Origin of the sequence: Staphylococcus kloosii (assembly GCF_032139365.1) — a bacterium.
GTDB classification, from domain to species: Bacteria; Bacillota; Bacilli; order Staphylococcales; family Staphylococcaceae; genus Staphylococcus; species Staphylococcus kloosii_A.
The window spans coordinates 1-48,343 of record NZ_JAVTDB010000071.1; the positions used below are offsets into that span (position 1 = coordinate 1).

The window sequence follows — 48,343 nt, forward strand, 5'->3', positions numbered from 1 at the left end:
TCGTAGTGCAATTATGGAGTGTTAATGGCGAGATAAATAAAGTAAAAGCACCATTCCGTAATCAAGGAACAATGCTTTTATTATTAATATAGTAATTGCTATAAATAGGCTTTGACATACTTATATTTTTTAAATTCATGATTAACATGAAAGCCAAGTTCATTAAAACGTGTTACAAGTTTGTTATTTTTACTACGTATTTTGAAGTATATTTTTTTTACGTCATAGTTTTGGAAGGCAAAGTGTAGTACATACTTTAATAATTCAAAAGCTATACCTTTAAAACGATAATCGGCGTGAGACGCAAAATATTTAATCTCGGCCGTTTGTTGATTTTCAAATATTTGTAAGTAAACGTACCCTTTTAACAAACCTTCTGACATAAACATAAATAAATGATTATTTTCTTGTAAGGAATCAATGATTTCGCTACCCGTCATAGCATTATGTGTAAACGTACTTTTATGTAATTTATTAAATGAGCGAAAATACGCTGGGTGATATTCGGTAATATTTTGTGTAGGGCCGATTTCCCCGACGTCGGTATCAGTTTCTAAATAATAATCGGTAAAATTATAAGATGCACCTATCGTTTTCATAGGTGAGTAAAAGTATTGTTGTACTTTTTCAAAAGAAAAGTTGAAGTTAGCACTATCAGGTTGATCGTTAGTCATCGCTTGAAATAAATAATCAAAATCTTCAATTGTATATTGTACATTAGGGTTAATTAATGGGCCTATGACTTTATACTTGTTTGTTTCGTATGGGAAAGCCAGTAACATCATTGTTAATTGCGCTTTGTCATTTTGTATTGCATAAACGCCTGGATGGTCAATAACGTCTTTAAGAAATGCATCAAATTGTTTATGTGCTTGAGGAAGTTTATATAAATAAGATGCCATTTCATAATTTGCAGATTCTATAAAAGACTTTATTTGATCTATATCATTAACATTAACTATAGTCATGAAATACCTCCTTGTTATTTAAAACAGTTACCAGTATTTAGTTTAATTATATGTATTTTTTGTCGTAAATGGAAGTTAAGATGTGTTTGATACATGTTACAATAACGATATTAAACATTTGAAAGGGCGTAATTATGAAATCTTTAATATTAGCTGAGAAACCCTCAGTAGGCAAAGATATTGCTAAAGCTTTAAATATTACTACATCACGCAATGGCTATTTTGAAAATAATAACTATATTGTAACATGGGCGCTAGGACATTTAGTAACGAATGCTACTCCAGAACAATATGATAAAAACTATAAAGAATGGAAATTGGATGATTTACCTATCATTCCAAATAAAATGAAAACGGTAGTTATCAATAAAACAAAGAAACAATTTCAAACGGTACAAAGGCTACTTCAAAAAGATGAAGTTCAAAATATTATAATTGCTACCGATGCAGGTAGAGAAGGGGAACTCGTTGCTCGATTAATCTTAGATAAAGTACATAATAAAAAACCAATACAAAGATTATGGATTAGTTCTGTGACGAAAAGAGCGATTGTCGAGGGATTTAAAAAGTTAAAAGACGGGCGTCAATTTAATCAACTATACAAAGCTGCTTTAGCAAGAAGTGAAGCGGATTGGGTTGTTGGCATTAATGCAACAAGAGCTTTGACTACAAAATATGATGCGCAATTATCTTTGGGACGCGTACAAACACCAACAATTAAATTAGTAGAAATGAGACAAACAGAAATAAATAATTTCACCCCAGAGACGTATTATACTTTAAATATTAATGTTGATGGATTGTCATGTCAGTGTATAACACCACAACAATCAACAAATAGAGAGGTTTATGAAAAAATAGCAACAGACATTAAGGGTCTAAATGTTGAGGTGAATTCGATAAATAGAAAAAGAAAGAAAGCTTTTCCACCTAAGTTATTTAATTTAACGGATTTACAACAAGAAGCTTATAAAAGATTTAAGTATGGGCCTAAAGAAACGCTTAATACTTTGCAACATTTATACGAACGACATAAATTAGTTACTTACCCACGTACAGACGCGAATTATTTAACTGAAGATATGGTGACTACCATTAAAGATAGATTGAAAGCTTTAATGGCAACTGATTACAAAGCTTATGCTAAAGCTCAAATGGGTTATAATTATAGTGTGAACGATAGTTTTATAAATAATAATAAAGTTTCAGATCATCATGCTATTATTCCAACTGAAGTGAGACCAGACATGGAAGCATTATCGCCAAAAGAACAAAAGATTTATATGATGATAGCACAAAGGTTTTTAGCAAATTTAATGCCACCACATGAATATGAAGCGATTGAATTAGCATTATCTATCAACGATTATAAATTTGTTTACAAAGATAAAATTTCAACAAAATTAGGATTTAAAGCATTATTTAATAATGAAGATCAAACATTCACATTAGATTCTAAGTGGCAACAAGGGGCTAATATAAAAGTAAATAAAGTAAATGTTAATGAACATGAAACAACACCACCTTCATACTTCAATGAAGGTTCATTATTAAAAGCTATGGAAAGTCCGCAAAAGTTTTTCAAATTTAATGATCATAAACATAGTAAAACGTTGAAAGAAGCAGGTGGTATAGGGACAGTTGCAACGCGAGCAGACATTATAGAAAAATTGTTCAATATTAATGCGATTGAATCTAAAGACGGCAAAATTAAAGTAACTAATAAAGGAAAGCAATTATTAGACTTAGCTCCTGAACAACTTACATCGCCATTATTAACCGCAGAGTGGGAAGATAAATTAATGATGATTGAGCAAGGTAAATACGATGCGCGTAAATTTATGGAAGAAATTAACTCATTTACTAAAAAAATTATATCTACTATCAAAGACAGTGAACAAAAATATAAACATGATAATCTCACAGCAACCGAATGTCCTACTTGTGGCAAATTTATGTTAAAAGTTAATACGAAAAACGGTTCTATGCTTGTATGCCAGGACCCCAATTGCAAAACTAAAAAAAATGTTCAATCTAAAACGAATGCGCGTTGCCCTAAGTGTCATAAAAAAATGACTCGTTTCGGCACTGGAAAAGATGCAACATATAGATGTGTTTGTGGTCACACAGAGAGTCAGGCACAAATGGATAAACGTCACAAAACTAAAAAGAATGACAAAGTTTCCAAAAAAGATATGAAAAAATACTTAAATAAAGACGAGGGACTTGAAAATAACCCATTCCAAGATGCGCTGAAAGGGCTGAAATTTTAACTTTTATCGAACTTAAAAGAAGTATTTGTTATAAAAGTTCGGATTTACTATTGTGTTTTACGGCGCTGGATATTAAAATATTAAGGTATTTTAATAAAAGGGAGACTTAACTGTGAAAAAATACTTTAAGTTCAAGGAACATAACACTAGCTTCAAAAAAGAGATATTAGGTGGGTTAACTACATTTTTATCTATGGCTTATATTTTAGCCGTCAATCCACAAGTGTTAAGTTTGGCAGGGGTTAACGGTGCTACAGCAAGTATGAAAATGGACCAAGGCGCAATTTTTGTTGCCACAGCGTTAGCTGCTTTTGTTGGTTCGTTATTTATGGGGTTAATTGCAAGGTATCCGATTGCCCTGGCCCCAGGAATGGGATTAAATGCCTTTTTCGCTTTCACTGTCGTGTTAACAATGGGCATACCTTGGCAAATAGGTTTAACTGGCGTACTCTTTTCTGGCATATTCTTTGCTATTTTAACAATGACTGGATTACGGGAGACGATTATTAACGCCATACCTCATCAAATGAAAATGGCAGTATCGGCTGGTATCGGATTATTTATTACGTTTGTTGGACTTCAAAGTTCAGGTGTTATCGTTAAAAATAAATCAACGTTAGTAACGTTAGGTCATATTACTGACGGAACAGTATTACTTACTATATTTGGTATTATCATCACCGTTGTGATGTATGTTAAGAAAGTGCCTGGTGCGATTTTTATCGGTATGATTTTAACTTCAATCTTAGGCATGTGTACTGGTCTAATACATACACCATCTGGCATTGTAGGGAAAATCCCTAGCATTTCTCCTACCTTTGGTGCGGCATTTGATGCATTTAAAGATCCGGGACAATTATTTACAGTACAATTTTTAATTGTTATTTTAACTTTCTTATTTATTGATTTCTTTGATACGGCAGGAACGCTTGTTGCGGTTGCTACACAAGCAGGAATTATGAAGGATAATAAATTACCGCGTGCAGGTAGAGCATTATTCTCAGATTCATTGGCAACAATTGTAGGCGCTATATTCGGTACTACGACTACAACATCTTATATTGAATCAACAGCAGGTGTGGCTGTGGGTGCTAGAACTGGATTTGCTAGTATCATTACTGGTTTCTGTTTCTTACTTGCGATTTTCTTTAGTCCATTAATCGAAATTGTAACGAGTGCCGTAACAACACCAGCATTAGTAGTAGTTGGTGTATTAATGGCTGCCAACTTTGCAGAAATTGAATGGAAAAAATTCGAAGTAGCAGTACCGGCGTTTATAACGATTATTATGATGCCTTTATCATACTCAATTGCTACAGGTATAGCATGTGGATTTGTATTCTATCCAATAACAATGCTGATCTCGAAAAGACATAAAGAAGTACATCCAATGATGTATGGTTTAATGGTACTGTTTATTCTTTACTTTATATTTGTTCATGGTTAAAAAAGAAACCCGTTAACGCAAAAATTGTTTGCGTTAACGGGTATTTATTTTCCATATAATATAAAAATTAGTTTTTATTATGTCTATCTTCTGTATAAATTACACGTGCATTTTTATTAGGAACATAAATTGGCGCCGACCAGACAATAAGAAGAAAGAATAATAATAGGAAGAAAAGAATCCAATGCGCTACCATACCGATAAATGGTATAAAAGCAATAATCGATCCGATAATACCGAACAATGGAATTACTGCCATTGGTTTGATTGCGTTTTGTTTATCTACTATTAAAATAATTAACATAATTAAATATAAAAACATATTTACAAATAATGGTTGCCAGCTCAAACCTAATATAAAACTTCCACCAAGGAAGGGAATACCGTAAAATAATTCACTTAGTAATAAAACGATAGTTAATACAATCAATATATTTCTAATACTTGATTTCATTCTAATATTCACCACCTAACAATTACTATTATATATGAAATGAAAATATATTAATATTAATTTGAAAGTCAAATAAAACTTTAAAGGTTACTATTTAAGTAATTTCTTAAAAACGGTTGAAGAATAACAGGATTTCAAGTACAATTGCAAAGTATGTGTTAGACAAAAAGTGAAAAGTTTTATAGAAAAGCTTGATAAATCAGTGCTTTTCGTGTAACATATCTAATGTTGGACTTTAAGGAAATGCGATGAAGCGAAAGGTTACTGACACACCCGGCCGCTTTGCCATGGCGTTGTGTAAGATAGTTTTCGTGGAGAAGTCTATCACTTAAATGTAGACGAATAAGGAGGGAAAATTATGGCAAAACAAAAAATCAGAATCAGATTAAAAGCTTATGATCACAGAGTAATCGATCAATCAGCTGAGAAAATAGTTGAAACTGCGAAACGTTCTGGAGCAGATGTTTCTGGACCGATTCCATTACCAACTGAAAAATCAGTTTACACGATTATCCGTGCTGTACATAAGTACAAAGATTCTCGTGAACAATTCGAACAACGTACTCATAAACGTTTGATTGACATTGTTAACCCAACACCAAAAACAGTTGATGCTCTAATGGGCTTAAACTTACCATCTGGTGTAGACATCGAAATTAAATTATAATAGAAAAAATTAGGAGGTGGACTTTCGATGACCAAAGGAATCTTAGGAAGAAAAATCGGGATGACACAAGTGTTCGGTGAGAACGGTGAATTAATCCCAGTAACAGTAGTAGAAGCAGGTCAAAATGTTGTATTACAAAAGAAAACTGAAGAAGTTGATGGATACAACGCAATTCAAGTAGGTTTTGAAGACAAAAAAGCTTACAAGAAAAATAGTAAAACAAACAAATATGCAAGCAAACCAGCTGAAGGTCATGCTAAAAAAGCTGACACAGCACCTAAGCGCTTCATTCGTGAATTCAGAAACGTTAACGTTGATGAATACGAAGTAGGTCAAGAAGTCTCAGTTGATAAATTTGAAACTGGTGACATCATTGATGTTACAGGCGTATCAAAAGGTAAAGGTTTCCAAGGCGCAATTAAACGCCATGGACAAGCACGTGGACCAATGGCTCACGGCTCTCATTTCCATAGAGCGCCAGGTTCTGTAGGTATGGCTTCAGATGCGTCAAGAGTATTCAAAGGACAAAAAATGCCAGGACGTATGGGTGGTAATACTGTAACAGTACAAAACTTAGAAGTCGTTCAAGTAGATGCTGATAATAATGTGATTTTAGTAAAAGGTAATGTGCCTGGACCTAAAAAAGGCTTATTAGAAATTTCAACTTCAATTAAAAAAGGTAATAAATAATAAATAACGAAAGGAGGAAAAGCATAATGGCTAATTATGATGTATTAAAAGTAGACGGAACTAAATCAGGTTCAGTTGAATTAAATGATGCAGTTTTTGCAATCGAACCAAACACAGACGTTCTATTTGAAGCAATCACTTTACAACGTGCTTCATTACGCCAAGGTACTCATGCTGTTAAGAATCGTTCAGCAGTACGTGGTGGTGGACGTAAACCATGGAGACAAAAAGGTACAGGACGTGCGCGTCAAGGTACAATTCGTGCGCCACAATGGCGCGGTGGTGGTATCGTATTCGGACCAACACCTAGAAGTTATGCTTACAAAATGCCTAAGAAAATGCGTCGTTTAGCTTTACGTTCAGCATTATCTTACAAAGTACAAGAAAGTGCTTTAACAGTTGTAGATGCGTTCCAATTAGACGCCCCTAAAACTAAAGAATTTAAAACTGCGCTTTCTAACTTAAAACAACCTAAAAAAGTATTAGTAGTAACAGACTCAGAAGATGTTAACGTTGAATTATCAGCTCGTAACATCCCTGGCGTTCAAGTTTCTACAGCTCAAGGGTTAAACGTATTAGACATAACAAGTGCTGACAGTGTAGTAATCACAGAATCAGCTGCTAAAAAAGTTGAGGAGGTGCTCGGATAATGGAAGCAAGAGACGTTCTTAAGCGCCCCGTAATCACTGAAAAATCATCAGCTGCAATGGCTGAAGATAAATATACATTCGACGTAGATACTCGTGCTAACAAAACACAAGTTAAAATTGCTGTCGAAGAAATCTTTGATGTAAAAGTTGATAATGTAAACATCATCAACTACAAACCAAAGAAAAAACGTATGGGCCGTTACCAAGGCTATACAAACAAAAGACGCGTAGCAATTGTTAAATTAAAAGAAGGATCAATCGATCTATTCAACTAAAATAAATTACCAATAAGGAGGTAAGCGACAATGGCTCTTAAAAAATACAAGCCAATTACTAATGGTCGTCGTAATATGACTACGTTAGATTTCGCTGAAATCACGAAAACTACACCTGAAAAGTCATTATTACAACCGCTACCGAAAAAAGCGGGACGTAACAACCAAGGTAAATTGACAGTTCGCCACCATGGTGGAGGACACAAACGTCAATACCGTGTTATTGATTTTAAACGTAATAAAGATGGAATCACTGCTAAAGTTGATTCAATTCAATATGATCCAAACCGTTCAGCAAACATTGCATTATTAGTTTACGCTGATGGTGAAAAACGCTACATCATTGCTCCTAAAAACTTACAAGTAGGACAAGTATTAGAGAGTGGTGACAATGCGGATATTAAAGTAGGTAACTCATTACCACTTCAATTCATCCCAGTAGGTACAGTGATCCACAATATCGAATTAAAACCTGGTAAAGGTGGACAACTTGCTCGTTCAGCAGGTGCAAGTGCTCAAGTACTTGGTAAAGAAGGAAAATATGTTTTAATCAGATTAAGATCTGGTGAAGTACGTATGATTCTTTCAACTTGCCGCGCAACTATTGGTCAAGTTGGTAACATCCAACATGAACTTGTAAACATTGGTAAAGCTGGTCGTTCAAGATGGAAAGGTATTCGCCCAACTGTTCGTGGTTCTGTAATGAACCCTAACGATCACCCACACGGTGGTGGTGAAGGACGTGCTCCTATCGGTAGACCATCTCCAATGTCACCTTGGGGTAAACCTACGCTTGGTAAGAAAACACGTCGTGGTAAGAAATCATCTGATAAACTTATCGTACGTGGACGTAAGAAGAAAAAATAATAACAACAACTTATTGGAGTGTGCGGCTTAACCGCTGCACGCACTAAATAAGAAGGGAGGCGCCACTATGGCTCGTAGTATTAAAAAAGGACCTTTCGTCGATGATCATTTAATGAAAAAAGTCGAAGCTCAAGGCGAAAGCGAAAAAAAACAAGTAATTAAAACTTGGTCACGTCGTTCAACTATTTTCCCTAACTTCATCGGTCACACTTTCGCAGTATACGATGGACGTAAACATGTACCTGTATTCGTTACAGAAGATATGGTTGGTCACAAATTAGGTGAATTCGCTCCAACTCGTACATTCAAAGGACACGCTGCAGACGACAAAAAAACAAGAAGATAATTTCTAACAAGTAGAGGAGGAAATCCGAATGGAAGCAAAAGCGGTTGCTAGAACAATAAGAATCGCACCTCGTAAAGTTAGATTAGTATTAGATCTAATTAGAGGTAAAAACGCTGGAGAAGCTATTGCTATTTTAAAATTGACTAACAAAGCTTCATCACCGGTTGTTGAAAAATTATTAATGTCCGCTTTAGCAAATGCTGAACATAACTATGACATGAATACAGATGAATTAGTTGTTAAAGAAGCTTATGCTAATGAAGGACCAACATTAAAACGTTTCCGTCCACGTGCACAAGGTCGTGCAAGTGCGATCAACAAACGTACAAGCCACATTACTATCGTCGTAAGTGACGGCAAAGAAGAAGCTAAAGAAGCTTAATACATTATTTAAGGAGGGAATACTGTGGGTCAAAAAATTAATCCAATCGGACTTCGTGTCGGAGTAATCCGTGACTGGGAAGCTAAATGGTACGCAGAAAAAGACTTCGCTTCACTATTACATGAAGACTTAAAAATCCGTAAATTTATTGATAACGCATTAAAAGAAGCATCAGTTTCTCACGTTGATATTGAACGTGCTGCTAACCGTATCAACATCGCTATTCATACTGGTAAGCCAGGTATGGTCATTGGTAAAGGCGGTTCAGAAATTGAAAAACTTCGTAATAAATTAAACACATTAACAGACAAAAAAGTACACATTAACGTAATTGAAATCAAAAAGGTTGATTTGGATGCTAAATTAGTAGCTGAAAACATCGCACGTCAATTAGAAAACCGTGCTTCATTCCGTCGTGTACAAAAACAAGCTATTACTAGAGCTATGAAACTTGGTGCTAAAGGTATCAAAACACAAGTATCTGGTCGTTTAGGCGGAGCAGACATCGCTCGTGCTGAACAATATTCAGAAGGAACTGTTCCACTTCATACATTACGTGCTGACATTGGTTACGCACACGCAGAAGCTGACACTACTTACGGTAAATTAGGTGTCAAAGTATGGATCTATCGTGGAGAAGTTCTTCCTACTACTAAGAACACTAGTGAAGGAGGAAAATAATAATGTTACTACCAAAACGTGTAAAATATCGTCGTCAACATCGTCCTAAAACAACTGGTCGTTCTAAAGGCGGTAATTATGTAACATTTGGTGAGTATGGTTTACAAGCAACTACAACGTCTTGGATCACTTCTCGTCAAATCGAATCAGCTCGTATTGCTATGACACGTTACATGAAACGTGGCGGGAAAGTTTGGATTAAAATCTTCCCACATACACCATATACTAAAAAACCTTTAGAAGTACGTATGGGTGCTGGTAAAGGTGCTGTTGAAGGCTGGGTTGCAGTAGCAAAACCAGGTAGAATTTTATTTGAAATCGCAGGCGTTAACGAAGAAGTTGCGCGTGAAGCATTACGTTTAGCAAGTCACAAACTTCCTGTAAAAACTAAGTTTGTAAAACGTGAAGAATTGGGTGGTGAAACAAATGAAAGCTAAGGAAATTAGAGACTTAACCACTTCAGAAATAGAAGAACAAATCAAATCTTCAAAAGAAGAGCTTTTTAACCTACGCTTTCAGTTAGCTACAGGTCAATTAGAGGAAACTGCACGTATTCGCACAGTAAGAAAAACGATTGCACGTCTAAAAACTGTTGCTCGTGAAAGAGAAATTGAACAAGGTAAAGCGAATCAATAATTAATTGAAAGAGGAGGTTACAAAAGTGAGCGAAAGAAATGATCGTAAAGTTTATGTAGGTAGAGTCGTTTCAGATAAAATGGACAAAACTGTAACTGTACTTGTTGAAACATACAAAACACACAAATTGTACGGTAAACGAGTAAAATACTCTAAAAAATACAAAACTCATGATGAAAACAACTCAGCTAAGTTAGGGGACATCGTTAAGATTCAAGAAACTCGTCCTTTATCAGCTTCTAAACGTTTCCGTTTAGTTGAAATTGTTGAAGAATCAGTAATCATATAATACACAATATAGATAAAGGAGGTTTAACTCATGATCCAACAAGAAACACGTCTAAAGGTAGCAGATAACTCTGGTGCTCGTGAAGTTCTTACAATCAAAGTATTAGGTGGATCTGGTCGTAAAACAGCTAATATCGGTGACGTTATTGTTGCTACTGTTAAAAATGCAACACCAGGTGGCGTTGTTAAAAAAGGCGAAGTAGTAAAAGCTGTTGTAGTACGTACTAAATCAGGTGTACGTCGTAATGACGGTTCATACATTAAATTTGATGAAAATGCATGTGTAATCATTCGTGACGACAAAGGCCCACGTGGTACTCGTATTTTCGGTCCTGTTGCTCGTGAATTACGTGAAGGGAACTTCATGAAAATCGTATCACTAGCTCCAGAAGTACTTTAATAATTATTTAATAAAAAGCTTAAGGAGGTGCCACGCATGCATATCAAAAAAGGTGACAACGTAAAAGTTATCGCAGGTAAAGACAAAGGTAAAGAAGGTAAAGTTGTTTCTACTGAACCTAAAAAAGACCGTGTCGTTGTGGAAGGTGTTAACGTAATTAAAAAACACCAAAAACCAACTCAATTTAATCCTGAAGGTGGAATCTTAGAAACAGAGGCAGCAATCCATGTTTCTAACGTACAATTATTAGACCCTAAAACGAATGAACCAACACGTGTTGGATATAAATTCGAAGATGGCAAAAAAGTTCGTATCGCTAAAAAATCTGGCGAAGAAATCAAATCTAATAATTAATAACTAGTTGAAAGGAGGATCCACTTTGAACCGTTTAAAAGAAAAATTCAACTCTGAAGTTACTGAAAGCTTAGTTAAGAAATTTAATTATAGTTCAGTAATGGAAGTACCAAAAATTGAAAAAATTGTTGTAAATATGGGTGTAGGTGACGCAGTTCAAAACTCTAAAGTGTTAGATAACGCTGTAGAAGAGTTAGAATTAATCACTGGTCAAAAACCATTAGTTACAAAAGCTAAAAAATCTGTTGCTACTTTCCGTTTACGTGAAGGTATGCCTATCGGAGCTAAAGTTACATTACGCGGCGAAAGAATGTATGATTTCTTAGACAAATTAATCGCTGTATCTTTACCTCGTGTACGTGACTTCCGTGGTGTTTCAAAATCAGCATTCGATGGAAGAGGTAACTACACTTTAGGTGTTAAAGAACAATTAATTTTCCCAGAAATTGACTATGATAAAGTATCAAAAGTACGCGGAATGGATATCGTTATCGTTACTACTGCTAACACTGACGAGGAAGCTCGTGAATTGTTAACACAATTCGGTATGCCATTTCAAAAATAATCTCTAAAAGGAGGCTAATTAAGTGGCTAAAAGTTCAATGGTTGCTAAGCAACAAAAAAAACAAAAGTTCCAAGTACGTGAATATACTCGTTGTGAACGTTGTGGTCGTCCACATTCTGTATATCGTAAATTCAAATTATGCCGTATTTGTTTCCGTGAATTAGCTTATAAAGGCCAAATCCCTGGCGTTCGTAAAGCTAGCTGGTAATAAAAAGAGGATGAAAGGAGGCAACAATCAATGACATTATCAGATCCAATTGCAGACATGCTAACTCGTGTAAGAAACGCTAACATGGTTCGTCACGATAAATTAGAATTCCCTGCATCTAATATTAAAAAAGAAATTGCCGAAATCTTAAAAAGTGAAGGTTTCGTTAAAAACGTTGAATTTGTAGAAGACGATAAACAAGGTGTTATTCGTTTATTCCTTAAATATGGTCAAAACAATGAACGTGTTATCACTGGATTAAAACGTATCTCTAAACCAGGTTTACGTGTATATGCTAAAGCTAACGAAGTACCAAAAGTACTTAACGGATTAGGTATTGCTTTAGTTTCAACTTCTGAAGGTGTAATCACTGACAAAGAAGCTAGAAAACGTAACATTGGTGGAGAAATCTTAGCTTACGTTTGGTAATAATAAATAAGGAGGTGCGATAACATGAGTCGTGTTGGTAAAAAAATTATTGACATTCCAAGTGACGTAACAGTAAGTATTGATGGCAATACAGTTACTGTTAACGGTCCTAAAGGTGAATTATCAAAAACATTAAATGAAAGAATGACATATAAACAAGACGAAAACACATTAGAAGTTGTAAGACCTTCTGATTCTAAAGATGATAGAACAGTACATGGTACAACTCGTGCTTTAATCAATAATATGATTCTTGGTGTTTCTCAAGGTTTCCAAAAAACGCTTGAACTTGTTGGTGTGGGTTACCGTGCTCAAATGCAAGGTAACGACTTAGTACTTAACGTTGGTTATTCTCACCCAGTTGAAATTAAAGCTGAAGACGGTATTACTTTCGCTGTTGAGAAAAATACAACTGTAACTGTTTCAGGTGTATCTAAAGAACAAGTGGGAGCTATTGCTTCTAACATCCGTTCAACTAGACCTCCAGAACCTTATAAAGGTAAAGGAATTCGTTACCAAGGTGAATACGTTCGCCGTAAAGAAGGTAAAACTGGTAAATAATAAATAACTTTCTATAGAAAGGAGTATTGCAATGATCAGCAAAATTGATAAAAACAAAGTACGTTTAAAAAGACATGCGCGTGTTCGTACTAAATTATCTGGCACAGCTGAAAAACCACGTTTAAACGTTTATCGTTCAAACAAGCACATCTATGCTCAAATTATCGATGACGTTAAAGGTGTAACTTTAGCTCAAGCCTCAACTCAAGACAAAGATATCGCAAGTGAATCAACTACAAAAGTTGACTTATCTGCTAAAGTAGGCGAATCAATCGCTAAAAAAGCAAGCGATAAAGGCGTAACTGCTATCGTATTTGACCGTGGAGGTTACTTATATCATGGTCGTATTAAAGCGTTAGCTGAAGCAGCTCGCGAAAACGGTTTAGAATTTTAATTTAAAGGAGGGACAAATTACATGGCTCGTAGAGAAGAAGAAACTAAAGAATTTGAAGAACGCGTTGTTACAATCAACCGTGTTGCAAAAGTTGTTAAAGGTGGACGTCGTTTCCGTTTCACTGCTTTAGTAGTAGTAGGAGATAAGAACGGTCGCGTTGGCTTTGGTACTGGTAAAGCACAAGAAGTTCCAGAAGCAATCAAAAAAGCTGTAGAAGCAGCGAAAAAAGATTTAGTTGTAGTTCCACGTGTTGAAGGTACTACGCCTCATACGATCACTGGACGCTTCAGTTCAGGTAGCGTATTCATGAAACCAGCTGCACCTGGTACAGGTGTTATTGCAGGTGGACCAGTTCGTGCTGTCCTAGAATTAGCTGGAATCACTGATATTTTAAGTAAATCATTAGGATCTAATACTCCAATCAATATGGTTCGTGCAACTATTAATGGATTAAAAAATCTTAAAAATGCTGAAGAAGTTGCGAAATTACGTGGCAAATCAGTCGAAGAATTATACAATTAAGGAGGGAAAGAGTTATGGCTAAATTACAAATTACCCTCACTCGTAGTGTTATTGGTCGTCCTGAAACACAACGTAAAACTGTTGAAGCTTTAGGTTTGAAAAAAACTAATTCTTCAGTAGTTGTTGAAGATAACCCTGCAATCCGTGGGCAAATCAACAAAGTAAGTCACTTATTGACTATAGAAGAAAAATAATTAAGGAGGTGCCGAAATGAAATTACATGAGTTAAAACCAGCAGAAGGTTCACGTAAAGAACGTAATCGCGTTGGACGTGGTGCGGCTACAGGTAACGGTAAAACAAGTGGACGTGGACAAAAAGGTCAAAAAGCACGTTCAGGTGGTAAGGTAAGACCAGGATTTGAAGGTGGTCAATTACCTTTATTCCGTCGTTTACCAAAACGTGGTTTCACTAACATTAACCGTAAAGAATATGCTATTGTTAACTTAGACCAACTTAATAAATTTGAAGAAGGTACTGAAGTAACTCCAGCTTTATTAGTAGAATCCGGTGTAGTTAAAAGTGAAAAATCTGGTATTAAAGTATTAGGTAACGGTTCACTAGAGAAAAAATTAACAGTAAAAGCTCATAAATTCTCTGCTTCTGCAGCAGACGCTATTGATGCAAAAGGTGGAGCACACGAGGTGATCTAATGATTCAAACGCTTGTGAGCTTCTTTCAAACAAAAGAAGTTCGTAACAAGATCTTTTTTACACTCGCAATGTTAGTTATTTTCAAGATAGGTACTTATATTCCAGCACCTGGCGTAAATCCAGCTGCCTTTGACAGTAATCAAGGTTCTCAAGGTGTCACTGATTTGTTAAATACATTTGGTGGTGGAGCCTTGAAGAACTTTTCAATCTTTGCAATGGGAATAATGCCTTACATTACTGCATCTATCGTAATGCAGTTATTGCAAATGGATATTGTTCCTAAGTTTACAGAATGGGCAAAACAAGGTGAATCGGGTAGGAAGAAGCTAAATAATTTCACACGTTATTTCGCTATTATTCTTGCCTTCATTCAATCCATTGGTATGGCTTTCCAGTTTAACAACTACCTAAAAGGTCAATTGATCATGGATCAATCAATCTTTAGTTATTTGTTAATTGCCGTTGTCTTAACATCAGGCACAGCATTCCTAATTTGGTTAGGTGAGCAAATAACACAATTTGGTGTTGGTAATGGAATTTCAATTATTATCTTTGCAGGTATTCTATCTACGCTTCCGTCATCACTTATCCAATTTTACCAACAAGCATTTGTTGGCCAAGACGATGTCACTTTAGCATGGCTTAAAGTAATTGGAATAGTTATCGGAATGATATTACTAACGATTGGGGCTATTTACGTATTACAAGCAATTCGTAAAATACCAATTCAATATGCAAAGAAACAATCAGCACAACGTCTAGGTTCTCAAGCGACATATTTACCATTAAAAGTTAACTCAGCAGGGGTTATTCCTGTTATCTTTTCAATGGCATTCTTTTTATTACCTAGAACGTTAACATTATTTTTCCCTGATGCTGCTTGGGCACAAAAAGTATCAGATGTGGCTAACCCATCAAATAATATCGGAATGATTGTGTATGTAGTATTAATTATTGCATTCGCATATTTCTATGCTTTTGTTCAAGTTAACCCAGAAAAAATGGCTGAAAATCTTAAGAAGCAAGGCAGTTACGTTCCGGGAATCAGACCTGGAGAACAAACAAAAAAATATATTACTAGAGTACTCTATCGATTAACATTCGTTGGATCAATCTTCTTAGCTGTAATTGCTATTTTGCCGATAATTGCGACTAAATTTATGGATTTACCCCAGTCAATTCAAGTTGGTGGTACAAGTTTACTAATCGTAATTGGTGTAGCTATTGAAACGATGAAGAGTCTTGAAGCTCAAGTGAGCCAGAAGGAATATAGAGGCTTTGGTGGTAGATAAATTGTAGGAGGGCACTTTTATGAATATCATTTTAATGGGTTTACCTGGCGCAGGTAAAGGAACTCAAGCGAGTGAAATTGTAAAGAAATTCCCAATTCCACACATATCTACTGGTGACATGTTCAGAAAAGCGATTAAAGAAGAGACAGATTTAGGTAAAGAAGCTAAATCGTACATGGATCGTGGAGAATTAGTTCCTGATGAAGTTACTGTGGGTATCGTTAAAGAAAGAATTTCTGAAGACGATGCAAAAAAAGGATTCTTATTAGATGGCTTCCCTCGTACTATTGATCAAGCAGAAGCATTAAATGACATCATGAAACAATTAGACAGAGACATTGATGCTGTTATCAATATTGAGGTTCCTGAAGAAGAATTAATGAACCGCTTAACAGGTCGTCGTATCTGTCCTAAATGCGGAACAACATATCATCTAGTCTTTAACCCACCTAAAGAAGATGGCATTTGCGATCTTGATGGTGAAAAGTTATATCAACGTGAAGATGATAACCCTGAAACAGTTGCTAATCGTTTAGACGTTAATGTTAAACAATCAAAACCTATTTTATCTTTTTATGATGAAAAAGGCGTATTGCAAAACATTGATGGTTCAAAAGATATCAACAAAGTCACAGAAGACGTTATTTCTATCTTAGATGAATTGAAATAATATTAACTTTATACGGTCTATGTATTGCAGTCATCTTATTTGAGTAAGTATTTACGTATTGAAAAAATAAAATAATATAAGAGTGACGTATAGCGTAAGTAATTCTTTTATTTTTGTTGACTTATTAACACGCACTGATAGACACGTATGGTTACAGTTGATAGATGACGATAACCAACTATAGTAAAAAGGGGGAAGTTAATAAATGGCTAAACAAGATGTAATAGAATTAGAAGGTACTGTATTAGATACTTTACCAAATGCTATGTTTAAAGTAGAATTAGAAAATGGTCATGAGATTTTGGCACACGTTAGTGGTAAAATCAGAATGAATTATATTCGTATTCTACCTGGCGACAAAGTAACAGTAGAAATGTCTCCGTATGATTTAACTCGCGGAAGAATCACTTATCGTTATAAATAATCGTCACTCCATAATATAGGGAGGTATAAAAATGAAAGTAAGACCATCAGTAAAACCAATTTGCGAAAAATGTAAAGTCATTAAACGTAAAGGTAAAGTTATGGTAATTTGTGACAATCCTAAACACAAACAAAAACAAGGTTAATAAAAGAGAGGTGTAAATAAATATGGCACGTATAGCAGGAGTGGATATTCCACGTGAAAAACGCATCGTTATTTCATTAACATACGTATACGGTATCGGTACTACGACAGCTCAAAAAATCGTAGAAGAAGCTAACGTTTCAGCTGAAACTCGCGTTAAAGATTTAACAGATGACGAATTAGGTCGTATCCGTGAAGTAGTAGACAGTTATAAAGTTGAAGGTGACTTACGTCGTGAACAAAACTTAAACATCAAACGTTTAATGGAAATTTCATCATATCGTGGAATCCGTCATCGTCGTGGTTTACCAGTACGCGGACAAAAAACTAAAAACAATGCTCGTACTCGTAAAGGCCCAGTTAAAACTGTAGCTAATAAGAAAAAATAATAGGTAAAGGAGGCAAAATTTAAATGGCACGTAAACAAGTATCTCGTAAACGTAGAGTGAAAAAGAATATTGAAAATGGAGTAGCTCATATCCGTTCAACATTCAATAATACAATCGTAACAATTACTGACGAATTTGGTAATGCATTATCTTGGTCATCAGCAGGTGCATTAGGTTTTAAAGGTTCAAAAAAATCTACACCATTCGCAGCACAAATGGCAGCTGAAACAGCATCAAAAACAGCTATGGAACATGGTTTAAAATCTGTAGAATGTACAGTTAAAGGCCCAGGTCCTGGTCGTGAATCAGCTATCCGTGCTTTACAATCAGCTGGTTTAGAAGTAACAGCAATCCGTGACGTTACTCCAGTACCACATAATGGTTGTCGTCCACCAAAACGTCGTCGCGTATAATTTTATTGTTATTGTCACAGGTCACTGAGAAATACAGTACAAATCTAGTCGACGTAGTCAAGGAGGATATTTGTAAATGATAGAAATCGAAAAACCTAGAATTGAAACAATAGAAATTAGTGAAGATGCTAAATTCGGTAAGTTCGTTGTTGAACCACTAGAACGTGGCTATGGTACTACACTAGGAAACTCCTTACGTCGTATCCTACTATCTTCATTGCCAGGCGCAGCCGTTAAATATATCGAAATCGAAGGTGTACTTCACGAGTTCTCTGCAATAGACAATGTAGTTGAAGACGTTTCTACAATCATTATGAACGTTAAAAAACTAGCATTAAAAATCTATTCAGAAGAAGATAAAACGTTAGAAATCGATGTTAAGGATGAAGGCGAAGTAACTGCAAGTGACATTACTCATGATAGTGATGTTGAGATTTTAAATCCAGAACTGAAATTGGCGACTGTTTCTAAAGGTGGACATTTAAAAATCCGTCTTGTTGCAAACAAGGGTAGAGGTTACGCATTAGCAGAACAAAATAACACTAGTGATTTACCAATTGGAGTAATTCCTGTTGATTCACTATATTCACCTGTAGAACGTGTTAACTACACAGTAGAAAACACACGCGTAGGTCAAAGTAGTGATTTTGACAAATTAACACTAGATGTGTGGACTAATGGTTCTATTACGCCACAAGAATCAGTTTCATTAGCAGCAAAAATTTTAACTGAACACTTAAATATCTTTGTTGGATTGACTGACGAAGCACAAAACGCTGAAATCATGATTGAAAAAGAAGAAGATCAAAAAGAAAAAGTACTTGAAATGTCTATTGAAGAACTCGATTTATCTGTTCGTTCATACAACTGTTTAAAACGTGCAGGCATTAATTCTGTTCAAGAATTAGCTGACAAATCTGAAGCAGACATGATGAAAGTGCGTAATTTAGGTCGTAAATCACTTGAAGAAGTTAAATATAAACTTGAAGACTTAGGTTTAGGCTTAAGAAAAGAAGACTAATATAAAGGAGGTTAACTCATGGGTTACAGAAAATTAGGTCGTACTTCTGATCAACGTAAAGCAATGTTACGTGACTTAGCTACATCACTTATCGTTAGTGAACGTATTGAAACTACTGACGCGCGTGCTAAAGAAGTGCGTAGTATCGTAGAAAAATTAATTACTTTAGGTAAAAAAGGCGATTTAGCTTCTCGTCGTAATGCAGCTAAAACATTACGTAATGTTGAGATTTTAAACGAAGATGAATCTACACAAACTGCTCTTCAAAAATTATTCGGTGAGATTGCAGAACGTTATACTGAACGTCAAGGCGGATATACTCGTATCCTTAAAGCAGGTCCTCGTCGTGGTGACGGTGCTGAATCAGTAATTATCGAATTAGTATAATTTTAAAATAAATATACGTACTACTATGTATAAAGCAAATGAGTGCAACGATAATGTTTGCCACATACAAATATTGTCTAGCTCAGAGTGCCCCATCAATCAAATACTATTTTAAAGCGTGAACTCAAATAATCTGGTGGGGTGCGCGCTTTTTTATTTAAGCTATAGTTAAAGCTATGGCTTTTTTTATTTGACTATCTTTAAAGTGACGCATTGTTAATGTAGGATATACATAAATATTAAAATCATGTAAAATGGAAAAGTATACATTAATAGGGGCAATAATAGGGGGGCAATGAAATGCAAACTAACGATCAAATTATAAAATTTAATCACGTGTCGTTTAAATATAAAAGTGATGAACCTTATGCTTTAAAAGACGTTTCATTTGCTATCCCTAAAGGGAAATGGACTTCAATTGTTGGTCATAATGGTTCAGGAAAATCAACACTTGCTAAACTAATGGTAGGCATTGAACAGGCTAACGAAGGAAACATGACCTACAATGATCAAGTTATAGATAACGCTAATTTACAAGTTTTACGTAAAAGCATAGGTATTGTTTTTCAAAACCCAGAAAACCAATTCGTTGGTTCAACCGTTGAATTTGATGTTGCTTTTGGTTTAGAAAATCATGCTGTACCTTACGAGGTTATGCATGACATCGTGCCAAAAGCATTGAGTGATGTTCATATGCTCGATAAGGCAAATAAAGAACCCCAATCATTGTCTGGTGGTCAAAAACAACGCGTCGCCATTGCCGGCGTCTTAGCATTGAATACTGAAGTTATTATTTTGGATGAAGCTACTTCAATGTTGGATCCATACGGACGTTCTGCTTTGATTAATCTAGTACGCAAATTAAATCACGAGAAAGAAGTTACAATTATTTCTATTACACATGATTTATCAGAAGCAGCTGAGGCTGATCATTTAATCGTCTTAGATAAAGGGGAGATATTTACCACAGGTACCCCACAACAAGTTTTTGATAAAGGTGAAGCATTGTCCCAAATAGGACTTGATTTACCATTTTCAATGCGTATTCATCAACTGTTGGGTAATCCCTTAAAATATATTTCATATGAAGGGTTGGTAAGTCAGTTATGACGGTCGAATTTAATCAAGTGAATTATGTTTATCAACAAGGTACACCATATGAGTACCACGCTTTGAAAGACGTTACGACACAATTTGATGATGGTAAATATTATGCCGTGATCGGTCAAACTGGTTCTGGAAAGTCGACGTTAATACAACATTTTAATGGTTTATTAAAGCCGACAACCGGAAAAATGCTATTTAATGATATCGTTATTCAACATAAAACCAAAGATAAATTATTACGTGACATACGTAAAAAAGTAGGCATTGTCTTTCAATTTCCAGAATCTCAATTATTTGAAGATAGTGTAGATAAGGAAATCGAATTTGGCCCTAAAAATTTTGGTATGGATATTGAAAAAGTTAAAAAAAGCGCGTTTCAATTGTTGTTAGAATTCGGCTTTCCAAGAGAGATAATGACCTTATCTCCATTTCAAATGTCTGGGGGGCAAATGAGAAAAATAGCTTTAACTTCCATATTAGCTATGGATCCAGACATTATTATTTTAGATGAACCTACAGCTGGTTTAGATCCACAAAGTAAAAAACAAATTATGAGCAAAATTAAAGAATTACAGCAACAACACAATAAAACAATTATATTGATTACACATGAAATGAACGATGTGGCAAAATATGCTGATGAAATCAAATTAATGCATAATGGTGAACTGACAGGTGCTTTAACACCACAGGAATTTTTTGCCGATAATGAATATGTTAATAAATATCAGTTGGATGTTCCCGAGGTAGTTAAATTGCAACGTGATATCGAAGCAAAGTACCATTTCAAGTTCGATAAAGTGGCATTAACAGAAGAAGCGTTTGTGGAGATGTATAAGGAGTGGCGAAGTAATGAAAGATAAGTTTATAATTGGACGTTACCTACCGCTTGATACGCTTATACATCGTTTAGATCCGAGATCTAAGTTGATCTTTGTGTTTTTATTTGTTATTTTAATATTCTTTGCACATTCGTTTGCAACTTACCTATGGTTATTTATTCTTATAATGATAATAGTAAAACTATCTCATATTAAAACATGGTTTTTAATTAAAGGCTTAACACCTATTTGGATTTTTTTAATATTCACATTTATTATGCATTTGTTCGTTACGAAAGGTGGCGTACGAATCTTTGAATTAGGTTTTTTATCAATTGATACGCATGGTATTTTAGAAGGTATATACATCGTACTCCGTTTAATGTTTATTATGATGATTTCAACCGTTATGACATTAACTACGAGTCCCATTGATTTAACTGATGCATTTGAAAAATTATTATATCCTTTGAAATTGATTAAAATACCCGTGCATCAGCTCAGTATGATGATGTCAATTGCGTTACGTTTTATACCAACATTAATGAATGAGTTAGATAAAATAATATTAGCTCAAAAATCTCGTGGTTCTGAACTTAGCAGTGGAACCTTAATAAATAGAATTAAAGCATTTATACCCCTCTTGATTCCATTATTTATTTCAGCATTTCAGCGAGCTGAAGATTTAGCTATAGCAATGGAAGTTAGAGGTTATGATGCCAATACTGAGCGTACGAGTTACCGTGAATTGCAATGGAAGATGAAAGATACGATTGTAGTACTCTTAATTATTCCTATAGCAGTAGTATTAGTTGTACTTAAAAATTTAGGAGTGTAAAACATGCGTGTGTTAGTAAATATTTCATATCTAGGTACACATTTTATGGGATTTCAAATCCAACAACACGAAAGAACGATTCAACAGCAATTCGAACGTATATTAAAAAGAATGCACAAAAGACCAATACGTATTCACCCAACAAGTAGAACTGACAGAGGTGTACACGCATACGAACAATTTTTTCACTTTGATACAGAGTTGAACATCACGCCAGAAAAGTGGCGGTATGCAATGAATAGTGCTTTACCTAATGATATTTTAGTTAAAGCAGTTTCTTTCGTCGATGAATCATTTCATTGTCGGTATGACTGTGTAGGTAAATCATATCGCTATAAGGCATATGTGGCGCAAGAGCGTGATCCTTTTCAAAGTGGATTACGAACACATATCAAAGAGACGTTGAACTATGACAACATGAATGAAGCTGCTGCTAAATTTGTAGGCTCGCATGATTTCACTGGTTTCTGTTCTCAAAAAACTGAAGTTGACAGTAAAGTGCGTACAATTTATCAAAGCAACATTATACAAACGGAAGAGGGTTTTGATTATGTCGTAACAGGTTCAGGATTTCTATATAATATGGTGCGTGTACTCGTTGCATTTCTCATCGAAGTAGGTAAAGGACACCGTAGTCCAGAAGAAGTACCAAGTTTATTAGAAGCGCGAGATCGTAGTAATGTGCCGTTTACTGCAGCAGCAGATGGACTTTATTTAGAACATATATATTTATCAGAACAATCGCTTATTCAAGACTTTGGTGAAGATATAAAAATACACCGAAAAAAATCATTGCAAAATGACTAAATTACATTGACAAATTGACATAAAAATTATACGATTATCAACGGTATTGTTTTATATCACCCCACGATAAGCCCCGGAAACTTATTGTGTTACAAGATATATAAGCAGGTAGAACAACAGTTAACAAATAAATGAAATCGAAGCTTTTAATCGTAACAATTATTTAATAACAAAAGAACCATTCATTTACTAGGAGGACATTAATTATGCGTCAAACATTTATGGCTAATGAAGCAAACATTGAGCGCAAATGGTATGTTATCGATGCAGAAGGTCAAACACTTGGTCGTCTATCATCAGAAGTAGCAGCTATTTTACGCGGTAAGAATAAAGTAACTTATACACCACACGCTGACACAGGTGATTATGTAATCATCATCAACGCAGGTAAAATCCAATTCACAGGTAATAAAGCTCAAGATAAAGTTTATTACCGTCACTCAAACCACCCAGGTGGAATCAAATCTGTTACTGCTGGTGAGTTAAGAGAAAACAATCCAGAACGTTTACTTGAAACTTCAATTAAAGGTATGTTACCAAGCACTCGTTTAGGCGAAAAACAAGGTAAAAAATTATTTGTATATGGTGGCGCTGAACATCCACACGCTGCACAACAACCAGAAAACTACGAGTTACGTGGTTAATTAGAAGGAGGAAATTACATTGGCACAAGTTGAATATAGAGGCACAGGCCGTCGTAAAAACTCAGTAGCACGTGTACGTTTGGTACCAGGTGAAGGTAACATTACAGTTAATGGACGTGACGTACGTGCATACTTACCATTTGAATCATTAATCTTAGACATTAACCAAGCTTTCGACGTTACAGAAACTAAAGGTAACTACGATGTATTAGTAAATGTACAAGGTGGAGGTTTCACTGGACAAGCTCAAGCTATCCGTCACGGAATCTCTCGTGCATTGTTAGAAGCTGATCCTGAATATAGAGGTTCTTTAAAACGCGCTGGATTACTTACTCGTGACCCACGTATGAAAGAACGTAAAAAACCAGGTCTTAAAAAAGCACGTCGTTCACCACAATTCTCAAAACGTTAATAATATTACGTTACAAAAGCACTTTTCGTTCATCGAAAAGTGCTTTTTTTATGCTAATTTTTATTTAAAGTATAATTACTGCATTGTGCCTAAAAGTGTGATTAATCGTTCTCTATGTTCTTCGCCATATACATGAGGTAGTACCATAATTTCATCTGCGTTATAAAAACGTTGAATATGTGTTAATTGTCTATAAACTTCAGATATTGAACCTGCAATTACTCGATTTTCATTTTTAGCAATTTTTTCTCGCTCCCTTGTGGAGAAACCTCTTTCTTCAACCAATTTAGGTGAGGGATAGAAGTGTGGTTGTTCTAAATAATTAATTCTGAGTAACCACAAATGAAATGCTTTAGTTAAGGCGCTAATTGTAGTTTCATCGTCTGCGCTAATAACAAATGTAGCAACAATAATATAAGGTTGTTTAGTTGTATGATTTGCTGAAAAAGTACGACGATAGGTTTCGATCATTGCGTCGATTTTATTTTGAGACTGTCCCATTAACGCTATGACCAATGGTAAACCTTTGGTAGCAGCTATTTTTGCACTTGCTTCACTCGTCGATAATAAAAATAAATTGGGCTTGGAATCAATAATTGGGGTTGCTAACAATTGTTGAAATCTATTATTTGAAGATTTGTCATCATTAAAATAAGTACTTAAATCAGCTAACTGAGTTTCATAATCAGTTTGTTTAATCTTACCTTCATTGAGCGCTTTATTCACGTTGTTAAAACTCGGTGAGCGACCTATACCTAAATCAACTCTGTTGGGATGACGAGCTTCCAAAATTTTAAATTGTTCAGCTACTTTATATGCACTATAATGCGGTAACATGATGCCGCCGCTCCCAATATTAATCGAAGCTGTATTTTCTAATAGTGACATCATAATCATTTCAGGGGCACTGGAAGCTACTGAATAGACTTGATGGTGCTCAGCGACCCAGTAACGCTCAAAATGATATTGCTCAGCTAATTGCGCTAATCGTACAGTATGATTTAAAGCATCAGTCGCATTTCTATGTTCAAATATTGGGACATAATCTAATATACTTAACTTCATTTTTAAAACGCTCCATTAATTATTCAGAATTTTACGCTTATCATAACACGAGTAAATTTAATAAGCGATTTGATTGATTGATTGTAAATGAGGGAATAATATTTAACATATGATAAATATGAAGGAGTGATACAAATGAAATCAGAACAAGTAGTGCTTGCTAAAAGACCTGAAGGTATGCCGGGTGATGATGTTTTTAGATATGAAACTATTGAAGTAGCTAAACCTCAAGAGAATGAGATCATGGTAGAATCTCTTTATATATCGGTCGATCCTTATATGAGAGGGAGAATGAACGATTCTGAGTCGTATGTGGCACCATTTGAACTAGATCAACCGATAGTCAGTCATATCGTTGCTAGAGTGATTGAAAGTAAAGATAGTAATATTACTGAAGATGATATTGTTGTTGGTCGCTTACCATGGCGCAAAAAAATGACGGTGAATAGTGCAGAAGTCACAAAAGTTACAAATCACGATATTCCTATTTATTTATATTTAAGTGTGTTAGGTATGACTGGACAGACAGCTTATCACGGATTATTAAAAATAGGTAATCCTCAACCTAATGAGACAGTAGTAGTATCAGCTGCATCAGGTGCAGTTGGCTCAGTAGTGGGTCAAATTGCGAAAATAAAAGGCGCACGTGTTGTTGGTATTGCAGGTGGCAAAGAAAAAACGACTTATATAAAAAATGAATTAAGCTTTGATGAAGCGATAGATTATAAAGATAGTAATTTTGCGCAAAATCTTGCTCAAGCCGTGCCAGATGGTGTAGATGTTTATTTTGAAAACGTTGGTGGCGAAATTGCCGATGAAGTGTTCAAACACTTAAACCAATTTGCAAGAATACCTGTATGTGGTGCAATATCAGGTTATAATGATAATGACATTTCATTCGGCCCAAGAATTCAGCCTATACTCATAAAATCACAAGCACTTATGCAAGGATTTATTGTAGGTAACTATGCAGATGACTTTCCACAAGCAAGTAAACAGTTAGCGCAATGGGTAGAAGAAAACAAAATTAAAACAAAAACATCTATTATGGACGGTTTTGAAAATTTACCACACGCATTTAGAAATTTATTTAGTGGCGACAACTTTGGTAAACAAGTTGTTAATGTCGAAAATGATATATAAAAGGAGTGTCTAAGCATGAAAGCAATTGGAGCAGATAAAGGCTTCCAACTTAATGAAGGCAATTTATTTTATGAATTTAACCGAGCCAAACCTACACCTCAAAATCAGGAATTGTTAGTTAAGGTAAATGCGATTAGTGTTAATCCTGTAGATACTAAAATTAGACAAAGTCCTGTAGAAGACGGACCACGTATTTTAGGGTTTGACGCTGTAGGTATTGTTGAAGCAGTAGGTGAAAAAGTACGTTCGTTTGAAGTTGGAGATAAAGTTTACTATTCTGGTTCACCAAGTTATCAAGGATCAAACGAAGCATATCAACTTGTAGATGAAAGAGTCGTAGCTTTAAAACCAACAAACCTTTCAGATGTTGAAGCTGCAAGTATTCCATTGACTGCGTTAACTGCTTCAGAAACATTATTTGATGTATTTGGTATTTCACATCAACCTGAAGAGAATGAAGAAAAATCTATATTAATTATTAATGGTGCAGGTGGTGTAGGTAGTATTGCTACACAAATGGCTAAACATCATGGACTTAAAGTCATTACCACTGCTTCTAGACCGGAAACAATGGAATGGACTCAAAATATGGGGGCAGATATTGTATTAAATCATAACAAGGATTTAAGTAATGAGTTTAAGCAACATAATATAAAAGATGTTGATTACATCTTTTGTACGTTCGACACTGATTTATATTTTGAAAAAATGGTTGAACTTGTAAAAACGAGAGGTAAAATTGCGACAATAGTTGCATTTAACGAGAAGCAAGATCTCAATTTATTAAAATCTAAAAGTGTCACATTTACACATGAATATATGTATTCTAGGCCGTTACATGATGCACACGACTTAAATATACACCATCAATATTTAACGGATATTACCGAAAAACTAGAGGCAGGAAATTATAAACCAACGGTAAATAAAGTTATTGAAGGATTATCAGCAGATTCATTATATGAAGCGCATAAAACATTAGAAAGTCATAGCATGGTTGGTAAATTAGTAATCAAGCTAGATGACACAACAAACTAATAATTATTCAAAACAACCTTTTAAGTAAAGGTTGTTTTTTCTATGTTGAGTGACTAAAAAATGTTTAAGAGGGTAAATAAACGTAGTTATAATAAAATATACTTTATAAGAGGAATAACCTAATACAAAATTTCAAAAATGGTCAAGTTATATTGTTTTGGATAACTTATTATTTTATTTATTTTGAAAGAAAAGTTAAAAAATGTTTTTCGAAATTACTTATTGGGTATATTTTTGTATGACGCAGTACTAAAAATCACAGTTTAAATGCATAGGAGGTGTCATACGGGGTGAAACGCTTAAAGAACTTTATCTTAGGACTATTAATTGTTGTCATTGTTGGGTTCTTATTATTCATGTATATTGATGATTCGAGAATAACGCAATACCAACAATACCTATTACAATTTAATTGGTTCAAACCAACACTTATTGGATTGGCAGCATTTCTTATTTTGATAGGTCTTATCTTAGTATTTAGCTTGTTCAAACCTACGTATAGAAAACCTGGACTTTATAAAGATTATCAGGATGGACATATTTACGTATCAAGAAAAGCAGTTGAAAAATCTGCTTACGATACGATAGTAAATTATGATCAAATTAGACAGCCCAACGTAGTGGCTAAACTTTATAACAAGAAAAAGAACTCACATATTACAATCAAAGCTGATTTCTTTGTTCCAGGGGATGTACAAGTTAAATCATTAACTGAACAAATTCGAAATGATATTAAGCAAAATGTTGAACATTTTACAGAAATACCTGTAAAAAAATTAGAGGTCAATGTTAGAGATCAAAAAACCTCAGGTCAACGTGTGTTGTAAGGGAGGGTAATCATGACTAACAATAATAATCAAAATGGACAAGATTCCACTCAAGCAGTGATTGATATATTTAAATCATTTAAGTGGAGAATTATAGGTTTCTTAGCATTTTTAATTATCGCGATTCTATTTTTAACTTTAGGTTTCTGGAAAACAATTTTAATTATAGTATTGTGTTTAATTGGAATTGGTATTGGGTATATGAAAGACCGTAAGCAAGACTTTTTAAATTTTTTAAACCGATGGAGTTAAATCATAACTTTTAAAATTTAAAATTTACAATAAAGGAGAAATTAATATGGCAGTAGACAACAATAAAGCAAAACAAGCATATGATAACCAAACTGGAGTAAATGAAAAAGAACAAGAACAAAAACAGGAGCAACAAAATCAAGAACAAAGCTTCTCTAACAAATTAACTTTTGCTGATGAAGTAATCGAAAAAATTGCTGGAATTGCAGCACGTGAAGTTAACGGCATCTTAGCTATGAAAGGTGGATTTGTTGATAGCATATCAAATTCATTCGGTAGTAATAATGACGGTAATGTTACACAAGGCGTTAGCGTTGAAGTAGGAGAAAAACAAGCAGCAGTTGATTTAAAGGTAATTTTAGAATATGGTGAATCAGCACCTAAGATTTTCCGTAAAGTGACTGACTTAGTTAAAGAACAAGTTAAATATATTACTGGTTTAGATGTAGTAGAAGTTAACATGCACGTTGAAGATGTAATGACTAAAAAAGAATGGTCACAAAAAAATGATAAAAGCCAATCTTCAAATAAAGAAGAAAAAGGTTTACAATAATTAAAAATAAGAGCCTAAGACAATATTGTCTTAGGCTCTATTTTTATATGAGCAGTAGATGACTAAATTGAAAAAACGCTTGTATCAAGCTGCTTTCAGCTCTAGCCATCCATACTGGGGCGGGACTACAACATCTTCTTTTAAAAATAAGATGTTAGTTCCGCTCCATTTTTATTTCTATCGATGAAGTGGATTTGATACTTTAACATACGTATAATAATCGGCTTCATCTACTAGACGCATCGTCGTCACACACTTATAATCTATTTCTTTAGCAAAAATTGTTGCTTTAAATGCTTCTATATTATCCTTTGTTGTTATAGTATCCTTTGTTGTTATAGTATCCTTTGTTGTTATAGATTGTGCTATAGTATCGATATTTTCAGCTAAAATATCACTTAATTTACGCCAAACGTTTGATTCAAAATTAGAATCTGTAGCTACCTTAGCCACAGTTAAAATAAATTCACCTAAATGATTTTGTACAGTAGAATAAAATGCTTTATTAAATACTGTTTGTTGTTTATCAGTAAGAATAAGTGATGAATGATGGAAGTTTGAAGTACGATAACCCATATCAGCTAACTGATTCTTATTTATTCTTAAGCCTTCGAAATCTCTAATATAAATCTTGTTAAGTGAACCATCTTTATTAATAGCGACAACCGTATTTTGTAAATGAGCTTCTAACGCAATCCCATATTTAGCAACTAATGGTATGACTAAATTGAATAATTGCTCTCCATAATGTGTTAGCCATACATATGCTGCTTCATCAAAATCAGTGAATTGATAATTTTTCATATATTCGTTGATGATGGTCTCTAAGGACGAAGTTGGATTATAATGATGAGCGCTTACTAAACAAGAAGCGATAACAGCTGTCGCGTCATTATCAATAATTTGATAAATATTTTTTCTAAATAACGTAGCTAATTGTTCACTACGTTGTCGTTGTTTATCACCGTCATGCGTATTATAAAAATGTATGCCCGCCAATTCATCCACGGTAGTAGCTTGAATATTTTCGAATAAATCATCTTTAGTTAAAATTTGATTTAAAATTTGGGTTACTAATGGTCCATTATACGTCGTTTGCTCAGATAAAGTTCTGATTTCCCCAGTAATGTGTACATTTGTAGCTAGTTTGATATGTGGTAAAACATTTGGATATTTTGGCATTAATGTTCTAAATGATAACCCTGAGTAATAGGGAACATCATAATCAAGTAAAATAAAATACTCACTTGATATTAAATCTGTATATTCTTCTTTTAAAATGCGCTCATATTGCCAAGGATGTATAACAATAATATTGAAATTAGTATATTGTTCTGCGCTAATTTTATTTAACACAGATGTTTCAAGACCATCAAATTGTGCAAATAACGTTTCATTAAATGAGCCTTGTTGTGATTGCGCACGAGATAGATCTTTATGTAATAAAGCAAATTTTAATGTTAAAGGTGTGCCAAATTCAGATGAATAATTGATAGTCTCTTGTGGTGTCATACCTTTACGTAATTTAGCACCTGGGTGAAGCGGATGCCCTTCAATGACAGCTTGTTCTGATCTTAAATAACTATCTTCAGCATGTTTGATAAGTTGCCAAAGTTCTGTATGATCATGTTCAAAGTGAATCGCCTGAAAGCTAATTGCTAATGCTAAGTTGGCAGCACTATTAACCATATCCGCATTAAATTGCTCGCTGGCACTATTATTTAATTCTGGTAATTCGATTAAAATACAGTCTAATACTTCTGAAGGATGTAAAATACGTTTGCATTTATTATCCTCAATAAAATAAAAAGGACCTTCAACATCCACGCGGTCAAATGCAAATGAACCAGATATCGGAGCGATAATTGTTTTATTTACATTAGGATAATTAATTTTAAGTATCTTTGGCTGTGATGTAGAAACATCATAAGATAAATCATTAACATCTAAGATAGTGCTATAGAGATGACATTGCGCTAAGTTTTCTCTATACATTGACGTTATTAGCCGTTGCGTAATTTTGTCGCGGCTTGTCATAACTGTTTCTTTATATTTAGTCGCCCATGCTGGATTAGTTGAAGTTAAATATTCGTAAGCATGACGTTCATCTTCAGTTAATTCAATTTGCAGATTCATAATGCACCTCTAAAAAAATTATTTTACAAATGTATATTATATTTGTATAATCCATAATATCGATAATGATAATTATTATCAATTAAAAAGATAGGTGGATTTTCATGGCCAAGTACTTTTTTCCTAGTTCATTTCTTTTGTTTTTAGGGAATTGGATAGGACAGATTACTTTAAATTGGTATGTCTTTAGTTTATACCATAACGCAATATATTTGGGATTAATAAATTTTTTTAGATTAATACCCATTCTAATTTTAAGTTTATGGGCTGGTAATTTAGCCGATAAATATGATAAAGCTACATTAATCAAAATGACGATTTCGTTCTCATTTATTTTAACGAGTTTACTATGCATACTCAACATATCATTAGTTAAATTACCGATAATAATATTTTTAATTTATTCATTAGGTAGAGGGATACTTAGTGCGATTGAGACACCGATAAGACAATCGGCGTTGCCTAACCTTAGTTCCAAGTTATCGACTACGCAAGCAGTATCCTATCATTCATTTATAATTAATATTTGTCGTTCTATTGGACCGGCAATTGCAGGTTTTATTGTTGCAACATATAATTCACAAGTTTCATTTGTGATACAGGCAATTTGTTACTTGTTAGCTGCACTCGTTTGCCTACCGATTCGTTTTAAAGATAATGATCAAATACCAACAAGTAAAACATTATCATTAAAAGTAGTGACTGATTACTTTAAAGAAAATCTTGTTGGATCAAGAATTTTTATTACATCATTATTAATAATGGCTACGGGTTTCTCGTTTAGTACATTATTACCGGTGTTAACTGATAAAAACTTTCCGCATCAAGCAGCAATTTTTGGTACAGCCATGACATGTAGTGCAATTGGAGGTATTATTTCGACCGTAGTATTACCTAATATTTTAAATAAATTATCAATCGTTCAAGTTTATTATGGTAGTTCAATTTTATTTGGTATTTCATTGTTAGGAACGATGATATCTAATACATATACATTATTTATTTCAATATTTTTAATTGGTTTGTTCAGTCAATGGGCAAGAACCACGAATAGAATTTATTTTCAAGAACGTGTAAGTACCGAAAATCGAGGTAAAATAATAAGTGTAATAATGATGGATCGAGGAATGATACCATTAGGTTCTATGTTAATGAGCTTTATAGCTAGTTATTTTGGTATTATACAAACATTTATGATTATGGGCCTAAGCACATTATCAATTGCACTTATTTTTAGCCTTATTAATAACAGAAAAAAGTTGGAGGACCTAATTTATGATTAGTTCAGCGTGGGACTTAGCAGATTTAAACATTCAACATAGAGTGATGAACGCAATAATTAAAGAAGCAATATTTCCAGAAAAATTAGTGTTTAGTGAGCATAACAACCAAGTTAATTTACAATATAAAGGTCGAGCACTTGTACTTGATGTTGAAAGAAAAAGTATTATGCAACGTTATGTTTTTAATGGTAAGCCAACTTATAAATGCGGTAATACCCAATATTCAATCAATGATCTTGAACAATTGATTAACATTTTAACTTATGAATTTGATATTAATATTCAGGAACGTCTCGAAGAAGAATTATTATCAAGCAGAGATGGATTTGAAATTACTTATCAAAACTTTGAAAATAGAGAAAAACATATACATTCAAGTTTACGTTTTACAAGAATGCCAGAAGTTATTAATTTTTTCGCTTGGTTACAACATATAACTGCAGAGAGTGATTTGAATGATTTGAGTTATTCTGAAAGTCTTGTGTTAGAAGGTCACCCAACTCATCCTTTATCAAAAACAAAATTGCCATTAACACAAGAAGAAATGAAAAAGTATGCGCCAGAATTTGAAAAAGTTATACCACTTAAACTGATGTTAATTCATAAAGATAAAGCCGTGCCAACTACTATGGAAGATGATGAACAATTTATATTAGACAGTGTATTACCCGAATACAAATATAGATTAAAAGCATTTTTAGAACCATATAATTTAAAACTTAAAGATTATCACGTAATTTTAGTACATCCATGGCAATATGATAATGTTATTGTGAACGCATTTAAATCATGGATTAAGGATCAATACTTATTACCGACGCCTTTTGAAATTCCATCTAAAGCGACATTGTCATTTAGAACAATGGAATTAATTAATAAACCGTTTCATATAAAATTGCCAGTCAGTATACAGATGACTAGCGCAATTAGAACCGTTGGACCAGTAACGACTATAGATGGTCCACGCCTAAGTTATGAATTACAATCCATGTTGGATATTTACCCACACTTACAAGTAGCAACAGAACCATATGGTATATATGCGCATACTAATGAATCATTAGCTAAACAATTAGCTTGTATTGTTAGAAGAAAGCCTATTTTTGTACGTAATGGCGTAACCATCGTAACAGCGAGTTTAGTTAATAAAAATCCAATAGATAATAATTATATCGTCGACAGTTATCTTGAATGGATAGATAATGGTGTCGATAAAGATACTATACAAAAATTTATATTGCATTATGCCGATACATTGATCAAACCACTTATAGCATACATCCAAGATTATGGCATAGCATTAGAGGCACATATGCAAAATACAGTGGTTAATTTAGGATATGATTATCAAATGGCATTTATTGTGAGAGATTTAGGCGGCTCTAGAATAGATTTAAATACAATGCATAAACGCTTACCCAATGTGGAAATTAATAATAAAAGTTTAATTGGCGAATCAATAGAAGCAGTTATTGAAAAATTTCAACATGCAGTAATTCAAAATCAGATAGCAGAATTAATTCATCACTTTAATCAATATGATGATGTAGACGAACAAGAATTATTTAAAATTGTTCAAAGTATCGTTGATGATGCTATAGATGATAATAAACGTCATGCTACTGAATTAAGAAAGATTTTATTTGGGGACACAATTACAGTAAAAGCCCTTTTAAGGATGAGAATGGAAGATAAGGTAAAAAAATACGTTACTACAGAATTAATTAACCCATTAAGAAGAGAGGTGTAACGTTATGGTGCAATTACAAATTAATTTATCTAAAATTCAATATAATGCTAAAGTATTAATGTCTACACTAGCTGAGCATGATATTAACTTTACACCTGTAATTAAATGTGTAGCAGGGGATAGAAGAATTATAGAAGTATTAAAACATATTGGACTAACTCATTTTGCAGAAGCACGTATGGATAATGTAAATAAGTCATTAGCCGAAGATGTATCTTTCACAATAATAAGAAATGTAAATCAAAGTGAATTAGAAGATGTTGTCCTTAAAAGTAAAATGAGTATTCAAACAGAAATTGCTACAATTAGAAAAATAAATGAAATAGCTAAAAAATATCATAAAAAGCATCAAATATTGCTTATGATTGATTGGAAAGACGCCCGAGAAGGCATTTTAACTTATGATGTTATCGACTATATTCAAGAAATTATATCTATGCATCATATTTGTTTGTCGGGCTTAGCATTTAACTTTATGTGTTTCAATGCAATTCCTCCTAATGACAATGATGTAGAGATGATTAATCAATTTGTAGCCTCAATTGAAAATGAAGTAGGATTTCACTTCAAAATTATTTCGGGTGGTAATTCTAGTATGTTACCACAAATGTTTTATAATAATTTAGGTAAGATTAATGATTTACGTATTGGGGAAACACTATTTAGAGGTGTAGATACGACAACAGATAAACCGATTGCTACGTTATTCCAAGATGCGATTACAATGGAAGCTGAAATAGTAGAAATCAAACCAAGATTAGATATTTCTAGCGGTAAAAATTATTTGCAAGCTATACTTGATATCGGTTATTTAGATACTTACGTGGATGAAATAGTGCCAATTAATAACAACATTACAGTTCTAGGAGCAACAAGTGACCATGTAATGATAGATTTACAAAATTGTGATCATTATCAAGTAGGAGATCATATTAACTTTGCGTTAGGCTATAGAGCATTAGCTCAAAGTATGTATGCCGATAATGTACCGAAGCATTACGTAGAAGATTCAGGCATTCAACTCATGAATGAACACTTCATAGAGCAACAGTTAAATAGTTATTAAGTAAAGTTAATTTTATATTGACAATGATAATCGTTATCAATACAATTAAATATGTGATGTGATACATATTTAAGGAGTGAAACGATGAAGCATAAAGTCAAATTCATAAGTATTATGTTTTTAGCATTATCATTGTTATTAGTAGCAGCATGTGGGACAGTTAGTAATAACGATTCCAAGAAGTCTAGCAACAAGAGTGACTCTAAAGAAACAGTCTCAATAAAAAATGATGGGGGCACTACTAAAGTTAAGAAAAACCCTAAAAAAGTAGTGGCATTAGAATTTTCATTCGTTGATGCACTTGCAGCGTTAGGTATTAAACCTGTGGGCGTTGCAGACGATGGCGATAAAAATAGATTACTTGAGCCAATTCGCGATAAAATTGGTGATTATAAATCAGTAGGCGCTCGTAAACAACCTAACTTAGAAGAAATAAGCAACCAAAAACCAGACTTAATCATAGCTGATAGTAATAGACATAAAGGCATTAAGAAAGATTTAGAAAAAATAGCACCAACTATTATGTTACCTAGCTTTGATAGTGATTATAAAGACAATATTGAAGCATTCAAAACGATTGCTAAAGCTGTAGGTAAAGAAGATAAAGGTAAAGAAAGACTTGATAAGCACGAAAAATTAATGGATAAATACAGCAAAGAAATCACATTAGATAAAAAAGAAGCAGTATTACCTGCAGTTGCTTCTAAATCAGGCCTATTAGCTCATCCGGAAAATACATATGTCGGACAGCTTTTAAAAGAATTAGGTTTCAACAACGCTTTAAATAAAACTAAAACAGATAGTTTATCTAAATATCTAAAAGGGCCATATCTACAATTGAATTCTGAAGTTCTTTCAGATATAAATCCTGGTAGAATGTTTATTATGACTGATAAAGGTAAAGATGATCCAGACTTGAAGAAACAAGAAAGTGATAAAGTTTGGAAAGATTTAGATGCAGTTAAGAATAATAGAGTCGAGGTAGTTGATAGAAATACATGGGCTCGTGCAAGAGGTATCATTTCATCAGAAGAAATCGCTAAAGAATTAGTTAAGATTTCAAAAAATGAAAGTAATTCTCAAGATAAGTAAGGTGGAAAGTAATGGCTAAATTAAATGTATTTAGCCAAACTAAGATTAAACAAGATAAGCCTAAGCGAGCCGCACTCATATTTATTGTGAGTGTGTGCTTGCTTTTTATCGTAATGTATTTAAACTTAGCTATTGGCTCATCACAAATTACAACACGCGATATTTTCAGTTATTTTACAGGACATACAAATACGAAAGCAACATTTTTAGTGCATAACGTTCGTATGCCTAGAATGCTAGGTGGATTATTAATTGGTGCAGCATTAGCTTTAGCAGGTTTGTTAATGCAGGCGATGACCCGAAATCCATTAGCCTCACCACAAATTTTTGGTGTCAATTCAGGTGCGTCATTCGTAATTGTATTAATTACATTAGCGCTACCATCATTATCATCGATTTCAACTATTTTAGCATTTATTGGTGCATTTATCGGCGGTTTGACTGTTTATTTATTATCTGGTTCAACACAAAAAATCACACCAATTAAGTTGGCACTTGCAGGAATGGCAGTGCACTTGTTTTTTTCTAGTATGACCCAAGGACTTATTTTATTAAATGAAGATTCTACTACTACGGTAATGTTTTGGCTTGTAGGTTCATTAGCTACTATTAAATGGGTACAAGTAATGAATATTTTACCGTGGTTAGTTATAGCATTTGTAGTAACTATATTGATGGGAAGACAACTGTCAATATTAGAGTTAGGCGAGGATTTGGCAAAAGGATTAGGACAAAAAATACAATTAATACGTATCATGATCGGCATACTTGTTATTGTTTTAGCAGGTACATCGGTGTCGATAGCAGGTCCAATTGGGTTTGTAGGACTCATTGTACCGCATATTGTTAAGCATTATGTCAGTAGGAATTATTTATTGATGATTCCTTTATCGATGATAATTGGCGCGGATTTGTTATTACTATCAGATGTTCTAAGTCGATTAATTGCTTTTCCTTTCGAATCACCAGTTGGTATCGTTACATCATTTTTAGGAGCGATATACTTCTTAGCAATTACCATTAGAGGAGTAGATCGACTATGACAAACAAATTTTTATTTCGTTACATAACAGTGAGTATACTTTTAATTTTAAGTACGATTTTATCTTTAGCTGTTGGCGCAGTATTTATTAATCCAATAGATGTGATAAAAGATGTATTTGCACATAGCAATTTTATTATTAATGAGTACCGTATGCCTAGAATGTTACTAGCGCTTATTGTCGGCAGTAGTTTATCAATTTCTGGTGCGCTTATTCAAGGTGTTGTTAGAAATCCACTTGCTTCACCAGATGTCATTGGTATTACGAAAGGTGCAAGTCTAACAGCAGTTATTATTATCATGCTTTTCCCATCAGCACCACTATTTATTTTACCTTTTGGTTCGTTCGCTGGAGCGTTAATAATTAGCGTATTATTAACTTTCTGTATTAGTAAACTAAATGTAAAAGGATCTAAGTTAGCATTAATAGGTCTGGCCATTGGTGCGATTTGTACAGCAATCGTGCAATACTTATTAATTAGAAATCCACTAGATGCAAATAATGCATTAGTATGGTTAACAGGTAGCCTGTACGGTCATAACATGAATAATGTAGTGGCTTTATTGCCGTGGTTTATCATCACTTTGCCTATTATTTTTTATTATAGTTTTCAACTGGATGTTCTTAACTTAGGCGATGATGTGGCTATGGCTTTAGGCGCTAGAGTTAAACACGTCAAAGTAGTGTTGTTACTGTTAGCAGTAATATTAGCCGGTGCATCTATTTCAGTCGTGGGTGGTCTTACGTTTTTAGGTTTGTTAGCACCACATATTGCTCGTTCATTAGTAGGGCCAAAACATATACATGTTGTCACTATGTCTGGTTTAATAGGGGCTCTACTATTAGTTGTTAGTGATACCTTAGCTCGTGGTATACATCCTCCTTTAGATATTCCTGTAGGTGTTATTGTGACGATAGTTGGGGCACCATATTTTTTATATTTATTAAGAAAAATGTAGGTTATAATAATGTATATATAACTACTTATGTGATAGTTTAGTTATAATCAAGAAATTATACAACGTGAACTATTTACATAAATATACATATTAAGTTATAATTATTGCTGCATTATGGAGATGATGGAAAATAAACGACATCATAGGGAGATGAAGCTAATGAATCAATATAGTAGGTCACAAATTATTAAAGGTCGTTTGAAGTTTGTTATTATGTCGCTTATAGGAATAATCTTATTTTTATTACCTATCACGGTGACGAATGATGATGGAAAGAAAGAAACAACTTTAACAGTAGCGTTTTTAGCCGGTGTGTTAAAAGATTTAATTGGTGGCGCAATGCCAATAATAATCGTAATTATTATCACACTCTCGGGAATATTAACCTTACTGTGTTCTACAATTTTTAAAAATAAATTAAATCCGAATGGACTCATGTACAATGCTTTTAATGTTAAATGGATTTGGCTTATTTTGAGATTGTTAGCGGTTGTATTTGTATGGATTACATTTTTAAAAATAGGGACAAAAGTTATTTATTCTGAGGATACTGGCGCATTAATATTTACAAGTTTATTACCAACATTAGTAACAGTATTTCTTTTCGCGGCATTATTTTTGCCATTATTAATGGAATATGGTTTGCTTGAATTATTAGGTCCTCTATTTAGACCTATCATGAGACCACTCTTTACATTACCTGGGCGTTCAACAGTAGATAATTTAGCTTCATTTATTGGTGATGGCACAGTGGGTGTACTTATAACTAGTAAACAGTATGAAGGTGGCTTTTATTCAAAAAGAGAAGCAACCGTAATTGCGACAACGTTCAGTGTTGTATCTTTAACTTTTGCTATAGTAGTAGCACAGACCGTGCATATGCAAAATCACTTCTTCTACTTCTATTTAACGGTTATTGTATCATGCTTAGTTTTAGCCGTTATTACACCAAGAGTATGGCCATTACGTTCGGTTAAAGATGTCTATGCGAAAGAAGTGCCAGAGGAAATGCGTACGGAGAAATTACCAAAAGGTAAAACTGCATTAGGACATGGCTTTGATATGGCTACAGAAACAGGTATCAAAGCACCGGGCTTTAAAGCATTCTTTAAATCAGGTTTTAAAACTGTGATTGATATGTGGTTTGTCATATTACCTGTTGTTATGAGTATTGGTACTTTAGCGACAATTATAGCCAACTACACATCACTATTTGCGATTATTGGTAAACCGTTTGTACCATATTTAGAATTATTGCAAATCCCTGAGGCAGCGCATGCTTCTGAGACTATAATTATTGGTTTCGCAGATATGTTCTTACCTTCAATACTAATTGAAGGTGCCAATAGCAATATTACTTTATTTGTTATCGGGGCGCTAAGTATCACGCAACTTATATACCTGTCAGAAGTTGGGGGAGTAATTTTAGGCTCTAAAATTCCTGTCAGTATATTTAAGTTATTTGTGATTTTCCTTATTCGTACAATTATCGCTTTACCTATAATTGCGTTAATGGCGCACTTATACTTTAGTTAAATATTATTATATACAGTTAAAAGAAAAGTACGCATCCATATTATGGTGCGTACTTTTTTAATAAAATTAATTATTATTCAATGTTGATAATACATTTGCTTTTACAATTTTATTACCTAAGACAGGTGATTCTTCTTTATTTGAGCCATCCTTTTTACTATGTGCTTCTTTAAAGGCATCACTATGTAACCAATTTTTAAAATCTTCTTCACTTTCCCACCATGTATTTACATACATTTGATCATAATCTTCAGAATCGTCGATTTGCCAAACTTCTATGCGATGAAATCCAGGTAATTCTTGTATTTTTCCACCTGATGTGAATTTACTGGCCATTTTTGCTGCAAATCCTTTTTTTACGTCAATGCGATTCGTTACTACGTACATAATAGTCACCACCATGATTGATTTAATAAAGTAAATTATAATTTTATAATAGAAAGTTCTCTATCTATAGTCAATATAAAAGGCATATAAAAAGAGACGATAGCTAGGATTAGTTATCGTCTCCTTTTATATATTATTTAGTTAATTCATTATAAACTTTTTGATCGTTTTGAGTATAAATAATGTATTCATGATCTGCTGTATCGATAATAACTCTGTTTGTTTTACCGAAAGTTGAACCAATTCTAGAAACTTTTTCTCTATCTAGTTTAGGAACAGCATGAATATTTTGATCTTGAGAAATGTTATTAATTTCGTTGTTAGGAATTTTAATATCTGCTACTCTCCATTGAATTCTAACTTCATTATTATCTTTTTTTACTGTCATTGCCATATCTAGAACACATCCTTATAAATATTTTGTAGCTACATCATATAATAAAATGGAATCGTTTTCAAGTTATTGTGTGATACTTTTTTAAAATATGTCATACTTTAATTGTTTTGCGAAAGTATGTTCGCTTAAAATGAGTGTATGTGATAAAATATGTACATTAAGGAGAAGTGATAATGACAGGGAAAACGCATGCTTCGTGTGGTGTTTTAGTAGGAGCTTTAGCCATTGAATATTATAAGACAGATTTGTTTACATCAGTGACGATAGTCGTATTAGCTGTGATTGCTAGCTTATTACCAGATATCTGTCATACCCAAAGTAAAATTGGGCGCAAAATTAGAGTGTTGAGTTTTTTTATTCGATTGCTTTTTGGGCATCGAACCTTTACACATTCAATTTTATTTATAGTTATAATAGGATTTGCTCTCTACGTAATACAAACACCACAATATTATTTTATAACGATAATTACTGGGTTGATTTCGCATGTTATACTAGATATGTTAACGCCTAAAGGTGTGAAGTTATTTTATCCTATACCTTTAACTGTTAAATTACCGATAACTTTTAAAACAGGTGGCTTAGTAGATTTATCGCTAGCTTCTGCACTTATAATAGGAAGCCTATATACTTTGTTTAAATCTAATATAGATGATTTAATTAAATATTTTATAAGTTATTAGTTGTTATATTAATTAATATGCTTTATCGTACATACAGTGTTTTTATATTAATGTATTTTATATAGTTTAGTTATTTCTAGTACATTAGAAATGTTAGGAGAGAATAAATGTTGGATAAAAAAGAACTAGACAAATTCAATCAAGGTCATTTGGTAGAATTCGAAAAGTTAATGAGTTCAAATGAAAAGGCACAGCTAAATGACAAGGTTAAATCACTTGATTTAGAACAAATTCAAAATTTATACCAATCATTATATGTAAATAAAAAAGTAATTGAAGATGTATCTTCAGTGCAAGAAGTTAAATATGAAAGAAAAGCTGATTTTTCACAACAAATGTTGGAAAGTTATGAACAACAAGGTATACAAGCCATCAAAAACGGAAAGTTTGCAGTTGTGTTGATGGCTGGTGGGCAAGGGACACGTTTAGGTTATAAAGGCCCAAAAGGGTCATTCGAAATTGAAGACGTAAGTTTATTTGAATTACAAGCTAAGCAATTACTAGACTTACAAGCTAAAACAGGAACAACTGTAGATTGGTACATTATGACGAGTAATATTAATGACAGAGAAACAAGGTTATTCTTTGAAGATGAAAGTTATTTTGGTTATGACAGTGATCATGTACATTTCTTTATACAAGACAATGTCGTTGCACTTTCTGAAGAAGGTAAATTAGTTTTAGATGTGAATGGTAAAATATTAGAAACTCCAAATGGCAATGGAGGCATATTTAAATCATTAGAAAAAGCTGGATATTTAGCTGACATGCGTGAAGCGGGTGTAGAATATATTTTCATAAACAATATCGACAACGTTTTAGTCAAAGTGCTCGACCCAGCGTTTGCAGGGTATGTGGATGCCCACGGTAAAGATGTATCAACTAAATCGATTCAACCTAAAAAAGGTGAAAGTGTCGGGCGCTTAGTCAATGTCGACCATAAAGATACAGTTTATGAATATTCAGAGCTATCTGAAGACACTGCTAACGAAATTAATAACGCTAATATTGGTATACATGCGTTTAAGTTGTCATTTATACAAAATGTTGTTGACCGCGATTTACCGTATCATCTTGCCATTAAGCGCCTAAAACAGTTAGATGAAGATTTTGGTGTTATTGAACAACCGACACTTAAATTTGAACTATTTTATTTTGATATTTTCAAATATGCGAATAGCTTTATTACATTGCAAGTTAATAGAGACGAAGAGTTTTCACCTCTAAAAAATAAAGAAGGTAAAGATAGTGTAGAAACTGCTACTCAAGATTTAAAACGTATGAACATCATAAAATAAGGGTGATTAATTGAATGAACGAATATACAAACGACAAGCATGACCATAAAATTATGGAAACTTTTAAAGATATTATCCCTTTATCATTTGGTGAAGAAATAGGTAATGCCGCTTCTCATGGTATCGCTGCATTTCTAACATTATGTGTATTGCCATATGCAGCAGTACGCAGTTATATACATGGTGATGTATTACTTGCATTTAGTGTTTCAGTTTTTGTAATTAGTATATTTTTAATGTTTATATCATCAACGGTTTATCATGCTATGGCGAACAATTCTGCACATAAATATATTATGAGAATTATAGATCATAGTATGATTTATGTAGCTATTACAGGTACTTACACGCCTATTTGTTTATCACTCATTGGTGGTTGGATGGGCTGGACAGCTATGATTGTGTTGTGGAGTATTACAATTTGGGGTATTTTATACAAATCATTGGCTAAACATGTTAATCATAAATTAAGTCTTTTTATGTATTTAGTTATGGGTTGGATAGGTATCATTTTCGTTCCTACAATCGTTAAACATACTTCAATTATTTTTATGCTGTTTATACTTTTTGGCGGTATTGCTTATACGATTGGCGCCTGGTTTTATGCACAAAAAAACAAGCCTTATTTTCATATGATATGGCATATATTTATAGTATTAGCTTCTGTATTTCACTTTGTGGGTATTGTTTACTTCATGTAAAAGATAGCCGTTTTAAAGAAGCATATTAAACGACGCAGCATCCTTTCTCTTAAAGATAGGGTGCTGCGTCGTTTAATATTTTTAATATAGGCCATCAGTATTATTTTTAATTTTTTCTGTTGCACGTTATCGGTAAAAATGGTTAAGTAATGTGTGGCAATTTTTTAGGAAGAAGTGGTGAGATTATGAATATAAAATCTATAGGAATTGTTGTTGCATTGATTTTAATCATGTTTATGTCAGCGATAGAAACGTCCATTGTATCTTTGGCTCTCCCTACAATTAAACATAATTTCAATGCAGGAGGTTTAGCTTCTTTAGTTTTTGCAGTTTATTTTATAGCAATCGTCATTGCAAACCCAATAGTAGGAGAAGCATTAGATCGTTTGAAAATTAGTTATATAACTATAGTAGGACTCATCTTATTTTCAATTGGTAGTTTACTTTCTGGTTTAAGTGCCTCGTTTTCTATGCTGATAATATCTCGCTTTGTACAAGGATTAGGTGCTGGTGTAATGATGGCACTAAGTCAAATCGTTCCCAAATTAGCTTTTGACATCCCACTTAGATATAAAGTTATGGGAACTGTAGGAAGCGTATGGGGGATATCAAGTATTGTAGGTCCTTTATTAGGTGGTGTAATTTTACAATTTTTATCGTGGCACTGGTTATTTTTTATTAACTTGCCAATTGCAGCTATCGCTATCATACTTGTTTTACTAACTTTCCACTTTAAATCTGAAACAAGTGCGTCTAAAACGAATAGAAAATTAGATGTTAAAGGTATGACTGTATTTTATATAATGATATTTACATTTTTATTTGCGGTTATGAATAAAACGCATTTGGTACTTAACCTTATAGCAATCATATTCACTATAATCGTTGCTTACATACTTTATCGTTATGAAAAAGGTTTAAATAAGCCATTCATTCCAGTGACTGAATTTAATAAAACAATAATCGTTATTTTTACAACTGATTTTATCTACGCAATGATACTTATGGGCTATAACATTTATATGCCTGTATACTTGCAGGAACAGTTACATCTTTCCCCACTACAAAGCGGATTTGTTGTATTCCCAATATCTATAGCATGGTTGATTTTGAACTTCTCATTAGATAAGTTAGAGTTGAAATTTTCAAGAAGAGGACTTTATCTATTTGCGTTTACCTTATTACTTTTTTGCGGCGTGTTCATACTATTTGTGAAAGAAGCACCATTATTCATTGCCTTTAGTTTATTATTAGCCGGTGTCAGTTTTGGTACAGTATATACAAAAGATAGTGTGATTACACAAGAAGAAACCAGCCCCCAACATATGAAACGAATGATGTCTCTCTATACTTTAACTAAAAGTTTGGGGAGTTCAATAGGATCAACAGTGATGGGGTATGTATATTACTTGTCATTATCGTATGTTAAGTTCAATATTTATAATGTCATTATGCTAACATTTGTCTTATTAATCGCACTCATTATTTTATGGCTAGTGACACAACGTAGAGAATGTGTGAGATAAACAAATAAAGAGTAATTGAATTGAAGTTAATGCTTAGTTAGTATTATAATTACTATTATTAGTATTTGACTTTTAAATAGAATTATTAAAATTTATACTTAGTTAATAAGAAAATGAACCTGGTTGATATTTCGTTATAGCACTTAATAGGAGGGCAAAGATGCTATGAAGTTTATAAAGTACTTTTTTACAACGCTAATTGTTCTCACTATTTTTGTAATATCAGGTGCAATCTTTCTAACTTTCTTAGGTTTTGGCTTGTTTGGACTAAGCCGTATTCTTATTTACTTTCATCTGGCCTATTTTGGATACAACCGAGGTTTTTACGACAATTTATTATATTATGGTAGCTATATTGTTTTTGGTTACTTTACGTTATTTGCCGTCGAAAATTTAATGGATTATTTTAGGAAAAAACTGAGCAACAATCCATATTTTCAAGGTTTAACGTATCATTTAATAACTTTTGTCGTGACAACTTTGCTTTTTTATTTCGTCGTTCACATTCACTACACTTATATCAACATAGAATTTTGGGTAATCTTAGTCATTATGGGACTATTATTTATATGTAAAGAAGTATTTTATCCAGATAGTAAAGATTTAAATCAAAAAAAATAATGGAGTTACTGAAAGGAGTGACTGGATGCCCTCGCAATCCGTATCTAATTCACAAAGAAACATGATTGTTGCGGTAATGATCGTCAGTGCGTTTGTTGCCATATTAAACCAAACATTACTAAATACAGCTTTACCTCAAATAATGAAAGGTCTAAACATTTCCGAAAACACGTCACAATGGTTGGTTACCGGTTTTATGCTTGTTAATGGTGTTATGATACCTTTAACAGCTTTCTTAATGGATAAAATTAAGACACGTCCGCTTTATTTAATAGCAATGGGTATATTTTTAGTTGGTTCAATCGTCGCTGCACTTGCACCAAATTTTGGTGTGTTAATGTTAGCTCGTGTTATACAAGCAATGGGTGCAGGTATTATTATGCCATTAATGCAATTTACATTATTTATGTTATTCCCTAAAAGTAAACGTGGTTTTGCAATGGGGTTAGCAGGCTTAGTTATTCAATTCGCACCTGCAATTGGACCTACCTTATCAGGTTTAGTCATTGATGCTACAAGTTGGAGAATGCCATTTATAATCGTTGTAGGTGTGGCATTGTTAGGATTTATATTCGGAGCTATATTTATTAGAAGCTACAATGAAACGAAGGATACAAAACTCGACAAAAGATCTGTTGTATATTCTACTCTAGGTTTCGGAATTTTACTTTATGCATTTAGTAGTGCAGGTAATCTAGGATTTTCTAGTCCTATCGTTATTATTGCACTTATAGTCAGCATTTTTATTATTGGTGCATTTATTAGAAGACAATTAAATATAGACAATCCATTATTGAATCTAGTCGTATTTAAAAGTAGAGTTTTCACGTTAACGACTGCATCATCTATGATTGTAATGATGGGGATGGTAGGACCTGCATTGTTAATTCCATTATATGTACAAAATGCGTTAGGGTTATCTGCATTTTTATCTGGTTTGGTTATTATGCCCGGGGCAATTATTAACGGCATAATGTCTATATTTACTGGTAAATTTTATGATAAATATGGTGCTCGTCCATTAATCTTGACTGGATTCACATTATTTTTAATTTTTACTATATTACTTTGCTTCCTAACAGTTGAAACATCTTATATGTATTTAGTTATTGTATATGCATTAAGAATGTTCTCAGTATCATTATTAATGATGCCATTAAATACGGCCGGAATTAATTCATTGAAGAACAAAGATATTTCGCATGGTACAGCTATTAGTAACTTTGGTCGTGTTACAGCAGGTTCATTAGGTACTGCGCTTATGGTTACCTTTATGACAGTAGGGGCGAAAATCTTTGCGCCTAAACCAACACCACATGAGAGTAAAGACTTATTACAACGTCAAGCTATAGCAGGTGGGGTAGACTTTGCATTCGCTATCGTAGCAGTACTCGTAGTTATTGGATTAATTATGGCATGGTTCGTTAGAGAAGATAGAACAAATGTAAATACAAGGGAAATTTAATATATTTATGTTTATGAAAGAAGTTAGTTTATTAAGTTTTGAACTGTGAGCTAACTTCTTTTTTCATATTAATTTAAAACTTATACTTACAGTAAATTAATTATTACTATACATAGCTTATTGCAAAGAGTTTTTGTTAGAATAAAATTAATAATAACAATTTGAGGGGGATTTACTGTGTTAACAGTTGAACAAGTTAAAGAGCTTGTTGGAAATATAAATGATCCAATAATAAATGTACCATTGTCTGAAAATGATGGTGTCGTTGAAGTCTCTATTAAAGAAGAAATCGAGCACGTGAGTGTTAAAGTTGCGATTGCACAATTAGGAGGTCAACCACAATTAGATCTTCAAATGAAAATAGTAGAAGCATTAAAAGAAAATGGGGCAAATACAGTAGGTATACGATTTGAAGAACTTCCAGCTGATATAGTGGATAAATATAAAGGGTCATCTAGTGACCAACCACAAACTATTGAAGGGCTTTTATCTAAAGACAACCCAGTAGAGTTTATTGCAATTGCATCAGGTAAAGGTGGCGTTGGGAAATCAACAGTAGCGGCTAACTTAGCAGTATCTTTAGCTAGAGAAGGCAAAAAAGTTGGATTAGTCGATGCTGACATTTATGGATTTAGTATTCCAGACATGATGGGAATTAATGAAAGACCTGGCGTTGATGGTAAAGAAATTATCCCAGTTGAACGTTACGGCGTTAAAGTTATTTCAATGGCATTCTTTGTTGAAGAAAACGCACCCGTAATTTGGAGAGGACCAATGTTAGGTAAAATGCTAAATAATTTCTTCACGGAAGTACGCTGGGGAGATTTAGATTATTTAATTTTAGATTTACCGCCTGGAACAGGTGATGTCGCTTTAGATGTTCATACGATGTTACCTTCTAGTAAAGAAATTATTGTAACTACACCACATCCAACAGCAGCATTTGTAGCAGCAAGAGCAGGTGCAATGGCGAAACATACTGAACATTCTATACTTGGTGTTATTGAAAACATGTCTTATTTCGAAAGTAAAGAAACTGGTAATAAAGAATATGTATTTGGTACAGGCGGCGGTGAAAAATTAGTAGAAGAATTAAAAACTGACCTTTTAGGTAAGTTGCCATTAGCGCAACCTTCATGGGATCCACAAGATTTTGCACCTTCAATATATCAAGAAACAGACGACTTAGGTAAAATATACCAATCTATTGCTCAACAGATCATCGAAAAAACGCAATAGCCAAAGTGGAAAAGTACACAATTTATTGTGTGCTTTTCTATTGCATTTTGTAGATTTGATGGTAGAATAATTCTTTGTGAGCCAATAATAAGTAGTTGATAACTAAAGATTATTGCTTAACAAAAAATATTAAAAAGTAGTTGACTTAAAAGTCGCTATTTGATAGTATATAAAAGTCGTCAAAAACGACAAAAATATTATTCAAT

General features: G+C 33.5%; 62 protein-coding genes. 56 read left to right on the top strand and 6 right to left on the bottom strand.

All coding sequences use genetic code 11. The features are described 5' to 3' along the window. Window positions 1-98: 98 nt before the first annotated feature. The gene (locus RPL90_RS09495; protein WP_313548301.1) at window positions 99-968 is read right to left on the bottom strand and encodes a GNAT family N-acetyltransferase; all 870 of its coding nucleotides are present in this window, start codon (window positions 966-968) and stop codon (window positions 99-101) included. A gap of 134 nt (window positions 969-1,102) precedes the next feature. Here RPL90_RS09495 and RPL90_RS09500 point away from each other — a divergent pair, with 134 nt between their 5' ends. Then, window positions 1,103-3,241 carry a DNA topoisomerase III gene (locus RPL90_RS09500; RefSeq protein WP_313548306.1) on the top strand — a complete coding sequence of 713 codons (2,139 nt, stop codon included), beginning with the start codon at window positions 1,103-1,105 and terminating at the stop codon, window positions 3,239-3,241. Window positions 3,242-3,353: 112 nt separating this feature from the next. Further along, window positions 3,354-4,688, top strand: a complete 1,335-nt coding sequence (locus tag RPL90_RS09505; protein WP_313548311.1) for an NCS2 family permease — start codon at window positions 3,354-3,356, stop codon at window positions 4,686-4,688. A 67-nt stretch (window positions 4,689-4,755) separates the two neighbouring features. Here RPL90_RS09505 and RPL90_RS09510 read toward each other — a convergent pair whose 3' ends face one another. Continuing rightward, window positions 4,756-5,142, bottom strand: a complete 387-nt coding sequence (locus RPL90_RS09510) for a hypothetical protein (RefSeq protein WP_313548316.1) — start codon at window positions 5,140-5,142, stop codon at window positions 4,756-4,758. A 358-nt stretch (window positions 5,143-5,500) separates the two neighbouring features. Here RPL90_RS09510 and rpsJ point away from each other — a divergent pair, with 358 nt between their 5' ends. The 35 genes from rpsJ to rpsI all read left to right on the top strand — a co-directional run bounded on the left by rpsJ (window position 5,501) and on the right by rpsI (window position 24,077). Then, entirely contained in the window at window positions 5,501-5,809 is a 309-nt protein-coding gene (gene rpsJ / locus RPL90_RS09515; RefSeq protein ID WP_001118667.1) for a 30S ribosomal protein S10, read from the top strand. Window positions 5,810-5,836: 27 nt separating this feature from the next. Further along, a complete protein-coding gene (rplC, locus tag RPL90_RS09520) occupies window positions 5,837-6,499 on the top strand; it encodes a 50S ribosomal protein L3 (RefSeq protein ID WP_061853482.1) in 663 nt (220 codons plus the stop codon). 26 nt (window positions 6,500-6,525) lie between these two features. Then, entirely contained in the window at window positions 6,526-7,149 is a 624-nt protein-coding gene (gene rplD / locus RPL90_RS09525; protein ID WP_195716514.1) for a 50S ribosomal protein L4, read from the top strand. Then, a complete protein-coding gene (gene rplW, locus RPL90_RS09530) occupies window positions 7,149-7,424 on the top strand; it encodes a 50S ribosomal protein L23 (RefSeq protein ID WP_002482614.1) in 276 nt (91 codons plus the stop codon). The genes rplD and rplW overlap by 1 nt, the downstream gene beginning before the upstream one ends. Before the next feature lie 30 nt (window positions 7,425-7,454). Continuing rightward, window positions 7,455-8,291, top strand: coding sequence for a 50S ribosomal protein L2 (gene rplB / locus RPL90_RS09535; protein ID WP_313548341.1), 837 nt, complete (start codon window positions 7,455-7,457; stop codon window positions 8,289-8,291). A gap of 67 nt (window positions 8,292-8,358) precedes the next feature. Continuing rightward, the gene (gene rpsS / locus RPL90_RS09540; RefSeq protein WP_048792969.1) at window positions 8,359-8,637 is read left to right on the top strand and encodes a 30S ribosomal protein S19; all 279 of its coding nucleotides are present in this window, start codon (window positions 8,359-8,361) and stop codon (window positions 8,635-8,637) included. A gap of 28 nt (window positions 8,638-8,665) precedes the next feature. Beyond that, window positions 8,666-9,019 (top strand): 50S ribosomal protein L22, encoded by a 354-nt coding sequence (gene rplV, locus RPL90_RS09545; protein WP_048792968.1) that lies wholly within the window; start codon window positions 8,666-8,668, stop codon window positions 9,017-9,019. A gap of 24 nt (window positions 9,020-9,043) precedes the next feature. Beyond that, window positions 9,044-9,700, top strand: a complete 657-nt coding sequence (gene rpsC, locus RPL90_RS09550) for a 30S ribosomal protein S3 (protein WP_061853479.1) — start codon at window positions 9,044-9,046, stop codon at window positions 9,698-9,700. Window positions 9,701-9,702: 2 nt separating this feature from the next. Further along, window positions 9,703-10,137, top strand: a complete 435-nt coding sequence (gene rplP, locus RPL90_RS09555) for a 50S ribosomal protein L16 (RefSeq protein WP_048792966.1) — start codon at window positions 9,703-9,705, stop codon at window positions 10,135-10,137. Beyond that, window positions 10,127-10,336 (top strand): 50S ribosomal protein L29, encoded by a 210-nt coding sequence (rpmC, locus tag RPL90_RS09560; protein ID WP_002482620.1) that lies wholly within the window; start codon window positions 10,127-10,129, stop codon window positions 10,334-10,336. The genes rplP and rpmC overlap by 11 nt, the downstream gene beginning before the upstream one ends. Before the next feature lie 25 nt (window positions 10,337-10,361). Beyond that, complete coding sequence (rpsQ, locus tag RPL90_RS09565; RefSeq protein ID WP_002509268.1) at window positions 10,362-10,625, top strand: 30S ribosomal protein S17; 264 nt, start codon at window positions 10,362-10,364, stop codon at window positions 10,623-10,625. A gap of 30 nt (window positions 10,626-10,655) precedes the next feature. Next, complete coding sequence (gene rplN, locus RPL90_RS09570; RefSeq protein WP_048792965.1) at window positions 10,656-11,024, top strand: 50S ribosomal protein L14; 369 nt, start codon at window positions 10,656-10,658, stop codon at window positions 11,022-11,024. A gap of 36 nt (window positions 11,025-11,060) precedes the next feature. After that, on the top strand, window positions 11,061-11,378 hold the full coding sequence (gene rplX / locus RPL90_RS09575; RefSeq protein WP_048792964.1) for a 50S ribosomal protein L24: 318 nt from the start codon (window positions 11,061-11,063) through the stop codon (window positions 11,376-11,378). Window positions 11,379-11,403: 25 nt separating this feature from the next. Then, on the top strand, window positions 11,404-11,943 hold the full coding sequence (gene rplE / locus RPL90_RS09580; RefSeq protein ID WP_313548355.1) for a 50S ribosomal protein L5: 540 nt from the start codon (window positions 11,404-11,406) through the stop codon (window positions 11,941-11,943). A gap of 22 nt (window positions 11,944-11,965) precedes the next feature. Continuing rightward, window positions 11,966-12,151 carry a type Z 30S ribosomal protein S14 gene (locus RPL90_RS09585; RefSeq protein ID WP_046208421.1) on the top strand — a complete coding sequence of 62 codons (186 nt, stop codon included), beginning with the start codon at window positions 11,966-11,968 and terminating at the stop codon, window positions 12,149-12,151. A 30-nt stretch (window positions 12,152-12,181) separates the two neighbouring features. Then, complete coding sequence (gene rpsH, locus RPL90_RS09590; RefSeq protein ID WP_195720208.1) at window positions 12,182-12,580, top strand: 30S ribosomal protein S8; 399 nt, start codon at window positions 12,182-12,184, stop codon at window positions 12,578-12,580. A gap of 24 nt (window positions 12,581-12,604) precedes the next feature. Continuing rightward, the gene (rplF, locus tag RPL90_RS09595; RefSeq protein WP_313548368.1) at window positions 12,605-13,141 is read left to right on the top strand and encodes a 50S ribosomal protein L6; all 537 of its coding nucleotides are present in this window, start codon (window positions 12,605-12,607) and stop codon (window positions 13,139-13,141) included. A 31-nt stretch (window positions 13,142-13,172) separates the two neighbouring features. Continuing rightward, window positions 13,173-13,535 (top strand): 50S ribosomal protein L18, encoded by a 363-nt coding sequence (gene rplR / locus RPL90_RS09600; protein ID WP_313548373.1) that lies wholly within the window; start codon window positions 13,173-13,175, stop codon window positions 13,533-13,535. 21 nt (window positions 13,536-13,556) lie between these two features. Continuing rightward, window positions 13,557-14,057, top strand: coding sequence for a 30S ribosomal protein S5 (gene rpsE / locus RPL90_RS09605; protein WP_048792959.1), 501 nt, complete (start codon window positions 13,557-13,559; stop codon window positions 14,055-14,057). A gap of 14 nt (window positions 14,058-14,071) precedes the next feature. After that, window positions 14,072-14,251: a 50S ribosomal protein L30 gene (gene rpmD, locus RPL90_RS09610; RefSeq protein ID WP_195720212.1), complete on the top strand. Its 180-nt coding sequence runs from the start codon at window positions 14,072-14,074 to the stop codon at window positions 14,249-14,251. Window positions 14,252-14,267: 16 nt separating this feature from the next. Continuing rightward, window positions 14,268-14,708 carry a 50S ribosomal protein L15 gene (gene rplO / locus RPL90_RS09615; RefSeq protein ID WP_048792958.1) on the top strand — a complete coding sequence of 147 codons (441 nt, stop codon included), beginning with the start codon at window positions 14,268-14,270 and terminating at the stop codon, window positions 14,706-14,708. Next, complete coding sequence (secY, locus tag RPL90_RS09620; protein WP_313548379.1) at window positions 14,708-16,000, top strand: preprotein translocase subunit SecY; 1,293 nt, start codon at window positions 14,708-14,710, stop codon at window positions 15,998-16,000. The genes rplO and secY overlap by 1 nt, the downstream gene beginning before the upstream one ends. A 19-nt stretch (window positions 16,001-16,019) precedes the next feature. Beyond that, window positions 16,020-16,670 carry an adenylate kinase gene (locus tag RPL90_RS09625; protein ID WP_313548382.1) on the top strand — a complete coding sequence of 217 codons (651 nt, stop codon included), beginning with the start codon at window positions 16,020-16,022 and terminating at the stop codon, window positions 16,668-16,670. Between the two features lie 205 nt (window positions 16,671-16,875). Then, the gene (gene infA / locus RPL90_RS09630) at window positions 16,876-17,094 is read left to right on the top strand and encodes a translation initiation factor IF-1 (RefSeq protein ID WP_001118443.1); all 219 of its coding nucleotides are present in this window, start codon (window positions 16,876-16,878) and stop codon (window positions 17,092-17,094) included. Between the two features lie 31 nt (window positions 17,095-17,125). Beyond that, window positions 17,126-17,239, top strand: coding sequence for a 50S ribosomal protein L36 (gene rpmJ, locus RPL90_RS09635; RefSeq protein ID WP_048792955.1), 114 nt, complete (start codon window positions 17,126-17,128; stop codon window positions 17,237-17,239). Between the two features lie 22 nt (window positions 17,240-17,261). Beyond that, the gene (rpsM, locus tag RPL90_RS09640; RefSeq protein WP_061853473.1) at window positions 17,262-17,627 is read left to right on the top strand and encodes a 30S ribosomal protein S13; all 366 of its coding nucleotides are present in this window, start codon (window positions 17,262-17,264) and stop codon (window positions 17,625-17,627) included. Window positions 17,628-17,650: 23 nt separating this feature from the next. After that, window positions 17,651-18,040, top strand: a complete 390-nt coding sequence (gene rpsK, locus RPL90_RS09645; RefSeq protein ID WP_048792953.1) for a 30S ribosomal protein S11 — start codon at window positions 17,651-17,653, stop codon at window positions 18,038-18,040. Between the two features lie 76 nt (window positions 18,041-18,116). After that, window positions 18,117-19,061, top strand: a complete 945-nt coding sequence (locus tag RPL90_RS09650; protein ID WP_048792952.1) for a DNA-directed RNA polymerase subunit alpha — start codon at window positions 18,117-18,119, stop codon at window positions 19,059-19,061. Between the two features lie 18 nt (window positions 19,062-19,079). Beyond that, entirely contained in the window at window positions 19,080-19,448 is a 369-nt protein-coding gene (gene rplQ, locus RPL90_RS09655) for a 50S ribosomal protein L17 (RefSeq protein WP_048792951.1), read from the top strand. A gap of 300 nt (window positions 19,449-19,748) precedes the next feature. Continuing rightward, window positions 19,749-20,558, top strand: a complete 810-nt coding sequence (locus RPL90_RS09660) for an energy-coupling factor transporter ATPase (RefSeq protein WP_313548404.1) — start codon at window positions 19,749-19,751, stop codon at window positions 20,556-20,558. Beyond that, on the top strand, window positions 20,555-21,418 hold the full coding sequence (locus RPL90_RS09665; RefSeq protein WP_313548409.1) for an energy-coupling factor transporter ATPase: 864 nt from the start codon (window positions 20,555-20,557) through the stop codon (window positions 21,416-21,418). The genes RPL90_RS09660 and RPL90_RS09665 overlap by 4 nt, the downstream gene beginning before the upstream one ends. Beyond that, window positions 21,408-22,214: an energy-coupling factor transporter transmembrane component T family protein gene (locus tag RPL90_RS09670; protein WP_313548413.1), complete on the top strand. Its 807-nt coding sequence runs from the start codon at window positions 21,408-21,410 to the stop codon at window positions 22,212-22,214. The genes RPL90_RS09665 and RPL90_RS09670 overlap by 11 nt, the downstream gene beginning before the upstream one ends. A 3-nt stretch (window positions 22,215-22,217) precedes the next feature. After that, window positions 22,218-23,021, top strand: coding sequence for a tRNA pseudouridine(38-40) synthase TruA (gene truA / locus RPL90_RS09675; RefSeq protein WP_313548419.1), 804 nt, complete (start codon window positions 22,218-22,220; stop codon window positions 23,019-23,021). A 206-nt stretch (window positions 23,022-23,227) separates the two neighbouring features. Further along, window positions 23,228-23,665: a 50S ribosomal protein L13 gene (rplM, locus tag RPL90_RS09680; protein WP_048792946.1), complete on the top strand. Its 438-nt coding sequence runs from the start codon at window positions 23,228-23,230 to the stop codon at window positions 23,663-23,665. 19 nt (window positions 23,666-23,684) lie between these two features. Next, window positions 23,685-24,077: a 30S ribosomal protein S9 gene (rpsI, locus tag RPL90_RS09685; RefSeq protein ID WP_048792945.1), complete on the top strand. Its 393-nt coding sequence runs from the start codon at window positions 23,685-23,687 to the stop codon at window positions 24,075-24,077. A gap of 75 nt (window positions 24,078-24,152) precedes the next feature. Here the strand turns inward: rpsI and RPL90_RS09690 are convergent, their stop codons facing one another. Beyond that, a complete protein-coding gene (locus RPL90_RS09690; RefSeq protein ID WP_313548428.1) occupies window positions 24,153-25,142 on the bottom strand; it encodes an LLM class flavin-dependent oxidoreductase in 990 nt (329 codons plus the stop codon). A gap of 135 nt (window positions 25,143-25,277) precedes the next feature. Between RPL90_RS09690 and RPL90_RS09695 the strand changes: the two genes are divergently transcribed. From RPL90_RS09695 to RPL90_RS09715, 5 genes are all read left to right on the top strand, one after another. Further along, window positions 25,278-26,285: an NADP-dependent oxidoreductase gene (locus RPL90_RS09695; protein ID WP_313548431.1), complete on the top strand. Its 1,008-nt coding sequence runs from the start codon at window positions 25,278-25,280 to the stop codon at window positions 26,283-26,285. 15 nt (window positions 26,286-26,300) lie between these two features. Continuing rightward, window positions 26,301-27,323: a zinc-binding alcohol dehydrogenase family protein gene (locus RPL90_RS09700; protein ID WP_313548433.1), complete on the top strand. Its 1,023-nt coding sequence runs from the start codon at window positions 26,301-26,303 to the stop codon at window positions 27,321-27,323. 290 nt (window positions 27,324-27,613) lie between these two features. Further along, on the top strand, window positions 27,614-28,150 hold the full coding sequence (amaP, locus tag RPL90_RS09705; RefSeq protein ID WP_313548436.1) for an alkaline shock response membrane anchor protein AmaP: 537 nt from the start codon (window positions 27,614-27,616) through the stop codon (window positions 28,148-28,150). A 12-nt stretch (window positions 28,151-28,162) separates the two neighbouring features. Further along, on the top strand, window positions 28,163-28,402 hold the full coding sequence (locus RPL90_RS09710; RefSeq protein WP_061853464.1) for a DUF2273 domain-containing protein: 240 nt from the start codon (window positions 28,163-28,165) through the stop codon (window positions 28,400-28,402). Between the two features lie 46 nt (window positions 28,403-28,448). Then, a complete protein-coding gene (locus tag RPL90_RS09715; RefSeq protein ID WP_313548440.1) occupies window positions 28,449-28,955 on the top strand; it encodes an Asp23/Gls24 family envelope stress response protein in 507 nt (168 codons plus the stop codon). A 177-nt stretch (window positions 28,956-29,132) separates the two neighbouring features. On the opposite strand, the gene RPL90_RS09720 is transcribed toward RPL90_RS09715, so the two are convergent. Then, window positions 29,133-31,091 (bottom strand): IucA/IucC family protein, encoded by a 1,959-nt coding sequence (locus RPL90_RS09720; RefSeq protein WP_313548443.1) that lies wholly within the window; start codon window positions 31,089-31,091, stop codon window positions 29,133-29,135. 104 nt (window positions 31,092-31,195) lie between these two features. Here RPL90_RS09720 and RPL90_RS09725 point away from each other — a divergent pair, with 104 nt between their 5' ends. From RPL90_RS09725 to RPL90_RS09755, 7 genes are all read left to right on the top strand, one after another. Then, window positions 31,196-32,374 (top strand): MFS transporter, encoded by a 1,179-nt coding sequence (locus RPL90_RS09725; RefSeq protein WP_313548447.1) that lies wholly within the window; start codon window positions 31,196-31,198, stop codon window positions 32,372-32,374. After that, window positions 32,367-34,124 carry an IucA/IucC family protein gene (locus RPL90_RS09730; RefSeq protein ID WP_313548450.1) on the top strand — a complete coding sequence of 586 codons (1,758 nt, stop codon included), beginning with the start codon at window positions 32,367-32,369 and terminating at the stop codon, window positions 34,122-34,124. The genes RPL90_RS09725 and RPL90_RS09730 overlap by 8 nt, the downstream gene beginning before the upstream one ends. 4 nt (window positions 34,125-34,128) lie before the next feature. Continuing rightward, window positions 34,129-35,190 (top strand): alanine racemase, encoded by a 1,062-nt coding sequence (locus RPL90_RS09735; protein WP_313548454.1) that lies wholly within the window; start codon window positions 34,129-34,131, stop codon window positions 35,188-35,190. Between the two features lie 84 nt (window positions 35,191-35,274). Beyond that, window positions 35,275-36,282, top strand: coding sequence for an ABC transporter substrate-binding protein (locus RPL90_RS09740; protein ID WP_313548458.1), 1,008 nt, complete (start codon window positions 35,275-35,277; stop codon window positions 36,280-36,282). A gap of 11 nt (window positions 36,283-36,293) precedes the next feature. After that, entirely contained in the window at window positions 36,294-37,325 is a 1,032-nt protein-coding gene (locus RPL90_RS09745) for a FecCD family ABC transporter permease (protein WP_313548461.1), read from the top strand. Next, window positions 37,322-38,284, top strand: coding sequence for a FecCD family ABC transporter permease (locus RPL90_RS09750; RefSeq protein ID WP_313548467.1), 963 nt, complete (start codon window positions 37,322-37,324; stop codon window positions 38,282-38,284). Before RPL90_RS09745 ends, RPL90_RS09750 begins: the two co-directional genes overlap by 4 nt. Window positions 38,285-38,443: 159 nt before the next feature. Then, window positions 38,444-39,820 carry a YjiH family protein gene (locus RPL90_RS09755; protein ID WP_313548472.1) on the top strand — a complete coding sequence of 459 codons (1,377 nt, stop codon included), beginning with the start codon at window positions 38,444-38,446 and terminating at the stop codon, window positions 39,818-39,820. Between the two features lie 66 nt (window positions 39,821-39,886). Here RPL90_RS09755 and RPL90_RS09760 read toward each other — a convergent pair whose 3' ends face one another. After that, window positions 39,887-40,207, bottom strand: a complete 321-nt coding sequence (locus tag RPL90_RS09760) for a heme oxygenase (protein ID WP_313548479.1) — start codon at window positions 40,205-40,207, stop codon at window positions 39,887-39,889. 133 nt (window positions 40,208-40,340) lie between these two features. Continuing rightward, window positions 40,341-40,601, bottom strand: coding sequence for a SunI/YnzG family protein (locus RPL90_RS09765; RefSeq protein WP_313548485.1), 261 nt, complete (start codon window positions 40,599-40,601; stop codon window positions 40,341-40,343). Between the two features lie 176 nt (window positions 40,602-40,777). On the opposite strand from RPL90_RS09765, the gene RPL90_RS09770 reads away from it, so the two are divergent. From RPL90_RS09770 to RPL90_RS09800, 7 genes are all read left to right on the top strand, one after another. After that, window positions 40,778-41,287 carry a metal-dependent hydrolase gene (locus tag RPL90_RS09770; RefSeq protein WP_313548490.1) on the top strand — a complete coding sequence of 170 codons (510 nt, stop codon included), beginning with the start codon at window positions 40,778-40,780 and terminating at the stop codon, window positions 41,285-41,287. A gap of 107 nt (window positions 41,288-41,394) precedes the next feature. Then, window positions 41,395-42,585 (top strand): UTP--glucose-1-phosphate uridylyltransferase, encoded by a 1,191-nt coding sequence (locus RPL90_RS09775; RefSeq protein WP_313548495.1) that lies wholly within the window; start codon window positions 41,395-41,397, stop codon window positions 42,583-42,585. Window positions 42,586-42,599: 14 nt separating this feature from the next. Continuing rightward, on the top strand, window positions 42,600-43,286 hold the full coding sequence (gene trhA, locus RPL90_RS09780; RefSeq protein ID WP_313548497.1) for a PAQR family membrane homeostasis protein TrhA: 687 nt from the start codon (window positions 42,600-42,602) through the stop codon (window positions 43,284-43,286). Window positions 43,287-43,471: 185 nt separating this feature from the next. Further along, window positions 43,472-44,812: a multidrug efflux MFS transporter SdrM gene (gene sdrM, locus RPL90_RS09785; protein WP_313548500.1), complete on the top strand. Its 1,341-nt coding sequence runs from the start codon at window positions 43,472-43,474 to the stop codon at window positions 44,810-44,812. 165 nt (window positions 44,813-44,977) lie between these two features. Then, window positions 44,978-45,433, top strand: coding sequence for a SepA family multidrug efflux transporter (locus RPL90_RS09790; protein WP_313548504.1), 456 nt, complete (start codon window positions 44,978-44,980; stop codon window positions 45,431-45,433). 25 nt (window positions 45,434-45,458) lie between these two features. Then, entirely contained in the window at window positions 45,459-46,898 is a 1,440-nt protein-coding gene (locus tag RPL90_RS09795; protein ID WP_313548506.1) for an MDR family MFS transporter, read from the top strand. A 177-nt stretch (window positions 46,899-47,075) separates the two neighbouring features. Beyond that, window positions 47,076-48,137, top strand: coding sequence for a P-loop NTPase (locus RPL90_RS09800; RefSeq protein ID WP_313548508.1), 1,062 nt, complete (start codon window positions 47,076-47,078; stop codon window positions 48,135-48,137). The last annotated feature ends 206 nt before the right edge of the window (window positions 48,138-48,343 follow it).

Excerpts from the sequence above, each read along its gene's own strand:
- rplQ (WP_048792951.1), top strand. The coding sequence starts at position 19,080 with ATGGGTTACAGAAAATTAGGTCGTACTTCTGATCAACGTAAAGCAATG.
- rplB (WP_313548341.1), top strand. The coding sequence starts at position 7,455 with ATGGCTCTTAAAAAATACAAGCCAATTACTAATGGTCGTCGTAATATG.
- RPL90_RS09730 (WP_313548450.1), top strand. The coding sequence starts at position 32,367 with ATGATTAGTTCAGCGTGGGACTTAGCAGATTTAAACATTCAACATAGA.
- RPL90_RS09495 (WP_313548301.1), bottom strand. The coding sequence starts at position 968 with ATGACTATAGTTAATGTTAATGATATAGATCAAATAAAGTCTTTTATA.
- rplD (WP_195716514.1), top strand. The coding sequence starts at position 6,526 with ATGGCTAATTATGATGTATTAAAAGTAGACGGAACTAAATCAGGTTCA.
- RPL90_RS09665 (WP_313548409.1), top strand. The coding sequence starts at position 20,555 with ATGACGGTCGAATTTAATCAAGTGAATTATGTTTATCAACAAGGTACA.
- trhA (WP_313548497.1), top strand. The coding sequence starts at position 42,600 with ATGAACGAATATACAAACGACAAGCATGACCATAAAATTATGGAAACT.
- RPL90_RS09670 (WP_313548413.1), top strand. The coding sequence starts at position 21,408 with ATGAAAGATAAGTTTATAATTGGACGTTACCTACCGCTTGATACGCTT.
- RPL90_RS09720 (WP_313548443.1), bottom strand. The coding sequence starts at position 31,091 with ATGAATCTGCAAATTGAATTAACTGAAGATGAACGTCATGCTTACGAA.
- RPL90_RS09500 (WP_313548306.1), top strand. The coding sequence starts at position 1,103 with ATGAAATCTTTAATATTAGCTGAGAAACCCTCAGTAGGCAAAGATATT.
- RPL90_RS09740 (WP_313548458.1), top strand. The coding sequence starts at position 35,275 with ATGAAGCATAAAGTCAAATTCATAAGTATTATGTTTTTAGCATTATCA.
- RPL90_RS09755 (WP_313548472.1), top strand. The coding sequence starts at position 38,444 with ATGAATCAATATAGTAGGTCACAAATTATTAAAGGTCGTTTGAAGTTT.
- RPL90_RS09760 (WP_313548479.1), bottom strand. The coding sequence starts at position 40,207 with ATGTACGTAGTAACGAATCGCATTGACGTAAAAAAAGGATTTGCAGCA.
- RPL90_RS09725 (WP_313548447.1), top strand. The coding sequence starts at position 31,196 with ATGGCCAAGTACTTTTTTCCTAGTTCATTTCTTTTGTTTTTAGGGAAT.
- RPL90_RS09765 (WP_313548485.1), bottom strand. The coding sequence starts at position 40,601 with ATGGCAATGACAGTAAAAAAAGATAATAATGAAGTTAGAATTCAATGG.
- rplX (WP_048792964.1), top strand. The coding sequence starts at position 11,061 with ATGCATATCAAAAAAGGTGACAACGTAAAAGTTATCGCAGGTAAAGAC.
- rplR (WP_313548373.1), top strand. The coding sequence starts at position 13,173 with ATGATCAGCAAAATTGATAAAAACAAAGTACGTTTAAAAAGACATGCG.
- rplM (WP_048792946.1), top strand. The coding sequence starts at position 23,228 with ATGCGTCAAACATTTATGGCTAATGAAGCAAACATTGAGCGCAAATGG.
- rpsE (WP_048792959.1), top strand. The coding sequence starts at position 13,557 with ATGGCTCGTAGAGAAGAAGAAACTAAAGAATTTGAAGAACGCGTTGTT.
- RPL90_RS09710 (WP_061853464.1), top strand. The coding sequence starts at position 28,163 with ATGACTAACAATAATAATCAAAATGGACAAGATTCCACTCAAGCAGTG.
- rplP (WP_048792966.1), top strand. The coding sequence starts at position 9,703 with ATGTTACTACCAAAACGTGTAAAATATCGTCGTCAACATCGTCCTAAA.
- rpsJ (WP_001118667.1), top strand. The coding sequence starts at position 5,501 with ATGGCAAAACAAAAAATCAGAATCAGATTAAAAGCTTATGATCACAGA.
- RPL90_RS09775 (WP_313548495.1), top strand. The coding sequence starts at position 41,395 with ATGTTGGATAAAAAAGAACTAGACAAATTCAATCAAGGTCATTTGGTA.
- truA (WP_313548419.1), top strand. The coding sequence starts at position 22,218 with ATGCGTGTGTTAGTAAATATTTCATATCTAGGTACACATTTTATGGGA.
- sdrM (WP_313548500.1), top strand. The coding sequence starts at position 43,472 with ATGAATATAAAATCTATAGGAATTGTTGTTGCATTGATTTTAATCATG.
- RPL90_RS09770 (WP_313548490.1), top strand. The coding sequence starts at position 40,778 with ATGACAGGGAAAACGCATGCTTCGTGTGGTGTTTTAGTAGGAGCTTTA.
- RPL90_RS09790 (WP_313548504.1), top strand. The coding sequence starts at position 44,978 with ATGAAGTTTATAAAGTACTTTTTTACAACGCTAATTGTTCTCACTATT.
- rpmJ (WP_048792955.1), top strand. The coding sequence starts at position 17,126 with ATGAAAGTAAGACCATCAGTAAAACCAATTTGCGAAAAATGTAAAGTC.
- RPL90_RS09750 (WP_313548467.1), top strand. The coding sequence starts at position 37,322 with ATGACAAACAAATTTTTATTTCGTTACATAACAGTGAGTATACTTTTA.
- RPL90_RS09625 (WP_313548382.1), top strand. The coding sequence starts at position 16,020 with ATGAATATCATTTTAATGGGTTTACCTGGCGCAGGTAAAGGAACTCAA.
- RPL90_RS09745 (WP_313548461.1), top strand. The coding sequence starts at position 36,294 with ATGGCTAAATTAAATGTATTTAGCCAAACTAAGATTAAACAAGATAAG.
- infA (WP_001118443.1), top strand. The coding sequence starts at position 16,876 with ATGGCTAAACAAGATGTAATAGAATTAGAAGGTACTGTATTAGATACT.
- rpmD (WP_195720212.1), top strand. The coding sequence starts at position 14,072 with ATGGCTAAATTACAAATTACCCTCACTCGTAGTGTTATTGGTCGTCCT.
- RPL90_RS09650 (WP_048792952.1), top strand. The coding sequence starts at position 18,117 with ATGATAGAAATCGAAAAACCTAGAATTGAAACAATAGAAATTAGTGAA.
- rplV (WP_048792968.1), top strand. The coding sequence starts at position 8,666 with ATGGAAGCAAAAGCGGTTGCTAGAACAATAAGAATCGCACCTCGTAAA.
- RPL90_RS09715 (WP_313548440.1), top strand. The coding sequence starts at position 28,449 with ATGGCAGTAGACAACAATAAAGCAAAACAAGCATATGATAACCAAACT.
- rplW (WP_002482614.1), top strand. The coding sequence starts at position 7,149 with ATGGAAGCAAGAGACGTTCTTAAGCGCCCCGTAATCACTGAAAAATCA.
- RPL90_RS09660 (WP_313548404.1), top strand. The coding sequence starts at position 19,749 with ATGCAAACTAACGATCAAATTATAAAATTTAATCACGTGTCGTTTAAA.
- RPL90_RS09510 (WP_313548316.1), bottom strand. The coding sequence starts at position 5,142 with ATGAAATCAAGTATTAGAAATATATTGATTGTATTAACTATCGTTTTA.
- rpsH (WP_195720208.1), top strand. The coding sequence starts at position 12,182 with ATGACATTATCAGATCCAATTGCAGACATGCTAACTCGTGTAAGAAAC.
- RPL90_RS09690 (WP_313548428.1), bottom strand. The coding sequence starts at position 25,142 with ATGAAGTTAAGTATATTAGATTATGTCCCAATATTTGAACATAGAAAT.
- secY (WP_313548379.1), top strand. The coding sequence starts at position 14,708 with ATGATTCAAACGCTTGTGAGCTTCTTTCAAACAAAAGAAGTTCGTAAC.
- rpsK (WP_048792953.1), top strand. The coding sequence starts at position 17,651 with ATGGCACGTAAACAAGTATCTCGTAAACGTAGAGTGAAAAAGAATATT.
- RPL90_RS09700 (WP_313548433.1), top strand. The coding sequence starts at position 26,301 with ATGAAAGCAATTGGAGCAGATAAAGGCTTCCAACTTAATGAAGGCAAT.
- rpsS (WP_048792969.1), top strand. The coding sequence starts at position 8,359 with ATGGCTCGTAGTATTAAAAAAGGACCTTTCGTCGATGATCATTTAATG.
- rplC (WP_061853482.1), top strand. The coding sequence starts at position 5,837 with ATGACCAAAGGAATCTTAGGAAGAAAAATCGGGATGACACAAGTGTTC.
- rpsM (WP_061853473.1), top strand. The coding sequence starts at position 17,262 with ATGGCACGTATAGCAGGAGTGGATATTCCACGTGAAAAACGCATCGTT.
- RPL90_RS09795 (WP_313548506.1), top strand. The coding sequence starts at position 45,459 with ATGCCCTCGCAATCCGTATCTAATTCACAAAGAAACATGATTGTTGCG.
- rplO (WP_048792958.1), top strand. The coding sequence starts at position 14,268 with ATGAAATTACATGAGTTAAAACCAGCAGAAGGTTCACGTAAAGAACGT.
- rplN (WP_048792965.1), top strand. The coding sequence starts at position 10,656 with ATGATCCAACAAGAAACACGTCTAAAGGTAGCAGATAACTCTGGTGCT.
- rplF (WP_313548368.1), top strand. The coding sequence starts at position 12,605 with ATGAGTCGTGTTGGTAAAAAAATTATTGACATTCCAAGTGACGTAACA.
- RPL90_RS09695 (WP_313548431.1), top strand. The coding sequence starts at position 25,278 with ATGAAATCAGAACAAGTAGTGCTTGCTAAAAGACCTGAAGGTATGCCG.
- RPL90_RS09735 (WP_313548454.1), top strand. The coding sequence starts at position 34,129 with ATGGTGCAATTACAAATTAATTTATCTAAAATTCAATATAATGCTAAA.
- rpmC (WP_002482620.1), top strand. The coding sequence starts at position 10,127 with ATGAAAGCTAAGGAAATTAGAGACTTAACCACTTCAGAAATAGAAGAA.